The sequence below is a fragment of the Arsenicibacter rosenii genome (genome assembly GCF_001870735.1).
Lineage (GTDB): Bacteria > Bacteroidota > Bacteroidia > Cytophagales > Spirosomataceae > Arsenicibacter > Arsenicibacter rosenii.
In genome coordinates, this window is the sequence record NZ_MORL01000002.1 from 287,491 (window position 1) to 345,161 (window position 57,671).

Here is a 57,671-nt window from a genome sequence, read left to right on the forward strand (position 1 = left end):
GTTGGATCATCTTTGATTTTCTGGGTAATTACTGCTGTCGACAGGTTATCGCGCAGGATACCGCTGCTCAGGTTATACCGTGCGTCGAACTCCGGCAGACCGCCGATCAGCGTGCCGGCCGGTGTTGGCAGGTCGATGTACTGGTTCTGGGTCGTCGGGATCCGGAAACCGGTCTGGTACGAAATACGCAGGTTCTGGTCGCCGAACGAGCCAACTGCCGAAACCCGTGGTGAGAAGACACCGTCGAAGTTTTTGTTCTTATCATAGCGCAGTGAACCGGTCAGTTTCAGGTGGTCGCTGAACAGGTTTTTACCGGCCTGCACAAATGCACCATATTCATTGATCGGAATAGTACCGCCACGACCTTCTTTCGTATCCGCAAAGAGCGTTCCGTTTGACCGGAGCTGATACTGACGGAAGTTGGCACCTACCAGCAATTCCAGGAATTTGATCTGGTTTTTGAAGTTATAAACCCCTTCTGCATGGTAGAGGTTGGTTTTATCCAGGAATGCGCCGCCACCGTCTACAATGGCTTTGTTACGATATGTATCTAACAGCGATTTGAAGGCATCTGTACCCGGAACCGGCATGCCTTTGTCGGCTGTGGCACGGGCGGTTACGTGTGCGTCTTCGATAGACTGACCGGCGGCACGGGCCTGCGCAAATGCACCGGTGTATTCACCAAACCAGGTCGCGTTAGGTTTGATCGCGTTCAGCATGTTTACGGCAGTCAGACCGGCAGTATAGGACTCGCCTGAGCGTTCCTGTGTTGTGTAGGCACGCAAGGTGAAGTTATCGCCGCGCAGTTCCAGTTTGGCTTGTGTCAGGCTGAAGTTCCGCAGCGAATACCGGCCGGTACCAGTGTAAACCGTAGTACCCTGACCATAGTTGATCTGTCCGATGGCTTCGACACGGTTGTTGATCCGGTAGTGAAGTGCGGCGTTGGCCTTGAAGCTTTTGGTATTATAATCAACCAGATCGCGCTCCATGTAGCCCGTACGGCTAACCACCTGATTAGGCACCAGGCTGGCTAATGATGCCGGTAAGCGGCCCGCCGTAACCAGTGAATTGGCCACACTGCTGATGTTTGTCTGAATCTCGTCACCGTAGATGTTAACACCGTCATAATCCGGATTAACGCCTTTTACGCGGGTGCCGTTCTGAGTGCCGCCAACGTTCAGGTTGGTGTAATTGTTGGCTTCCCAATCCTGGGCACGGATATAGGCCAGGTTTACCTTGAAGGCAAACTTGTTGTTAAACGCCTTCGCATACCGCAGCGAAAAGTCGGTGAACGGTGTCGTTGTTTTGGTCCGTCCCTGGGCCGACATCACACCCGCTTTGGCCGTGGCGCTCAGGCCCTGGTACAGAAACGGGCTTTTGCTGTTCATCAGAATCAGGCCGTTAATGGCGTTCGGGCCGTAGAGGGCAGAGGCTGCTCCCGGTAAGACTTCCACACTTTCTACGTCGAGTTCAGGCATACCCACAATGTTGTCGACCGGGAAGTTCAGACCAGGGGCCTGATTGTCCATACCGTCGATCATCTGCACCGTCCGTGGGTTACCGGTTGAGTTAAATCCACGGGTATTGATGGATTTGAAGAGAAGCCCCTGGGTAGTCATGTCTACACCTTTCATGTTGGCAATGGCATCGTAGAACGAAGGCGCCGCTGTTTCACGAATGGCACGGATATCCATTTTTTCTACGGCTACCGGCGACTTCATGACACTTTCCTCAACACGGGAAGCCGCCACCACAACTTCCTGACCTAAGACAACCTGCTCTTTTAGCTGGACGTTAATATCAGAGCGGTTACCGGTGATGGTAATCTCCTGGCCTTCATAGCCAACAGACGTAACCACAATGTTGAATGGAGTCGGAACGTTCGTATTGAGCGAAAAGTTACCTTTAGTGTCGGTAATCGTACCGATAACTTTACCTTTGATGGCAATACTTACCCCGGCGAGCGGTTCTTTACTGATACCATCAGTAATGCGGCCCGATAGCTTGGTTTGGGCCATCGTTGTGAGCGTCACCAGACACAGGATGACCGTTAAGTAACGGTTCAGCCACGTAGTTGTTCGTCTCATAGATAGATTGGTTTCGTAGGTTGCTTGTGAATCATTAAGTAATCGCAAAACTAAAATTATTCTATTCATTTTGTTCAAAAAAATCTTTTTTTAATAGAAAAAATGGCTCGCATGGATCAATGGCCACTGCTTTACCGACAAATAGGTTTATATAAGCATAGATTGTCACCAAAACCGATTTTTGATCTCATATTAATAATCAGCATATCTGGCTTTATCGTAAGTTGCCAGCGCGGCCCTTACCGGATTGCTATTGGTTATGATTCATTTCCGGTCCCTGTAGCCCCTTCTTATGCGGATCCGGCATCGTGGGCCGCTTTGCCCGACCGGCAAGACGCCGCCGATTCGATTCCGGCCGGTGCACCGGTGCAGGACGGGCAGAAACAAGCAACGGCCGATGTTTTTTTCATACACCCGACCATTTATACCGGCAAACCGCAAGGACCCTCGGCCTGGAACGCCGATGTGGCCGATGCCGTCATGAATAAGTGGGTCGATCAGTCAACGATTCTCAATCAGGCCTCGGTTTTCAACGGGTCGTGCCGCGTGTTTGCCCCCCGCTACCGGCAGGCACATTACTATTCGTTTCTGACTAAAAATAAGGCTGACAAGGAGAAGGCACTGGAGCTGGCGTATGAAGATGTAAAAGCTGCGTTTCTGTATTACATGAACCATCACAACCGCGACGCGGCCGGCAAGGCCAGACCCATTATTATTGCGGCCCACAGCCAGGGAACAGTACATGCCAGACGGTTACTCGCTGAGTTCTTTGACGATAAACCCTTGAAGCAACAATTAATCGTAGCCTATCTGGTCGGTATCGCCACGCCGGCAGACATTTTTAAAACGATTCCGGCCGGTGAAGCCCCCGATCAGACCGGTTGCTTTGTGTCGTGGAATACCTTCTCGCGGAATTATGTGCCGGCTTATTATACGGATGGCCTGAACAAGGCCTTATGTACGAACCCCTTAACCTGGTCTTCTTCGGATAAATACGCAGAGTATAGCCTGAATAAGGGCGGGGTAGGCCCGAAATTTAATCTGCTGGCGAGCCCTGCGGATGCGCAGGTACATGACGGCCTGCTCTGGATCGGGCGTCTGCACGTGCCCGGAGCCGCTTTGCTGCGTACGAAAATCTGGCATCGGGCCGATTATAACCTCTTTTGGATGAATATCCGTGAGAATGTTGCCCAACGGATTCAGGCGTATAGATTACAGGCTATGAAGTAGTAAGATCAGTAATGTGCCTGACTGACATCATGTTAATCAACTTATTGATAATAGCGCTAACAGGCTATCTGATTAGGAAGAGATTGAAACCCTGGTTACGGAAACAGATAATTCGAAGGCGACTGAGATAAACTAAAAGAAAAATAAAAATAACTTGTAGTTAGCTAATATAAATTATGGTTTACTTAAGAGGTGTACGAATAGGTTTTGGGTAAACCATAATTTTTTTATACATATGTCTGTGCATAAATGATTACGGTCAGTAAGAAACCGGCCAAAGCATAAAGTTTTTAATTAATTCATTAACAAAATCGCATTTTTGTACGCTATTTTAGACAGGATTCAATTCAATCAGATAAGGACAAATATCAATGAATAATACATACGTAGTCATTATGGCGGGTGGTATCGGAACACGTTTCTGGCCATTCAGCCGTACAACTAATCCCAAACAATTCCATGATGTACTAGGTACCGGCCGCACCCTGCTTCAACAAACGGCTGATCGTTTCGCCGGTATCTGCCCGGCCGAAAATATATATGTAGTTACCAGCGAAAAATACAAGGACCTGTGCCAGCAGCAACTGCCGCAGTTATCGGATGAGCAGGTGCTTTGCGAACCAATCGGCCGTAATACGGCACCTTGTATTGCCTATGCCTGTTACAAAATCCGCGAACATAACCCGGATGCAAACATTGTTGTGGCCCCCGCTGACCACATTATCCTGAAAGAAGACGAGTTTCGCCGGATTATCCGGATTGCGCTCAACGCCACGCAGGAGCGGGATATCCTGGTTACGCTGGGCATTCAGCCAAGCCGGCCGGATACAGGCTACGGATATATTCAGTACCTGCCCGACTCAGAAGGTGATCTGAAAAAGGTGAAGACCTTTACGGAAAAGCCGCATCTGGAACTGGCTAAGCAGTTTGTCGACAGCGGTGAGTTTGTCTGGAACGCCGGTATTTTCGTCTTTAACGTTAATGCCATTACCCGTGCGTTTGAAGCGTTTCTGCCGGATCTTGCCGAAGTATTTGAAGAAGGGAAGCCGTCTTATTACTCCGATCTGGAAATGGCATTTATCAGTAAGGCCTATTCGCTCTGCAAAAACATCTCGATTGATAACGGGGTGATGGAACGGGCCGATAATGTCTATGTCGTCCTGAGTGATTTTGGCTGGTCGGATCTGGGTACGTGGAAGTCGCTCTATGAAGTATCCGAAAAGGACAGCAGCGAGAACGTAATAGATGGAAACGTGATGCTGTACAACACGAAAAACTGCATCATTAAAACACCGGCGAACCGGCTGGTGGCCATCAACGGACTGGACGGCTATATCGTTGCGGAATATGACAATGTACTGCTGATTTGCCGCAAAGAAGAAGAACAGAAAGTGAAAGACTTTGTGGCCGATGCTAAAGACAAAGGCGCGGAGTTTGTCTGATCAAGTAAACGGGACCAGGGGAAAATCAGTTTCCCCCTGGTCCCGTTTGCAGCATACTTTTTATTTAATCAATTCCTTCCGTTTCAGGATTGTTTCGAGGAATTTAAGATCATGCTCGCTGTTGAAAATACTGAAAGGCCAGTAGATAAACTGCGCTTTTGACAAGCCACGGGTTACTGTTCTGGCAAACCAGCTGGCTTTCACATTTTTTAGCGCCTGTTCGTTGTCGAGGAACACGATATAGGCGTCTTTATCCTTCACTACGTCCTTAATCTGATCCCACTTCAGCAGTCCGCCTTCCTTGGCGTTGATGCGCATCAGAATCTGCCGACTGTCGATTTCATAAATGTATTTATCGAAAAGGGGTTTGCTTTGCTCCATCTGAGAGATACCGGTGATTTGCACGGCCCAGAACAGTACATACAGAATGGTGAGCAGGAGAATAACGATGTAGATCCAGATGTTGGGATAAATGCCTGTAATGCCCAGAATCGCGTTCACCAAAATCAGACCGAGCGGGATAAAACCCCATTTCCAGTTATCTTTCACCCACAGGCGAAGCGCTATGTTGATATACGTCTTTTGATCGATCGCGTATTTTTTTGTTTTGACAATCATAGTACCTTAAAATGAAGGCACAAAGATAAAGCGATTTATGGTTTCCGGGGTATGACGATCCGGCCAGAGCGCAGGGTTTTTTTACTTTCACTTGTTCTTCCTGACGTGCAGTGTATTGATCACCAGCTGGCGGTGTGCATCCTGACGCATCAGCACATACACTGAGAAAGCCTGATCCTGGGTTTCGTAAATACCGGTACTATACCGCAGCTTTGTCGTATTCCCCTGATAAATGTACTGAAAGCGGCGGGGCGGGTGCTTTCTGAAAAAGGACTGCAGGATCAGTTCGGCATGATTGGCTGATACCGAAGGGAAGTCAACGGTCTCAGATTCAATGACTAATTCAATCTGTTTGTCGAATAGCATGGATAACTGGTGGGCCTGACCCCGCTGAAGGGATTGTTTTAAGATTTCAACAGTATTGCTGTCTGAAGAATTACCAAGGGTAATAGTAAGAAACAACAAGGCTACGAAAAATGTGTAACACTTTTTTGCAATACGGTTCATAAACAATAAGAAATAATTGCTGAATTTGCTTTAGAGGTCTGTCAAATGAATTTAAGTGTTACTGTTGTTTTTGAAAATTTCATTTGACATATACTCACGCTCGGCGAAAATTGTGCCAAATCGTGTATCGTTTACGAGGATATTTTTCAGAATTTTGCGTCTATGCATAGTCTGAGGAGGAAAAGGTTGCTTTTCAGGAGCAGACATTACGCCCGGCCAGGCTTAAATAATTAAGAAATGACTACTTCTGCGCAATTGATATTAACAGCAGAGCAGCTTCGTCAGAAGATCCGGCGAATTGCTTTTCAGATTTACGAGAACAATTTTGAGGAATCTGCCTTGGTTTTAGCCGGTATTTCGGGGGAAGGCTATGTGTTTGCCCGCCGTTTGCAGGAAGCACTGGCGCATATTGCCCCTTTTGACGTCTCTTTATTACGGATTGATCTGGATAAACACCAACAGGCCCAGCCCGCCGTTCAGTTGAGTGAAGCTCATGTTGAGGTGGCTGATAAAGTGGTCATTGTGGTGGATGATGTGTTGAACACCGGCCGTACCTTAACATTCAGTCTTCAGCCGTTTCTGACCACACCGGTACGAAAATTGCAGGTGGCCGTGCTCGTTGACCGGAATCACCCGCGTTACCCCGTTGCGGCTGATTACAAAGGGTATGCCCTCAGCACTACGCTTGCCGAACATGTACAGGTTGTGCTGAGCGATACAGAAAATGAAGGCGTTTATCTGTTATAGGACGTCATAGAGATAAATACGCCAGTAAGACGTACGGTCGTTGAAGACCCGTACCAGCTTCAGGTGGTTGATAGCTGTGTTTTGGATGGGTATACCGCTAAGCAGGTACCGCCCGCCCAGGGCGCGGAAGGCTGCTGTGTTCAGTACCAGATGCTTCACCTGGCTCCTGCTGTTTTTGCCGCAGGAAAAGGCGGCTTCTTTCATTCCTAATTCGGCCACATACGTGTAACAACGGCAGGCATAGGCGTCGTAATAAGTACGGATGCGGGGTGCTTTGGCCAGCTCAGCGGCAATTACGTTCCGGAAAGCGTGTTTGTAGCTGAGCAGGTAGTTATTCTGATAACTGTCGAGGGCATAAAAGCCGTTGTACAGCGAAACCGCCGGATTGAGCCCGATACTGGCTACGCGATAGGCAGGCTGGGGCTGGCGGATATAGTCGCGGATCTGCGCAAACTGCTCTGTGGCATAAAACGACCGGTACGAGATAAATCCCGGCGTTGGTCTGCCCGCCAGTTTACGCAGATTCACCCGCCACTCGTGATTAGCGTCGATCATGATACCGGCCTGTCCCAGCACCAGCACGTACAAAAACCAGCGCGGTTGTTGAATGATACGCAGTGCCAGGGCAAATAGCCATAGCCAGATGGCCGGCAGCAGAAAATAAAACCGGTCGAACTGGAACGACTGTAGTAAATTGCCCTTACCAGGCCAGATAGCCGGAAAGCGGTAAAAACCGCTGAACAGACAAATACCGATGATCAGCAGCAGACAGGCGGCCAGCCGGCGTAGCGCTTTACCGTCTTTGTGCAAAAAGGCATAGATCGCCGCAACAACCAGCGTACCGCGTATCCATCTTGTTGAGTAACTCCCGCAATGGTACTGAATATCGCTGAACAACTGCACGCTCTTGCCCCAGCAGTGGACAAATGTTTTGGGCAGGAGTCGGGCATAATCGTACTCGGTGCGGTGCGACACATACAGTTTGGCGGCAAACGAATAGATCATCTGCCATTCGCTGATACCGTACCCAAAGGCCAGCAGTCCGGTCGCGATCAGCAACCGGACATGAAACCGGCGTTGCGTCCACATAAGATACAGGCATAAGCCGCCCAGCGCAATAACAATAAATAGACCGGCCCAGACCAGAAATGAATAGAAAGGGAACAGACCGATGATAAGCCAGTCTTTCTGGGTTTGCCGGTCGTTGGCTATGTTGAGAAAGGCATACAGCAATAAGGGCTGACCACTCACCGAAATACCATGGACCACATACCCGGGAACTATCGCAAAACAAACCGCAATACCGATCCGGATCAGTGCCCATGAGGGTTCTGTCAGCAGGTACCGGCGCAGTAACAGCCACATTCCGATAAAACCCGTCAGGCGAATCAGCACCAGATTGACGACATAGGCCGTATAGGAAGGCAGCCAATAAAACAACACGACCTCCAGATTCAGGCCCGACCGCAGGGCTGCGCGCGGAATACCGTTCATCATGTTCGGCACAACAGCCATCGGGTCCATGGCAAAGGCGGTGCGGGAAATCTTCAGGATATGCAGATACAGAAAATCGCTGTCGAGGTTGTCGTGAATCGTTACGTAAGCATCCTCACCGAGCAGCAGATAGGGCAAAAAATAAAGGCCCAGGAGGGCCAGTGCACTGATAAAATACGTTTTTTCGGACCGAATCATTACTCTAATAAAACCAGCAGATCTTCTTTTGTCAGCGATTTTACGAAACTTTCTTCAGTTGTAATTAAATCACTGGCCAATTTCTGTTTCGACCGCTGCAAAGCCAGAATCTTTTCCTCAACCGAATTCTTGGTGATGAACTTGTAGGTAAATACCGTTTTCTGCTGACCGATACGATGGGCACGGTCTACCGCCTGCGCTTCGCTGGCAGGATTCCACCACGGATCGAGGATAAACACGTAGTCGGCAGCGGTCAGGTTGTGGCCTTGCCCGCCTGCTTTGAGCGAAATCAGAAACAGCTTAATGCTTTCGTCTTTCTGGAACAGTTCAATCTGGGATTTCCGGTCGGAGGTTGAACCGTCCAGATAGGCATACCGGATTTTTTTCTTTTTCAGGTATTCCTGAAAAACGTTCAGGTGTTTAATGAACTGGCTGAAAATAAGAATTTTGTGCCCCTCGGCCATCGCGATTTCCATCCGCATCAGTACGTCTGAGAGCTTACCGGAATCTCCTTCGTAGGCTTCGTCAATCAGGCGCGGGTGGTTGGCGATCTGGCGTAGCTTGGTCAGGCCCTGCAACACAACCATCTGCGATTTGGCCATACCATCTTCTTCAATCCGTTCCAGAATCAGGTTGCGGTAATACGATTTGGCTTCCTCATACTGCTGTTCCTGTTCGGGCGTCATCTCGCAGAACAGTACACTTTCGACCTTCTCCGGCAGATCGGTGGCTACCTGCCGTTTGTTGCGCCGGAGCATAAACGGCTTGATGATGGTATACAGCCGCTGGGTCTTCTGTTCATCATTGCGCTTCTCAATCGGAATCTGAAACTCGTTCCGGAAAAACGTCTGATTCCCCAACAGCCCCGGATTGATGAACGTCATCTGCGACCACAGATCCATGGTGCTGTTTTCCAGTGGCGTACCGGTCAGAATCAGCCGGTTTGCTGCATTGAGCTGCATAACGGCCTTCGTGATGTGCGAAGACGGATTCTTGATCGCCTGGGATTCGTCGAGAATGACATAGTTGAACCGGTAGGTTTTCAGAATGTCAATATCGATCCGGACAATGCCGTATGAGCTCAGAATCAGGTCATACCCGTCAAATTGGGCTGTGTTTTTATCGCGGTAGGTGCCGGTATAGAGCATTACCCGCAGATTAGGGGTAAACTTACGGGCTTCCAGTTCCCAGTTATAAAGCAGTGAGGTGGGCATCACCAGCAGCGTAGGCGCCTGTGCACCGAGTTCTTTCTGCTGTTGCAGCATAGCCAGCGTCATCACGGTTTTTCCCAGACCCATGTCGTCGGCCAGGCAGCCCCCAAACTGGAATTGCCGGAGAAAATGCATCCAGTCATAGCCTGCTTTCTGGTATGGGCGAAGCGTGCCTTTGAAATCGGCGGGCAGCGGATAACTGTCGATCGATTCGAAATTACGGAGGCCTTCCAGCCGGCGGCTCATGATGGCCGATGCCAGGCTTTCTTCTTCCAGTTGCTGCACCAGGGCCAGATGGTGTTTACGCAGAATGAGCTGGTCCTGATCAATATGGTCGTTTTCCAGAAAGGAGAACAGCTCAGAATAACGGGTAAACCATACTTCGGGAATGACGGCTATTTCGCCGTTGGGCAGCGTAAATTCCCGTTTCTTATTCAGAATCAGCGACCGGAGTTTTACAAACGGGATCTCAAATTCCCCGAAGCGGACATTGGCGTAAATGTCGAACCAGTCGTTGCTCTCGCGGATGGTTACGTCGATTGATGAATAGCCCAGGAAGTACCGTTTGGTGTCATCGGCGCTTTGGCGGAGCATGAAGCCGGTATCTTTCAGGAAGGTCTGGTTAGTCGATAGCCAGCTGAAGGCTTCTGCTTTCGGCAATGACAGCCGCCCCTGCCGTAGATCAAGGCCGTTGTTGCAAAGCTGGGTAAGCCGGTTGCGCTCCGTCCGCAGATCCCGGCGGATTTTGTGAAACAGATAGTCATCGCCTTTTTTCTCCAGACTGACGTTGGATTGGGTCGAGAAGCTATCGAACCGGAACGTAAAATTGCCGTACTGGAATGACAGATCAAACATAATCCGGCTATCGTCGTCTTCATCGTCGGCAACGGTAGTGGCCGACTGGTCAAAAAGCGTCAACGAGGCCGTCTGACTGGTGGTCCGGTGTTCGGCCAGCGTAATAATGGGTACCGGTTCCATGGCCTCGCTCCGGATTTCGAAGCCTTTGGCAAACACATCGTAATTGGCAATCAGCGGTACTACAAACCGGTTGTAGTACTGATCCTCGATGTTTTTAGGAATTACGATATGGTTTTTATTCAGAAACGGCCGTAGCTTTTTGCCGTCGACATTCTGCGCAAAGTGGTACAGTTTTTTGTCGATCAGCATCCAGGCAGGCTCATCGCACAGGAGCATGGCATTTTTGAACTGAAACTGCACGCGCTCCCCATTATGCCGGATAATCGGGAAATAATGAGTCGCGTCGGGATTCCGGACAAAGTGAAAATGCACCCGCGCCGGTTCGTCGACCCATTCGACAGGCATCCAGGCCGGATTGCTGTCGGAGCCCATGATGTAGAGCGGTTTGCCCGGCAGTCGTTCCAGAATCCGTGCCTTTATTTGTTCGAGATACCCGGCAATGGCCTCCTGAATGACTTTATCGCCTTTTTGCGGATCGTAGAGTTTCAGAAAGAAGTCGACAGAGGGCAGCTTGCGGGTATTATATTTCTTAACAATCGTATCTTGCTGAATCGCGTCGATCAGCCGGATCAGTTCAAAATCCCGTTCGTCGAGGCCTTTGGTAAACTCTCCGGCGTTCTGGCTCGACAACGTCTGGTTGAGCAGTGTCAGTTCGCCTTTGGAGTTACGTTGTACCACAAAGGCTTCGATCAGGTAGCCCAGGAATTCGTGTTCCAGCAACGAATACACGAGTTGAAAGGGTTGGGTTGGCGAAACTTTCATGGTCTATGCAGTATTATGGATAGATCGCTTACAGGACCAAAAAGGTCTGAAGGAAGTGAAACAAAAAAGCAGTTTATAACGCCGGAATCAGGCTATTTTGCAATAGGAACGGTTTCAAATATACGACTCCGGCCCAGAAACTCCAACCTTGCTTTGGTAGAAAGGGATTTTTTTATTGCCTGCCGGCGTTGGATACACATAGTTGCCAGATTATGCTTTTTGACGATACATACCGAACCATTGCCAAACCGGCGGAAGGGCTTTTCCGGGATAAAGGCAGTAAGTTTTTAGCCTACGCCTATCCCGTTACCACTGAAAATGAAGCCAAAGCATACCTCGATGCGTTGCGCAAGGAACATCCGAAAGCCAATCACCATTGCTATGCTTACCGGCTGGGGCCCGACAAAAATACCTACCGGGCCAGCGACGACGGCGAACCGGCCGGTACGGCCGGCCGACCCATCCTGAACACACTCTATTCGCATGATTTAACCAATATTCTGGTTGTGGTGGTCCGGTATTTCGGCGGAACGTTGCTCGGCGTTCCCGGTCTGATCAACGCCTATAAATCGTCGACGGTTGAGGTACTGTCGGGAGCTGTCGTGGTTGAGAAGACCGTGAATGAACGCTACCGGATTGTCTTTGGCTTCGAACGGATGAACGATGTCATGAAAATTGTCAAAGACATGCAGCTGACCGTACTGGGCCAAACCTACGACAACGAATGTGTTTTACGGATTGAACTCCGGAAATCGCTGGTCAATCAGGTGCTCGGGCGTTTCGAAAAGCTGGATGAGGTCACCACCGAGTGGGAGACGGCCTGATTAATGAATAATGGATGGTTGCTGTCGAGGCACCATTATACATTTTACATTGTTCATTTTACATTATTCCTTTTACATGATGCATATTACGATAAACCCGACACCGGCTGATACCTGGCTTGTACCGTTGGTGCAGACCGATTCACTGGCCATTGAGCTGGACGACATTGCGAATGAAGCAGGTCTGCCTGCTGAGCAGTTAAAACAGGATTTTAAAGGCGATATAAAAGAAGCCTTGCCGCTTTATGGGCCAAACGGGCAGAAAATATATTTGCTTGGCCTCGGGAAATCACCCGAAACAATGGACTGGCTGAAAACCTTCCGTGAGTTTTTCTTCCGGAACAAGGCCAAACTACCGGCCAGGATAAGCATTAACCTGACCGGTTTGGGTAGTGATGTAGTTGAAGCGGTGATTTTAGGCGTTTGGGCCGGTGGCTATGACCTGCGGCTTTACCAGACCGATAAGGGCGAAGCGCCGGTGTTTTACAGCGAGGCCGGTACGTTAGGCATCCACGTCGGCGCATCGGCCGGGGCCGCCGCACAGGCCGCCGTTGACCGGGCAGAAGCCATTGCGCAGACACGCCACGAAATCCTTGACCTGATGAATGCGCCGGCCAACTACAAAAATCCACAAACGCTGGCGGATTGGGCACTGGCATCGGGGCAGAAACATGGCTATGCGGTTACGGTCTTCGACAAAGCCGCTATTGAGCAGCATGGCATGCAGGCTCTGTTGAGCGTGAACAAGGGCAGCGATTTGCCGCCAGCGTTCATCATTATGGAATATAAACCGGCAGATGCTGACAATGTCCGGACGGTTGGTCTGGTCGGGAAAGGCATTACGTTCGATACGGGGGGCATTTCCATCAAACCGTCGACCAACATGCACCTCATGAAGAGTGATATGGGCGGAGCAGCGGCCGTGCTGGGAACGGTCGAAGTAGCGGCTAAGCTAAAACTGCCCGTACACCTGATCGGGATCATTCCGACAACGGAAAACATGGTCGATGGCAGCGCCATGAAGCCGGGCGATGTCATTGGCTCCTACATCGGCAAGACCATTGAAGTGATCGATACAGACGCCGAAGGCCGGTTGATTCTGGCAGATGGAATCGGATATATGGTCCGCAATTTTAAACCCGATGTACTGATTGATCTGGCGACTCTGACCGGCAGCGTGATTGGTACGCTGGGCTATCATGCGGCGGGTATGTTTACGCAGAATGATACCCTCGCCGCCGAACTGACGCAAGCCGCCAACCGGACCGGCGAGCGGGTGTGGCGGTTGCCGTTGTGGGATGTCTATAAGGAAGATATCAAGTCAGACGTTGCCGATCTGCGCAATTATAGCGGCAAGCCGTTTGCCGGTGCGATCAGTGCGGCGAAGTTTCTGGAGGTATTTACCGAGGGGCATACGGCCTGGGCACACCTCGATATTGCCGGTACGGCTTTTTCCGACAATGAGTTCGGCACCCAGAAAAACGCCAGCGGCTACGGCATCCGGTTACTGATTGACTGGCTGCAGGGAGTTACGGGCTAAAAACGGTACCTATGATTGAGTTAAACCCACGCGGCCTTATTACGCCTAACTACAATATACCTGCTACGATGACGGAACTGGAAAGCCTGTTTGTAAAGGGGGCCGAATCACCCAAACGTTATCAGCTTTTTGACTGTTATAAACTATATACAGAAAGTCTGGCAACCATATTGGCTGGTGAACCTTTTGTGCAGTGGGTAGATGGCAGTTTTACAACCAGAGAACTTAATCCTGGTGATATAGACGTAGTAAGTTTTATTAACTTTGATAGCGTCGAGCGTTCTGCCAAAGAGTTACAGTCATTTAAGTACCCTGACTCTTTATTGCATGGAGTAGATGCCTACATTGTAAAAGTTTATCCGAAAGATCATCAGTTATTTGCGCTTTATGCAGGTGATCGGGCATATTGGATGGATAAGTTCAGTAAAACGACTCGTAATAAGCGAGGTATTGTTTATCCGAAGGGCTTTTTAGAAATTACTATTTCCGGTAGCTAATGAAAAATGCGCGGGTTCTAAAGCTGTATGATTTAATACAGGAATTAAAAAAGACAGAGGAGATTATAGCGTTGCATCGGAGTTTATCGGAGGATACGTTTATGATCGGGCAATATAGCGCTGTGAAAGATCAGTTGTTTGCCAGAATTTTATCTGAATTAACTAGTCCACAACTGGCTTCCGCTGTAAGTTACCAGCTTATCAGACAGTTGATTGAGAGTTTTTATCAGCCTCTGGCAGATGATATGCCAACAAAAACTATTGATCAGGAATTATTAGAATTAAAAGCGCTTGCTCTGGCTGCCTGATGTTAAAAAGGCGCGGGAATCACCGCGCCTTTTTAGTTGGGCCTACTCATTATAAACTGCCTGCAACAACGTCTGGCCAACGGCTTTCAGCGTGTTCCGGTCAATATTGCTCATGTCGTCATTATCGGTATGCCAGGCCGGGAAAAAGGCACCGGTCAGCACATTGGTATGAATAATGTCGATCATCGGAATTTTGGCGATGATATTGGGCGCAATATGGTCGTCGGTAATGGCGCTACCTGACTGATCGACGAAATACTGGCTGTAGCCCAGCTGGCTGGCGGTCTGCCAGATGGTCGTTACCACGCTGGGGGCAAGCTCCACCGAATACCCTTCTTTGGCAAACGTTGCCCCTTTGGCCCCAACCATGTCGAGTAGTACCCCGTAATACGCCGAATAGCCGGGCTTGTGCGGATTTTTGGCCCAATAGCGGGAACCCAGACAGAAACCGACGAAGTCGATATTCGGGTTTTCCTTTTCGGTGTCGCCGCTGGCTTTTTCACCGTTCCCCCAGTCTTCGGCATCGAAGAAAATAAGATCGACACCGACCGTTGGTTTGTCTTTGGCTTGCTGAATGGCACGGGCCATTTCCAGCAAAACGCCTACACCGCTGGCCCCGTCGTTGGCAGCGGGCACCGGTTTTTTCTGATCGGCCACCACACTGTCCTGATCGGCATGCGGGCGGCTGTCCCAGTGCGAGGCCAGCAGAATGCGCTTGGTGGCCTGCGGATTCAGGCTGCCGATGATATTCCGGGCATTTAGTTTTTTGCCATCCCATGTGGTTGCCACAAACGACTGCACGGTCACCTCAAAGCCAAACTGCTTCAGCTTCGCAATCATGTAATCACCTGCCTTCTGGTGAGCCGGCGTATTGGGCACACGCGGTCCGAAAGCGACCTGCTGCGCAATATAGCCGTAAGCCGAATCAGCATTAAAGGCCGGTGCGGGTGTTTGTTTCATTTGAGTTTGTTCCTGTCCTTCCGACTGCGTTTGCTGCTTGCTGTTACAGGCAGCGATGAACAGGCTTGCACCCAGAAACAGGCTGAGTGTTATAGAAAAAGAGCGTTGTTGCATGAAAAAAATATTGTGTCAGCGAAGCGGGAGAGAGCATTTGGGTTGTTTACGCAACGGCATAACCAGAAAGTGCGCGTTTATAAGGCGGCTGAAATCCCAGGACAATATCCGACTTTGCAACGCCCCGGCTTTCAAGCTGACTGACCAGATCAAAATCAGTTGCATCTTCCTGAATCCAGATTTTACCGTCCCGGATATCAACATGAAAAACGGGATAATAAACGCGTTTCCCGTTTTCCCAGCCAATGGTCAAAATCTGATAATGATCCCGTTCGGTATCCAGAATCAATTGTTCCTCTATCTGATTTTCGCCGATGGTTAACGAAGGGGTATTGGCATAAAAGGTAAGCACCTCAATGATCGCATGCCGGTATTTATTCAACGTGTTATCCATTCTACGACTCGTTTTGTCAATACATCAAAAACAAGGAGCGATATCGCATCACTTTCAAGAATTTCAGCAATCAACGACTTTTGTAAAAATGACTGATAGATGTCATTATCGACTGCCAGATAAAGTTTTCTCGGGTTAATATCTTTATTCAATACTTCCCGATAAACATCATATTGTCCTTTGGCAAGATAAAAGTCATTAAGCTTGGATTTGCTGAGAAAGCTTTTCACCTCAACGGCAATGCTCTCCGGTCCTCGTTGGGCTACAAATACCTGCTCCGCTGCTAAATCAATTTCAAGACGTAAACCGCCTGCTTTCAGGATTAACGGATCGTGCGTAATGATCCAGCCATCAGCTTCAAGCGCCTCCCTGACAAGTTGATGGAATAAATCACGCGCCATGGCTTACTCCTCGTAGGCCCAGTCGATCCGGTGCTTCATGTCCTTGATCACCAGCCCCTGCTGCTTAAAGTAAGAACGAACTTCGTCAATCTTATCGTATTGCTTCTGCTCTTTGTACTGCCGGTACAGCATCAGCATACCTTCGACCACGCCGGTGCCTTCACTCGTTTCTTCCTTCAGCCCAAGTGCGTCTTCGATAAAGGTCACAAACGATTCTTTCAGCAGCGTAAAGACCTCTTCGCCCAGTGCTGCCGGTTGCAGCTGGTTCATGTACAGCATGTTGACGTACTTCAGCATGTTGAACAGGTTGGCCAGCGCCACGGCCGTGTTCAGATCATCGTTCATGGCGTCGTAGAAACCCTGAACGGATTTGCGGATGTCGTCCTGCTTTTTCTGATCGGCAGCAGCCTCGTCATTGGCCGCATAGTCAAGCGTTTTTACGACCCGAAGGCCGTTGATCAGGCGCTTGTAGCCTTTTTGCGCGGCTTTGAGGGCTTCATTCGAGAAGTCAAGCGTACTGCGGTAGTGCGACTGCAGCATAAAGAACCGCACAGTCATCGGCGAATACGCCTGCTCAAGCAACGGGTGACTGCCCGCAAACAATTCGGCCGGCAGGAACGAGTTTCCCAGCGATTTCGACATTTTCTGGCCGTTGACGGTCAGCATGTTAGAATGCATCCAGTACCGAACCGGCTCCCGGCCGTTGAGGCCGCTGCCCTGGGCAATTTCGCATTCATGGTGCGGGAATTTAAGGTCCATTCCGCCGCCGTGAATATCAAACTGTGATCCCAGGTATTTGGTACTCATGCAGGTACATTCGAGGTGCCAGCCCGGAAAGCCGTTGCCCCAGGGCGACGGCCACCGCATAATATGTTCGGGCGAGGCGTTTTTCCAGAGTGCAAAATCCAGCGGATTCCGCTTTTCCGACTGCCCGTCGAGTTCGCGGGTTTCGTTCAGCAGGTCGTCCAGAATCCGGCCCGACAGTTTGCCGTAGTTGCCGCCATTCTGATTATATGCCTGAATATCAAAATAAACGGATCCGTTAGACTCGTAGGCCAGGCCCTGATCAATCAGCTGGCGGACAGCTTCGATCTGCTCGACCATGTGGCCGGTAGCGGTCGGCTCAATGCTGGGCGACAGCGCGTTGAAGGTTTCCATCACCTTGTGAAAGTCATTGGTATACCGCTGCACGATTTCCATAGGCTCCAGCTTTTCCAGTTTGGCCATACGGCCGATTTTATCCTCCCCTTCATCGCCGTCGCCGACGAGGTGGCCGACATCAGTCAGGTTACGGACATAGCGGACTTTGTAGCCGATATGGGTCAGGTAACGAAACAGGGTATCGAACGTCAGAAACGTACGGACATTGCCTAAGTGAACGTAATTGTATACAGTCGGGCCGCAGACATACATACCGACGTACGGCGCATTAATCGGCTCGAAAAGGTCTTTTTGGCGGGTAAGCGTATTGTAAAGCTTCAGTGGCTGCATTGATCTTACTGGTTTGCGTTCCGATGGCAGAAGAACTCCGGTTGCCCCGAAAAAGTGCGATCCCGGCGGGTCATTCGGTTGTCGGAGCGGCTCATTTTAACTGGTTGCGAAGTTACAGAATGTTAGCCTTAAAACGCTACCCTTCCGACTTTTCCGTATTTTTGCCGGTCTATTGGCTCAATGATCCGTTTTTCTTCGTTTTATGCAACTTGTTGAAGTAGGTGCGAATGCTGATTATCAGCGGGAATTTATCCTGTTCCCGGTCCGGTTATATCAAAACGATCCTAAATGGACGCGTCCGCTTGATAATGACGTTGCGGATGTCTTTGACCCCGAAAAAAACAAGTTTTTCCGGAACGGGGAATGCATTCGCTGGCTGCTGCTGAATGAGACGGGCGAAACCATCGGGCGGGTGGCCGCTTTTATTAACCGCAAAACGGCTACGGTCGGTAATGACCAGCCAACCGGCGGGATGGGTTTTTTTGAGTGCATTGACGATCAGCAGGCGGCCAATCTGCTGTTTGACTCCTGCAAAAACTGGCTGGCCGAACGGGGGATGGAAGCCATGGACGGCCCTATCAACTTCGGCGAGCGCGACCGCTGGTGGGGGGCTCTGGCCGAAGGCTACGATAAAGAAGCGAACTACGGCATGCCGTATACCAAGCCCTACTATATCCGGCTGTTCGGGCAGTATGGGTTTCAGGAGTATTACCAGCAACACACCTATTACCTGCCGCTCGAAGAAAAGGAAGTACAGAAGGTAATTCACCCGACCATTTTTGAGCGCGCCAACCGGATTCTGAACGATCCGACGTTTACGTTTGTCTCGATTGATAAACGCAACCTGCCGAAATACGCGGAGGATTTCCGTATCATCTATAACCAGGCCTGGTCGAACAACCTCAATACCGGCGAGATGACGACCGAACGCTCCCTCGCCCTGATGCAGCGCATGAAGCCGATTCTGGACGAAGACCTGATGTGGTTTGGCTACCATGGCCCGGAAAAACAGCCGGTCGCGTTTTTTATCATGCTGCCCGAGCTGACGCAATATTTCAAGTACATGAACGGCAAGCTGGATTTAATCGGTAAGCTTAAGTTCTTGTACCACAAACTCATGCGTACGAATAAACATGCGTTTGGTGTTATCTTTGGCGTAATTCCGTCGTTCCAGGGGCGGGGCGTTGAATCGGCCATTGCCATTGCTTTTTCGAAAGTGGCCTGGGGAACAAAGGATTTTCAATACAAACATCTGGAACTGAACTGGATCGGCGATTTTAACCCGAAGATGCAGCGTTACGCTAAGCTGCTGGGCGGGGTTATTTCGAAACGACACATAACGTTCCGGTATCTGTTCGACCGCACCAAACCCTTTAAACGGCACCCGAATATTTAAGACGTGCCGGATCAGTAAACTGAAACGTGAAACCATAATAAATTACAGCACTAAGAATGAGTCTGTTAACTGTCGGCTCCGTCGCATTTGATGCATTGGAGACTCCGTTTGGCAAAACCGATAAAATCATCGGGGGAGCCGCCACATATATTACCCTGTCGGCGTCGTATTTCACGAAGGCAAACAACCTCGTTGCCGTTGTGGGCGATGACTTTCCGCAGAGCATGATCGACATTTTTAAAGACCATGGCATCAACACGGAAGGGCTGGAAATCCGGCAAGGCGAAAAAACGTTTTTCTGGTCGGGTAAATACCACAACGACATGAACAGCCGCGATACCGTAGAGGTGCAGCTGAACGTGATGGGCGACTTTAATCCGGTGATTCCGGATGCGTATCAGAATTGTGAATACCTGATGCTGGGCAACACGGCCCCGGCGGTGCAGCGGATGGTGATTGAGCGCCTGACAACGCGGCCGAAGCTGATCGTGCTCGACACGATGAATCTCTGGATCGACATTGCCAACGACGACCTGAAGAGCCTTTTACCGCTGGTAGACGTGCTGGTGCTGAACGATGAAGAAGCCCGGATGCTGACCGGCGACTATGCGCTGGTACGGGCGGCGGCCACGATCCGGGCAATGGGGCCGAAAACGGTGATTATCAAGAAGGGCGAGCATGGTGCGTTGCTGTTCCAGGACGAACACATCTTCTATGCCCCGGCCTTACCATTGGCCGAAGTCTTCGATCCGACCGGTGCGGGCGATACCTTTGCGGGTGGCTTCATTGGCTATCTGGCCAAAACCGGCGATCTGTCGTTCGACAACATGAAGCGGGCCGTGATCTACGGTTCGGCTATGGCGTCGTTCTGCGTAGAAAAATTCGGCGCGGAGCGGATGCTGAACCTGAGTCAGGACGAAATCTATGACCGTGTGAAGCAGTTTGTCCGCCTGTCGGCGTTCAGCGTTGAGCTGTAAAAAAGGCTTATTCTGAGAATCAGGGGTAGTCATGGCAAGTACATTTGCCGGGACTACCCCTGATTTATTTTCAGGACCAGGAAAATAGCAGACAGTGAAATATCTGTCAGGTAGCCGGATGACGGCGATCATCCCCTGATAAGCGGGTAGCTGTACCTTTACAACGGATTAACCAGCACAGCAGAGAGGGTGCTTTACATCATCATGAAAACAATTCTGGTTCCGGTCGATTTTTCGGAAAATGCCGCCAACGCCCTGCATTTTGCCATCAACCTGTCGCAAAAATTACAGGCTGACCTTATTCTCTTTCACTCGTTTCATACATTTCACGTCAATCCCTACGGGTCTGCCCGTGCGCTCGATGAAGAGATGCGTGGCGGAAAGCAGTATGCTGATGAGCAGTTGAGGCAATTTTATCTGAAGGCGGGCGGTAATCCCCTGGATACTCCTGTGTTGATCAGCAGCCCCAATGAGTTGCGCGACGAAATCATGCAGCTGGTTGCCGGGAAGCATATCGACCTGATCGTGATGGGAACGCAGGGGGCAGGTAGCAAGCTGGAAGGCATGCTGTTCGGAACCAATACGGCCTGGGTAATTGAAAAGGCTCCTTGTCCGGTCATTGCCATTCCGGAACACCTGCACCTGGATACCCTGACCGAGATTGTTTATGCCACCGACTATCTGCCCGGCGACCTGGTCAATCTGGCCTTGCTGACTCCGGTCGCTGACCTGTTCAAGGCCCATGTGACGGTCATTCACGTGGCGAAAGACGAGTCCTGGGCGGCCGTTCAGGCATTGGCGGCGTTTGAACAGCAGGTAATGACCAACACCGATTTTACGGATATCAGCTTCCGGTTATGGAAAGGCAACGGCGTAGAGCGGAGCCTTGACCAGTACCTGGAAACCAACAAGGTCGATTTGCTGGTGATGACTGCCCATCAGCGAAGTGCTACCGAAAAACTGTTCGGCAAAAGCATGACCAAAGCCATGGCGTTGCACGCCGCCACCCCGCTGATGGTGTTTCATCAGTGAAATGATTATGTTTCCGGTATTAATGCTTTAATTACTTTCGCCGGAACACCGGCCACAACCGTATTATCGGGAACGTCCTGCGTCACAACAGCACCTGCCGCTACCACCGAGTTTTCGCCGACCGTTACGCCCGGTAAGATGGTCGCGGCGGCGCCGATCCACGCATTGCGCCGGATGTGTATCGGTTTCAGAATAAGTGCGTTGCGCTGAGCCGGTTCAACCGGATGGGTTTCGGTAATGAGGCTGGCTTTGGGCGCAATCATGACCCCGTCGTCAATGGTGATGCCGCCCAGATCCAGAAACGTGCAGTCGTGATTGACAAACACATTTTTTCCGAACCGGATAAACCGCCCCAGATTGGTATGAAACGGCGTAAAAACGGTCGTTGTCCCGTCAATAGGGCTGCCTGTAATCTCGCCCAGCAGGCGTCGTGCCTCATCACTATCGGTAGCGTTATTCAACGCTACCGATAATTTCATCGTCTGCGAAACGGCTTCCATCAGCGCCGGATACTCCGGATCGTCAAACGGAATGGTTTCTCCCGCCTGCATTCGGTCAAAAATGCTTTTTTTCATTACGAATCGTTGGTGCGTCAGCGAACCCGCCTACGCCTTTAAGTTGTCAATATCAAACGGCATTTTGCGCAGACGGATACCCGTGGCGGCAAAAATGGCGTTGGCCAGGGCCGGGGCTACCGGTGGTAAGCCGGGCTCACCGACCCCTTTGATGGCCTTGCCGCCTTCGGCCAGAATATGTACTTCGATGGTCGGCATCTCGTTGATACGCAGTACCGGATTGTCGTGAAAATTGGTTTGTTCGGTCTTGCCGCCGGCAAACGTGATGCCGTTCTTGATGGCCGCCGTGATGCCCATCACAACCGCCCCTTCGACCTGTGCCTTGACGGTATCCGGATTAACGACGGTTCCCAGATCGATAACGGCATAGACCTTATCGATTTTTACCGAATTATCTGACCGCCGCGACACCTCAATCACCTGACCGCCTAAACCGGCAAAGAAATCCCACTGCGCCACGCCGCGTCCTTTCCCTTTTGGCAGCGGAGTGTCCCAGTTTGATACCTCTTTGAGTTTCTGCAACACCCGTTTGGTGTCTGAGTCTTTGGTGAGCATATCGAGCCGGAACTCCATCGGATCTTTACCCGCCGCGTGGGCCAGTTCGTCGAGGAAACATTCGTGCGAAAAGGCCAGCGTGGAACTGGTTACCGAGCGCCACCAGAACATCGGTACGTGAATGTCGGCGTAGACAAACAGATTCTTCATGTTCGGTATTTCGTAGGCCTGATGGCTGATGCCCTCGGTCATGGTCTGATCCAGCTTGGTTTTGTCGTTATTCGGGTTCAGAAACGACATGATAGTCGGCGCGATGACCTTGTGCTGGAAGGCCGTGAGCTTCCCGTCGGCCGAAACACCGCCTTTGAGCGCCGAGAAGGTCGCCGGGCGGAACGGCCCCAGCTGTGTATCGTCTTCGCGGGTCCAGATCAGTTTGACCGGCTTTTTGACAGCTTTGGTCAGATGAACGGCTTCGATGATGAAATCAATGGCTAAGCGGCGGCCAAACCCGCCACCGCTGAAGGCGGTGTGTAGTGTAACATCGTCGGCTTTCAGGCCGAAAAGAGCCGGAATGTCACGCAGGATATCAGACGGTACCTGTGTCGACGTCCAGATTTCCAGCTTGTTGTCTGCCTTCCAGTGGGCCGTACAGTTCATGGCCTCCATCGGCGAATGGGCGACAAACGGCGTTTCATAAAACGCCTCAACCTGTTTTCCCGCTTCACCGAAAGCCTTGTCAAAATCGCCGGTACTGGCATCCACGACGCCTTCTTTTGCGGCCAGTTCACGGAGCGACTGCGCATAGGCCTGCGAGCTGAACGTGTCTTTACCCTGATAATCCCAGTCGGTTTTCAGGGCTTTGCGGCCCTTTAGGGCAGCCCAGTAGTTTCTGGCAATGACCGCTACACCGGTTGATTTGTAAACGCCGAATACCCGCTCCACTTCCAGCACCTGCTCAACGCCGGCAATGTTCATCGTTGCGGTTTTGTCGTAGCTTTTCAGCCTGGCGCCGAAGACCGGGCAGTGTTCCACCGAGGCATACACCATTCCCGGCACGTCGGCGTCGATGCCAAACACGGCTTTACCCGACACTTTCAGCGGTACATCCTGCCGTTTGATGGATTTGCCGATCAGTTTAAAGTCTTTCGGGTCTTTCAGCACCGGGCTTTTCGGTACGTCAAGCTTCGACGCGGCTTCGGCCAGGTCGCCGTAGCTGAGGCTCTTGCCGGATGGCTTGTGGACCACCTTTGCGTTTTCGGCATAACACTCCGATGCCGGAACACCCCACTGCTGACTGGCGGCGGTGATGAGCATTTCTTTCGCGGCAGCACCCGCCTTCCGCATATCGTTGTAGCTGGACCGTACGGAAAAGCTGCCGCCCGAAAACTGGGCGTCTCCGAACTTACTTTCGCCCCCGGTTTGCCGCACGGTGTACTGGTCAGGCGAAAGCTCCAGCTCCTCCGCAATCAGGACGGGAATCGACTGAAACGTGCCCTGACCGATCTCCGGTTTTGAATTGAACAGGGTGATTTTCCCCGATTTTTCGATGATGATATAGGGCGTAAACGTATAGCCCGGGTCCGGTGCCGCTGACCGCAGCGTCTGGACGGTATCGGACATATCCGTGGCATTGGCCGACGAAATCCCGAGCACAAATGCGGTGCCCGACAGGCCTGCATACCGCAGGAAGTCACGGCGGTTGACAGTAGTGTTTTTGGGAGCAGACATGATTATCGGGACGCTTGTTTAGGTGATTTCTTTACCGTACCGGCTTCGGTCTTCAGCGTAGCCGCTGCCGAATGAATCGCTTTCCGGATGCGGTTGTAGGTGCCGCAGCGGCAGATATTACCGGCCATGTAGGCATCAATATCGTCGTCGGTCGGGTTCGGATTGCTTTTCAGCAAGGCTACGGCGCTCATGATCTGTCCCGACTGGCAGTAGCCGCACTGAGGCACCTGCTCCTGGATCCAGGCTTTCTGGACAACATGGTCGATATTGGCCGAAATACCTTCAATCGTGGTGATCTTGCTCGTTGCTTTCACGGTCGAAACCGGTGTCTGGCAGGAGCGGACGGGTTGTCCGTCGAGGTGAATGGTACAGGCTCCGCAAAGGCCCATACCACAGCCAAACTTAGTGCCCTTCAGGCCCGCATAGTCGCGGATGACCCATAGCATCGGCGTATCCGGTTCGGCTTCGATGGTTGTTCGTTTGCCGTTGATGGTAAGCGTGTATGTTTTCACGGGAGTACGTTTTTTATTTATCTAAGGTAAGTTGTTTACTGAAATTATACGCCAGCATGACATTCCACATAAAAGGTCTGTTGCCGGGAACATCAGACCGGAAGGTCTGGCTGATGGCTGACTGACGCGTAAACGGGATACGCTTCTTCGACAAAATTGCCGTTCCGGAAAAAGGTCCCCATGTCCCCGTTGGTGTATAGCAGATAAACCGTCGGAAAGATGGTACACCGGCGAGCAAAAAACAAGCAGACAGGCAGTTATGTGATTCACCAATAGTGTGTTAGATTATAGGGTATGCAAAATTAAGCAGTATACCTGCGCACGCCTTTACCGGTTTTACGGTTTTACCTACCACTTTTACGGATTGCCGGAAAACGGATTGGTTTCGTACGTAGTTTTGATCAAAAAGACGATTATGATCATTTACGATACCATCCGGAAATACAGCGAAACGTTTAACAACAAAACGCTGCATCCGCTCATTAATCTGGTTGATCTGAGTAGGTCGGCGCCGCTGGAAAGAACGCGTTTCCGGCTGGATTTCTACGCCGTTATCATTAAGGAAACTATGTGCGGTGATCTGCGGTATGGCAATCAGTACTATGATTATGCAGAAGGAACAATCGTATTCATCGGTCCCGGGCAGGTGATAGCCAGTGAACCGGAAGGCGAACGGCATCAGCCCTATGGCAAGGCGCTCATTTTTCATCCTGACCTGATCAAGGGCACCAGCCTGGGCAGGCAGATACACGAATACTCGTTTTTCAGCTATCAGTCCAACGAGGCGCTTCACTTGTCTGACAGTGAGCGGGGTACTGTTGACACGTGTTTCCGTAATATTGCGGTAGAGATCGGGCAGAACATCGACCGCCACAGCAAAAAACTGATTGTGGCAAATCTGGAGTTACTCCTGAAATACTGCACCCGTTTTTATGACCGGCAGTTTATTACCCGGGAGCATATCAATCATGGGATTATCAGCCAGTTTGACGAAAAGCTGACGGCTTACCTGCTGAGCGACAAACTGAAAACCCATGGTTTGCCGGGCGTTGCTTATTTTGCCGCTGAGCTACATCTGTCGCCCAACTACTTCGGTGATTTGATTAAGAAGGAGACGGGGAAATCGGCCCTCGAATACATACAGCTCCAGGTGTTAGAGCTGGCGAAGGAACGGATTTTTGATACGACAAAGTCTGTGAGCGAAATCGCCTACGAACTGGGCTTTACATACCCGCAGCATTTTACCCGGTTTTTTAAGCAGAAGACGGGCATGTCTCCGAATGAATACCGGCAGACGGCCTGATACGCCATCGGAGTACCGGTCCGGTCTGCCTGCCGTAGTCAACGCGACCGCTAAGATGTTTTCTACTATATCCGGGTATTGATATCCGCAGGCTTTACCGCTTTCCTTTTACCGCATAGCTAATTGAAACCAGGAGCATAAGCACGGCCAGACACCCTAATGCAATACTCAGGGAGAAACGCTGGGCGACAAAACCCAGCAGGGCAGGACCAGCCAGCATACCGGTATATCCCATGGTTGTGATAGCAGATATACTTACGGTTGGAGCAATGCCCGGGAGTCTGCCGGCTTCACTGAAGAATACTGGTACCACGTTGGCCGCTCCCAGGCCCAGGAGCACAAATCCGGCCATTGCTCCGGCTACCCAAGGGCTTAAAACAGCCAGGCTCAGGCCGATGGCGCCGAGCAAACTACCGGCTACCACAACGGTTTTCGCATCCAGGCGGGCGATCAGCTTGTCTCCGGCCAGCCGCATGATGGCCATGGCAACGGAAAAGGCCGCGTAGCCGACGCCTGCAAACTCCGGTATAATGCCTTTGACATCGCGCAGAAAAACGGCACTCCAGTCGAGCACGGCTCCTTCGGCCAGAAAAACGGCAAAACACATCAGTCCCAGAAACAAGACACTGCCGTTCAGCCATTTAAAGGATTGGTTGCTGCCGGGAGCGCCTTCGTCGTTGGTTGAAAATCTGGCAATAGCCTCTTTTTCGGTTGCTGGCGGAAACAGGTTTTTATACTGGGTCAGGCTGATGATAATCATCAGTGCGGCAATGCTGATAATGGCATAGAGCGGGCTAAGGCCCAGTTTAATCAGAAAGCCCAGACCCAGAGAGCCTAACAGACCGCCTACGCTGAACAATCCGTGTAAAAACGACATGATCGGCTTGCCATACAGATTCTGCACCTGTACGCCGTGGGCATTCATGGCGACGTCGATGGTACCGATGCTGGCGCCGAAAACAAACAGGGTGACAGCCATGGCCGGTGTTGACGGCAGAATAAGCAATAAGGGCAAAACCAGTGCCATGATCAGTGCGGCTCCGGTCATAATGAGACGGCTGCCGAACCGTCCGGCCAGCCAGCCGGAGACCGGCATCATCAGCATGGCACCACCGCCCAGCAGCAAAAGCAGCAGGCCCAGATTGGCGTCGTTCAGCGCCAGCCGGTCTTTGGCAAAGGGAATCATAGGTGCCCAGCTCGACATGCCCAGGCCACAAACCAGAAAAATCAGCTGGGTGGCCATGCGGGCTTTTTCTATTTGTCTGGTCGGGAGTAACGTTTCCATAGGTTGAAGGGATAGGGATCGCAAATCTGTGCCAAAATACGGCTTAACTTCGTGTTTGCAACCCGCCGCGCAACCAGAAAAACATCAACAGACCTCAGGACTGCGTGTACGGTCCGGTTTTGAAAGCGGCAGGCTGTATTCAGGGCTTTCAGCGAGGAGCTTTCCGGATTTGTGTAAAGGTAAGAGAGCCCTTCAGTCGTGCATCAATAGCATCAAGCGAAGGATTCGTATTTCGTATCCACTGACAGTCTGTCTCAAAAGTAGTGTCGGGATAAGTGGTTTCGAAAGATGTAATAATGCGCTTATGTACGCCGGCTTCGTAGTCTACAATAAAGTTGGCTTCCCACCGCGGTGCATACGCGTAGAGGGCGGCATACATCATTTTTGCTGTTGGCTCATCGACGCCCGTCGTTAGGCATGCCTCAAAAAACATGCGGTGTATAGCCAGCCATTTCTCCTGTTTGTGTTTGCAATGATAAGCATGGACGATAAAGGCATTCCGGTAATCAGCGGTGTAGGGTGAACCGGCTAGCGTCCGGGCTTGCTCAGGAAGCGATGTACTATCAATGATTACACCGTCAGGAACCACCCAGATCTTACCGGCCTCATCGACAAAACCAAAGCCGGTTTTTATACGCAGCCCATATAGCTGACCCTGCGCATTGAGGTATTGTACGACCGGTGCGCCAACAAATTTTCGTTCAGGCTTTATTATACAGGCGGCCGAAAAAAAGATTGCCGTCAGACAGTAAACCAATAGTTTTTTGTTCATGGCTGGAGGAAAGGAATGAATCTTATTCTGACGCCAATATACGATCCGGTTACCAGATAAGACAATAAGTTTTGGTTCGTTTTCCTAAACACACAAAGGATGGGTCATCTTTAGGATATTCTGTTCAGTTTTTGGGAGCTAACGACCGGAAGTGTAGCGGTCTGCCTGATATTGACAGGAAAATTCGGGATAATGCAAGCGGCAATCCATCCGGGCTTACCGCTTGCATTATCTCCCTGACCGCTGTCAGTTATTGCTTCTTCTGAAACTGATAGGCAATGCCGAAGTGTGCATAGAAAACACCGCTTTTAAAGTTGGCGCGGGCGTAGGGCGACAACTCAAACGCGACCCGCAGGTTCGGAATGCTGTGGATAGGGGCAACCCGAACCCCGGCATGCAGCGAGTACCCTTCCAGAATGTCAGCATCGTTGAGCTGATTCAGGGCGTTGAACCGTATACCCAGCCCCGTGTAATAATTGACAAATTCCTTCCGGCTGACGTTGACCATGGGAGCCACCGTAGTACTCAACGACCCAAACAGCGTATTAAACTGCATCCGGCCGTCGAGCCAAACGGCTTTGTTAGGGTTAGTGCTGACCGAAAACAGCGAACTGAACGGATAATAGGCTACCGAAGCCTGACTAAAGGCGGCAACCGATAGCAGCACACCCGCAGCTGACAAGACAATACGTTTCATGCTGCGAATAAGGCGTTTTTTAGCCATCTGTCCAATCTTTTTTAGGCAATGACCGCCCTAGGTCTGAATGACACCGACATTGAACGGCCGTGTGATCGGGGCGTGATTGGCGGCCGCAATACCTTCCGACAGGGTCTGACGGGTCTGCAACGGATCAATCACGGCATCAACCCACAAGCGCGAAGCGGCGTAGTAGGGCGATAGCTGAGCGTTATACTGATCGGTGATTTTCTGTAGCAAAGCCTGTTCTTCGTCGGGTGCCAGCGGCTGGCCTTTAGCTTTCATGGTGGCCACCTGAATCTGTACCAGGGTTTTGGCCGCAGATGCCCCGCTCATCACCGCCATCTGCGCCGTTGGCCAGGCCAGCATCAGACGCGGATCGTAGGCCTTGCCGCACATAGCGTAATTACCGGCTCCGTAGCTGTTGCCGATCACCACGGTAAACTTCGGTACCACCGAATTGGCCATGGCATTTACCATCTTGGCACCGTCTTTAATGATACCGCCCTGCTCGGAACGGCTGCCAACCATAAACCCGGTTACGTCCTGTAAAAACACCAGCGGAATGCGTTTCTGGTTGCAGTTCATGATAAAGCGCGCGGCTTTGTCGGCGGCATCGCCGTAAATCACACCGCCCATCTGCATTTCCGGTGCCTGACCAGTCCGCCCTTTTGCCTTAACAACCTTCCGCTGATTGGCGACGATGCCCACTGCCCAGCCATCAATCCGCGCATAGCCGCACAGCAGCGATTTGCCGTAGAGCGGTTTATATTCGTCAAATTCAGACTTGTCGACCAGCCGCTCAATGAGTTCGAGCATGTCGTAGGGCTTCACCCGGTCGACGGGCAGCAGCTGATAAATATCTTCGGGGGCTTTGGCCGGTGGTGCCGGTGTGGCGCGGTCGAAACCCGCTGTTTCGGTATGGCCCAGCTTGTCGAAGATGCGTTTGATCGCGTCGAGGCAGCTTGGGTCGTCGGGGTATTTGTTGTCGGTGACGCCCGAAATTTCGCAGTGCGTACTGGCGCCGCCCAGCGTCTCGGCATCAACATCTTCGCCGACGGAGGCTTTAACCAGATAAGGCCCCGCCAGAAAAATAGAGCCGGTCCCTTCAACGATCAGGGCTTCGTCGGACATGATAGGCAGGTAAGCCCCTCCGGCCACACAGCTGCCCATGATGGCAGCGACCTGTAAAATGCCCATCGACGACATCATGGCATTGTTACGGAACGTGCGGCCGAAATGCTCCTTATCGGCAAAGACTTCATCCTGAAGCGGGAGGTATACACCGGCGCTGTCGACCAGGTAGATGATAGGCAGCCGGTTTTCCATGGCAATTTCCTGCGCACGGAGGTTTTTTTTGGCCGTAACCGGAAACCAGGCACCGGCTTTTACGGTAGCGTCGTTGGCAACAATGACGCATTGCCGGCCCGAGACATAACCAATTCCGGCCACCACGCCTGCGGAGGGGCACCCGCCATGTTCGGCATACATACCCTCACCGGCAAAGAGGCCGATTTCAACAAACGGCCGGTCATCGTCGGTCAGGTACGCAATCCGTTCGCGGGCGGTTAGTTTGCCTTTGCGGTGCTGGTCGTCAATTTTCTTTTGTCCGCCACCCAGTTGGGTTTGGGCTGTTTTCTGGCGGAGTTCGTCTACTAAAAGGTCAAGTGATGAAGTGTACATAGCAATAGCGCGGGCGTTTCGGCCCGCATTAAGGATAAGCAGACAGCCGGAAACGTACGACAAAAGTGCTACTTCGTTGTATCAACGGTAACCGTTGCCGACCGGCCCGGGGTAACAGCCTGATTCGCCGGTGTGCCTTTGTCTTTCCGGCCAAACAGGGAGAAATGTACATACCGCTTTGGGTTTTCGCGGAAGTCGGTCAGGAGTCGCTCCAGACTGACGGTTGTGGCATTGACGTTGGCATACAGGGCCTCGTCGGATGTCAGTTTGCCGATTGAGCCTTTGCCCTGCTGAATACCGGCCAGCAGTTTCTGCAGGTTGGCTACGGTCTGGTTGGCGGTGGCCAGTGTCTGCCGTAGTTGCAGGGCGTTCAGTGAGTCAGCAAAGGTGCTGGCTTTCGCCAGAATGGGTTTTACCTGTTTTTCGGTTTCGGCCAACGATGCCGACAAGCGGTTTACGTTGGCGAGCGTTGCCCGCAGGGCGGCCCGGTTTTCCTGAACGGTCAGGTCAAGGGTTCCGGTCACTTTATTGGCTCCGGCCAGTGTCTGGTTCAGAATGGCAGCGGTTTTATCAAAGGACAGCACAATCCGGTTCAGGTTGCGGGTCAGCGAGTCAACGTTGTTCAGGACCGGGGTAGCCTTGTTGCTGAGCGTGGCTACCATGCCCGATTCTTTAACTGCAACGAGCCGGCCACCGTCTTCCATTACCTGTCCTTTCTGATTGACTTCCAGCCGGATAAGTTTGCCGCCCAGGAGGCCGTTGTCGGCCAGGATCGCTTTTGAGCCTTCGCCCACAGCAAGGTCTTTCCGGATGTCGAGTGTTACCAGCATTTGATTCTGCTGGTCCTGAAGGATTTTAATTGTCTTGACACGCCCTACGGTAAAGCCGTTGACCTGTACCGGGTTCGACACGGTCAGCCCGTCTACATTGTCGTAAATAGCCTCATACTGCCGGTTGCTTGAAAAGAAATCAGAACCTTTTAAAAAATTAAAGCCAAAATAAAGCATCGCCAGCGCGACGACTGCCAATATACCTACCTTCGTTTCCTGCGAGAGTTTCATAGTCAATAATGAACGTGTGAAAGAGCGGCAGAATGAGATGTCCGGCCAGAGTCCTGCTGTTTTTCAGGCTTTGTTTTTGCTCAGTTCACTACCTTAACTTCCGATTTGTTGCGAAAGTACAACATCTCAGAGAGTTTGAATAGTTTGATCCGGGTGAAATCTTTCTTTAGCCTACAACCCAAACGGACCGGTGGAATGTTTAATCCGCCGATTCAATTTCCTGCTTATATTGAGCAAAGGCTTTAAAAAGGGCAAAGGCAATCTCTTCCTGACCTTCTTCGGAGGCCAGATACGCTTCTTCGTTCGGGTTAGTCAGGAAGCCGGTTTCGACCAGTACACTGGGCATGGTTGTCCGCCATAGTACCACAAATCCGGCTTGTTTTACGCCGCGGCTATGCCGTTCGGCGTTGCTGTTGAAGCTGCGCTCCACCTTTTCGGCAAAGTTGATGCTGCTGCCCATAAAGGCGTGCTGGTAATTGGCCAGCATGATGTGGGCCAGCGGCGAGTTCGGGTTAAACCCCTTGTATGTCTGCTGGTAATTGGCTTCCTGCAGGATAACCGAGTTCTCCCGTTTGGCTACTTCGAGGTTGCCTTCGGTTTTGTGAAGCCCCAGCGTATAGGTTTCCGTGCCATATAACCGGCTCGACTGCGCATTGGCGTTGACGTGAATCGAAATAAACAGGTCGGCCCGGTTGCGGTTAGCAATGGCAGAGCGCTCGGCGAGTTCGACAAAGTGATCGCTGGCCCGCGTCAGAATAACCCGGACGTTCGGCATTTCGGTTTTTATCTGCCGCGCCAGCTGTAATCCGATTTTCAGCACAATCCGTGACTCGCGGTTACGTTTTGTCATACAGCCGGGGTCCTTGCCACCGTGGCCGGGATCGATTACGACCGTACGCAGCCGGTTTGGCCCGCCTTCCGGGGTGGCTGGCTGGCTGTTGGCGATGGTGTCCTGAAATACCGGCTGTTGCTGAACCGTCAGCGCCAGTAAGGGCCATACCAGGATCATAACAGGCCCGCCGATTGTGCCAAACAGGACTTTAATAATTTTTAACGGCACAATCTGTTTGAAAGCAATGATTGGAAAAGCCTTCGTCATAACTTTGCATAACCCGGGTTGTGGGTATTTTAGTAAATCTAATGTCTTTGACAAAACTGGTAAATACATACTTTATTATACGGACCGTATCAAAATGCGTATCGGGAGCCATTTTGATCGGGCTGGTGCTTCTGTTTCAGGTAACTCAGGCACAGACAGTACCACAACAACCGGCTAAAGGTGGTCTTCCGGCTCCGCCCACACCGGCACAGACCGTACCGGATAAGCCAACCGGCTCGCCGGGGGTGATCCGTGCCCTCTCCGGCCGTGACTCCTCTGCCGTTGCCGGCCGCGATACCCTGCGGCAGGATTCCCTTAAAACAGACGATAGTTTCCGGACAACGGTCACCTATTCGTCGAGGGATTCAACCATTTATTCGGCCAACGGGCAGATTATGGAACTGTACGGTGATGCAAAGGTAACATACGGCGATATAGCACTCAACGCCGACTACATCCGGCTGAACTATACGACCAACGAAGTATATGCCAAAGGCCGTTACGATTCGACCTCCCGGAAGATGGTTGGTCTGCCGGTTTTTAAGGATGGTGCCGACCAGTATGATACCAAAGAAATCCGGTACAATTTTCGGACCAAAAAGGGAAAAATTCAGGGTGTTGTTACGCAGCAGGGCGAAGGTAATATTCGCGGGAAGGATGTTAAGAAAGATGCCGACGACAATATGTATATCCGGGGAGCTATCTATACCACCTGTAACCTGGCCACACCACACTTCCACATTAACGCTACCAAGCTGAAAGTTGTTCATAATAAACAGGTAATTGCCGGACCCTTTAATCTGGTAGTCAATCAGATACCGCTGCCGATCGGGTTGCCGTTCGGGTTTTTTCCGTTTCCGAAGAAAAAGGACAACGGGGTGTCAGGCATTCTGATGCCGCAATATGGTGAGGAACCCAACGGGCGGGGTTATTATCTGCGCGACGGAGGGTATTACTGGGCGGTAAATGAGCATTTGGGCCTGCAGTTCCGCGGGCAGATTTATTCTAAAGGAAGCTGGGGCCTTGGCACGACAGCCGCCTACAACAAACGCTACTATTACAGCGGCGGATTTGACCTGCGCTATGCCCGCAACCGCTCCGGCGACCGCGTCGATACAACCCAGAGTCCGCGGAACGATTTTTCGATTACATGGTCCCATTCTCCCGTGCCGCGCGGGCGGGGAACGTTCTCGGCCAACGTAAACGTGACCAGCAACAGCTATAACTCGACGAACTCCTATGATGTGCAGCGGTATACATCCAACGTAGCCGGTTCATCGGTGCAGTATAACCGGACGTTTGGGCAGTATGTGCGGTCAGGGGCGAGTTTCCGGGTAAACCAGCAGTTTGGGCAGATCAACCCGGTAACCTTCCGGAAAGAAAACGGTAAGACCGACATCTCTACGGATTTCAACCTTGGGGTTAACCAGATCTCGCCTTTTGCGCTGAACGGCGGTTCGGGCCGGTGGTATGAAAGCTTCCGGGTTGGTTTTGATTTCCGTGGTCAGGCAACCATTAATAACACCCGCCGCACGCAGGTAGATACCACAGGCCTTGGCTTTACCGTCATTCCGCCGGATGGCGTAATCTTAAAAAGCCGGGCCGAGTACATTGCCGACAGTATTGCCCGGGCGCAGGCTATCCGTGACGGGCAAGTGGTAACGGACCCGAATATATTTGCCTTTAGCTGGGGTAACCGTGAAACAATCTGGCGGAATGGTACGATCCAGAGTTCATACAGTATCCCGATTTCGCTGCCTAACGTGAAGCTGTTTAAGTACATCAACCTGACGCCGGGCTTCTCGCTGGCCGGAGATCTGTACACCAAGAAGCTCAACTACACGTATATCCCATCGCAGAAAGGCGTCCGGATCGATACACTGAAAGGGCTGTTCCCGACCTACAATTTTGCGGTAAACGCCAGCATGAACACGCGGGTATACGGGACGTTCTTCTTCAAAGGCAAACGCCTGCAGGCAATCCGGCACACGCTGGCACCGTCCATTGCGTTCAGCTATGTACCGGACTTTTCCAATCCGTCGTTCGGGATGTTTCAGGAACTGCCGGAGGAGCTGGGGCTGCCGTCGTATAAGCGCCGGATTTCGCGTTTCCGCGGCTTAGGTGGTTCGGCCGGATCGGCCACGTCGGGGCAGTCGGCGTTTATTTCGTTTGGTTTCGTGAACCAGCTCGAAATGAAAGTCCGGTCGCGCAGCGATTCGGCGGGCAGCGAGTTCAAGAAAATTCCGATTTTTGATAACATCAGCATGACCGGCAGCTACAACATGCTGGCGGCCGAATATAAGCTGTCGAATATAAACCTGAGCGCCAACACGCAGATTTTCAAGAATATCAGCTTCAACTTCTCGGCTACCTTTGATCCGTACAGCTATGTAGAAGTGCCCACCAGTTCAACGGCATCAACCTCGGGCGTCCGGAATTTCGTCCGTGTCAACCGCTATGCTGTATCCGAAGGGCAAGGACTGGCCCACCTGCAAAGTGCGCAGATCTTCCTGAGCGGCCGGCTGGCCCCTCCGGGTGCCGATAAGTCAAAACGCCCTGTTCCGGGCGCATCAGACGCGACCATGCGGGCCATCAATACCAATCCGGACCTGTATGTCGACTTTAATATCCCCTGGTCGCTCAACGCCAGCTATTCGTTCGGGGTCAGCAATTATCCGGGAGCGCCAAGTGCTATCATCCAGACCCTCAACCTGACGGGTGATTTCAGCCTGACGCCGAAGTGGAAATTTACGTTCAGTACAGGGTTTGACTTCCAGGCAAAACGCCCGTCGCTGACCACCGTAGGGGCCACGCGTGACCTGCACTGCTGGGATATGTCGTTTAACTGGACACCGTTTGCGGGCAGTGCCCAGCGGGTCAGTAACTACTCGTTTGAATTACGCGCCCGTTCGTCCATTCTTCAGGAGCTTAAGCTCAGCCGTCGCCGGAGTTTCTACGACCGGGGCGGATTCTAGGAAGATGTACGATGTACGATGTACGATGTACGAGTGACGATGTACGATTTGTGTATGAACTCACGGATTCATAAGCTGACCGGGGCGGTTTCTAATAACAAAAAAGCGGGTAAGGAGCTCTTACCCGCTTTTTTGTTAATGAACCGGCGTTTGCCACGAAGGAACGGGTTCGTTGAGCGATGGATTGATGCGTTCCTGCACCGGGTTCATCGGCCCCGTGTTGGTTTCGAGATAGTGCTTGAAGCGTTTGATGTCGTCCTTGATCATTTTCTTAAAGACCGGGTTGAACAGGCTGGCCAGGGCTTCGCCCACCAGTCCTTCCGGAGCCCGGTACTTGATGGTAGCGATGATGGTTGTGCCTCCGTCGGGTGCGTCAATAAACTGGACTTCTCCTGAGTTATCGACGGTGGCCCCCGGGACAGAGCGCCACATCAGCCGGTTATTGGTATCTTCTTCGGTGATTTCGGCATCCCATTCAATTTTTGACATCGACTGAACGGTCTGATTCTGCACGTCGAGGCGTGCGACCCAGTGCGAGCGTTTGGCGTCGAGTTGCTCCACACGTTCGAGGTGATGCATGAAGCGGGGCAGGTTTTCGAGCTGCCGCCAATGCTGGTATACGTCGGCACGCGGCTGCTCAACCGTGACGGTCTGATGGATCTCCATCACTTTGGTTTCGGTTTTACCGTCTGCCGTATTACGGCCGATAGCCTCGTTAACCGGGCAGTGACCGGTTGCGCCGCGGAAGGCGAGTGCGCCGCCGATAGCGGCGAGCAAGGCCCCGCCGATACCGCCCCGGCGCAGGCCGATAGTGGCCAGCAGGGCCCCGCCGCCCATTGAGGCCCATCGTTCGTTTTTGCCGATATTGATCCGGCTTGAGCCACTTGCAATCGGATCGACCGGTACTGTCCGCAGCACCAGCGCGTTTTTGTTGTTCGTTGCCATAGTCGTCAGGTTATGTATTACTCTATTTGTTAACCGGGCTAATGGCAAAATGTTGGGGTTAATCAGGGAACGGGATGGGCATAAAACCAAAACGCCCCGCTACAGGTCATGCAGCGGGGCGTTTTGTAAGCTGTATGCGCATTACTTCATGCCGTATTTCTTACGGAACTTGTCAACGCGGCCAGTGATGTCGAGAAGAACGTTCTTGCCAGTATAGAAAGGGTGTGACTGTGAGCTCACCTCGATCTTAACCAGTGGATACGTTTGACCTTCGAATTCGATTGAGTCTTTTGTTTGGACTGTCGAACGAGTTACGAATTTATAATCACTCGACAGATCGTGGAATACCACGTCGCGATACTCCGGGTGAATGCCTTTTTTCATAGTATTTCTTTGATTTTCTTGCCTTTGCTCGGTTGCCGACCGAAAAGGACTGCAAAAATAACTAGTTTTGGGCTGGTTTACAACAAATTGACGCCGGATTTCTTTTTTAGACCGCTGAGTAGATTTCATAGCGGCTGATTTTGGGCCGGACCGGAATATTTTCTAATTTTCGATACTGGTTCAGGCCACAGGCGGGCCGGCTTTTTTCCTCTTCCAGAAATTAGACTATTCGAAGTTTTTACGATTTCGATATGATATTCATCACAGCTTCATCTAAGTGGTTAATGATTAGCACTTACTAGTTGTCAGATAAGTGCACTAGAGTTTGATTTTTCGAAGGAATTGCAAAAACATGACACCTTTTCGTTTGCTTTTGCGTCTATCGGAATAGTACCTTTAACGAATAGTTCATTTTGGCGGAGAGCCATTTTGCGATAAACAGATCATTTACGATAAACAACCAATAACCATGTACGTCATCAAACGTGATGGCCGGCGCGAATCGGTAAAATTTGACAAAATTACTGCTCGGATTGAGCGACTCTGCTATGGGCTCGACCCGGTTCATGTGCATCCGATTGAGGTGGCCATGAAGGTTGTTAACGGCTTGTATGACGGGGTTAAAACAACCGAATTAGACAACCTGGCCGCTGAGACAGCGGCTTCGATGACCACGAAGCACCCGGATTATGCCATCCTGGCGGCACGCCTGGCCATCTCAAACCTCCACAAGGAAACCCAGAAGTCGTTTTCCGGAACGATCAAGCGGTTGTATAACTATGTGGATCCGAAAACGGGCGAAAGCGCAGCCCTGATCTCAAAAGAGGTGTATGACGTAATCCGGAAAAATGCGTCGCTCCTCGACTCCTCGATTATCTATGACCGCGACTATGGCTATGATTATTTCGGATATAAGACACTGGAAAAATCATACCTGCTCAAAATGGAAGGTAAGATCGCTGAACGTCCGCAACATATGCTGATGCGGGTGGCAGTCGGGATTCACCAGGACGATATCGAAGCCGCCATTGAGACATATAACTTACTGAGTGAGAGATGGTTTACGCATGCTACGCCAACGCTTTTCAACGCGGGTACGCCGAAACCACAGATGTCGAGCTGCTTCCTGCTGACAATGAAAGACGACAGCATTGAGGGCATTTACGATACCCTGAAGCAAACAGCTAAGATTTCGCAGTCGGCGGGTGGTATCGGCCTGAGCATCCACAATGTGCGGGCAACCGGTACTTACATCAAAGGCACCAACGGTACGTCAAACGGGATTGTACCGATGTTGCGTGTGTTCAACGACACAGCCCGGTATGTAGATCAGGGAGGCGGAAAACGGAAAGGTTCGTTCGCCATTTATCTTGAACCATGGCATGCTGATATCTTCGACTTTTTGGATTTGAAGAAGAATCACGGTAAAGAAGAACTCCGCGCCCGCGATTTATTCTTTGCCCTGTGGGTACCTGATCTGTTCATGAAGCGGGTAGAAGATAACGACACCTGGTCGCTGTTCTGTCCGCACGAATGCCCCGGTTTGGCCGATACATACGGTGAAGAATTCGAAGCCTTATATACACGCTACGAGCGTGAAGGCAAAGCCCGGAAAGTGGTGAAAGCGCAGGACCTGTGGTTCGAAGTGCTGGAATCGCAGACCGAAACCGGTACGCCATACATGCTGTATAAAGACGCAGCGAACAAAAAATCGAACCAGAAAAATCTCGGTACAATCAAGTCGTCGAACCTGTGTACGGAGATCATCGAGTACACGTCGCCGGACGAGGTGGCCGTTTGTAACCTGGCCTCCATTGCACTGCCGAAATTTGTGGTAGCGGGGCCGGACGGGATACTTCGGTTCGATCATCAGAAATTGTACGAAATCACGAAAGTGGCTACGCGCAACCTGAACAAAATTATCGACCTGAACTACTATCCGGTGGAAGAAGCCCGTCGCTCCAATATGCGTCACCGGCCAATCGGTTTAGGGGTGCAGGGACTGGCCGATGCGTTCATTCTGCTGCGCATGCCGTTTGAGTCGGATGAAGCCCGCCGCCTGAACGAAGAGATTTTCGAGACAATCTATTTCGGTGCCATGACGGCCTCGATGGAACTGGCGAAAGTCGAAGGCGCTTACGAGACATGGAAAGGCTCGCCGATTTCGCAGGGTATTTTCCAGTTCGACATGTGGGGGGTAACACCACAGTCGGGCCGCTGGAACTGGGAAGAGCTGCGCAACGAAGTAGTGCAACACGGTGTCCGGAACTCCCTGCTGCTGGCACCGATGCCAACCGCATCGACGAGCCAGATTCTGGGCAATAACGAGTGTTTCGAACCATACACAAGCAATATTTACACCCGTCGGGTATTGTCAGGTGAGTTTGTTGTCGTAAACAAACACCTGCTGCGCGATCTGGTAAAACTGGGTCTGTGGAACGATAGCATGAAAAACATGCTGATCGCGGCCAACGGCTCGGTACAAGCCATCCCGACGATTCCGCAGCATATCAAGGATCTGTACAAAACCGTTTGGGAGATCAAGCAGAAACATATCATCGATATGGCTGCCGACCGCGGTGCGTACATTTGCCAGTCGCAGTCGCTCAACATTCACATTCAGGATCCGAACTTCGGCAAGCTGACGTCGATGCACTTCTACGCGTGGAAGCGTGGTCTGAAGACGGGTATGTACTACCTGCGTACGAAGGCTGCCGCGGATGCCGTTAAGTTCACGGTTGAGAAACAAGCCGAAGCGCAGATCAATCCGGCAGTAGTGGCCGTTCATGAGCAGCCGCTGAACTACCAGCAGTATGCACAGGAGCACGCGGCGCAGGCCGTAGCAGCCCCCGTCGTTACGGATCTGGAGCAGCAATATGCCGCCATCGCCTGTTCGCTCGACGATCCGGAAGGCTGCGAAATGTGCGGAAGTTAGGCTTTAATTACCATCTCAGTAGCTACAGTTTTGTGGTATTAACATCAGAACTTGTTAGATGGCAACTAAAGTTGAATTTCAATATATGAATCGATAAATGATCTTAAACGGCATGCTCAAAATAAGTTTGAAGATGATAATTGTGACGTTTGCGAACAATCATTATCACTTCCCTCTGAACTTGTTGTTTTAGGTTAAGTGTTTGTTTATAAGATCAATTGTGCAGGAATTAATAACTGCTCAAGCTATCAGCCTTTACCAGGAGAAAGTACTGTCAATGGGTCAGGCGGCAAGTTTAGTAGGTACGGATAGAATAAACTTCCGGAAACTACTGGCCGATCTTAAAATACCTGTAAATTATGATGTTGATGATTTTCAGGAAGACCTTGAAACGATTACGCAATAAATATTGACAGGTTACTTACCACAACCTCAAAAAAACCGGCCCCCTCAAGGCCGGTTTTTTTGGGCCCACAGGATAGACAAATCCATTAGTTTCATAATCCAACTTCTTAAAGATATAACTTTGTTGTTAATGAAAATATATAATTAGTAACAATTTTGTAGGCGCTAATAGGTATGAGCTTTATTAATGACGTCATTCGGCATCCTGTACTAATCAGTCATTTATCCGGAGCGAATAATTATACCTGGGTGCATTTCAGGGCAGCCTCAAAACTCCTCATCAGTAAGCCATTACGTTATTTTGAGGAGCGGTTTCCGGAGTTTATACGGCTCCATAAGGTGGTGTTGGCTAATCCAACGTGTATAAAAAAGGTTATCCCGCCGCCTACCCTCAAAAAAAGCGGTGCGGTTGAGCTGGAGGATGGTACGCGGTTACCAATCAGCCGCCGCCGATGGAAGGAAATTTCGGATGCTATCACAACAGCGGGTCAGGAAACAGAGCTGACTAAGGACGCACCGGTGATCATGTTTGTTACCGGCGATCGTAATAAAGGCTTACTGCTTCAGCAGTTTATCGAAACTACCTACAGCCCGTATCACGTACACATTATGCCTCAGGCAAACCTGGTTTGCGGGTTATTGAATGAAGTGCCCGCTACTGATCTGCCGGTTTTGATCATCCTTGATACACGGCTGTCATTTCAGGAGTCGTTAAGCGTGGTAAGGCAGTTGAAAAGCAATAAACATACGTCTTTCCTACCTGTTGTTGTACTGGTCCGTGAAGATGAAAAGGAGGGCGTTTATCATCATTTCCTGCACTACGCCAACTCGGTTATCTCTGTTCCCGAACAAAATACAACGTTTGTTGAAACCATAAAATGGCTTTGTGAGTACTGGCTCCGGTTCAACAGGTTACCAAACCAGGTCATTCTCGAAGAATGGGGTATGGTGAGTTGAACCATAGCAACGTAACACAAAAAGCATAGCTGTTTGTATCCGATTATGCTTTTTGTGTTAGTATCAGATAAAAATTTAAAAATAATCTTGTCGTATATGATAAGTTAAGTAACTGAAAGCGTAGTTCTTACGTACAGGCTACGCTCACGGTAATCTTATACTTTCATATGAGATACTTCTTTTGCATAGTAGCGTTTCTACTTAGCACCTCCGTTCAGCAATGAAATTACAATCCGGTTTACGTTTGTGTTTGATGTGTAGGGAAAACGTTGCCGTCAGTGCTGTAAAGCTGACGGCAACGTTGACGTTACCAGGGCGAACTTCCCAGGAGTTTTTCTCCCAGCGGTGAGAGTACGGCTGTCTCATAACGGGTTTTCTCCCAGTTCCGCGGGTCACCGGGAAACGCATAGCCGTCTGGTGCGATACGGTCTTTCCACGAACGGATGCGCCATTGCCGGAGCGCTTCATTGTCTTCTTCGGCAGGCATCATCGAAACATACTGCGCAATCCTGACTTTATTGCCGGAGTGGTTGGGACGGATGCCGTGAGGCTGGGTACTGTTGAATATCAGCAGATCGCCGGCTTCCAGTTTCACTTTCACGATCTTATCGTCAAAACCGGTTATGTCGGGCCGGAACCGGTTACGGTCATCGGGCTGAGTCAGTTTCCAGGTGTCGTAGGTGCGGAACAATTCAGGAATACACTGAAAACCACCCATGTTTTCGTCGGTCTGATCGGCGAGGGCCAGGACGCCCTGCACATTTTGCGGCCGTGTTTCCGGGTCATAGTCCCAGTGAATAAACCCTTTAAACGTGTCCTGCGGCCGTAATGGCATATTGAGGTTACAACGGTCGATGGTTACCCAAAGCTTATCGGTTCCCCAGATATCTACAAACGCATCATATACCCGCTGTGTCTGACGGTTATCCCACAAATACTGATGGTTATAGAGTTCAACCATGCCGCTGCCGACCAGCTCTTTCATCTGCATATCGGCCCGGGGCGGGGCATACCAGGTTGCCGGATCATTGGGGTCTTTCTCTTCGAACTCCCAGATAAATTGGGCCAGTCGCTCGGCCTGTTCTTTAGGAACGGCCTGTTTAATAACGATATAGCCGTTGTGAGTCCAGAACTGCCAGTCTTCCTCCGAGAGTACCCGTAAAGGAACACCGTTTGAGCGGTCGTTTAGTTTCTGGCGGCTGCTGGTGGCCGTCGACGGGTTGCCGGGAATGTCTTTATGGGCCTGATTCGGGCTCATGGTTGGTGTCATGGTCGGGTTCATCGTTTCCATTGGAATAGTAAATTACCGTTATTTGATAAGACAAAAGTAGGCTGGTGTCAGATGGATAACTACACCGATAGTGGCCACTATTTGAACAATATTGATATTTTTGGGAATAAGTTAGTGTCTATAAAAGCAGATAAGGACAAAAATGAAGCTCATCCGCGAAGAGGTACAGCCTGATCAGAACAGTTCGTTCAAGCTCTTTACGCCCAGACTGAACGATTTCTACTACTGGCATTTTCATCCGGAATATGAGCTGGTGTATATCGAAGGGGCCGACGGACCGCGGCATGTCGGTGATCACTTATCACGTTACAGCGGCAGCGATCTGGTATTGATCGGCCCGTATATTCCGCACCTGAATTTCGATTACGGCGTGCGGACCGGCTACCGGAAAGTAGTCGTGCAGATGCAGCCCGATTTTATGGGTATGGCTTTCGCACAAACGCCCGAGCTGTCAGATATTGCCCGGTTGTTGGAGCAGGCGCGGCAGGGCATTGCATTTGACGGAAAAACAAAGCAGGAGGCCGGGCAGAGGCTGCTGCGGTTACACTCGGTAAGTCATTTCCGGCAGTTGATGGAGTTACTGGCTATTTTTCAGTTGCTGGCTACGTCGGCGGAGGCAATGCTGCTCCATAGCCGCCCCGTTGAGCAGGCCTATAACCAGCGGCAACAAGACCGGATTCAGCAGATTTATCGGTTTATCGACCAGCATTATCAGCGCCGGATGGAGGTAAGCGAGCTCGCCGATCTGACGAACCTGACGCCGGCCGCTTTTTGCCGTTACTTCAGGCAAATGACCCGGATGACGTTTACGGAGTATGTCAATCAGTATCGGGTAGTGCAGGCTAAAAAGGGACTGCTACAGGGCCGGTCGGTGACAGAGGCTTGTTTTGAGAGTGGCTTCGAAAGCCTGTCGTATTTCAACCGCGTATTCCGGCGGGTAACCGGCCAGAATCCGTTGCAGTTTAAAAAGGATATGCGGCGGTAGAACAGAGGGTTGCCGATCTTTGCGGAAGATCAACAACCCTTCTGCTCCTGTTACGAATCCGGCTACTTCGCCGCTACAGCCGGAGCGGTTGGGTTAAACACCACCACTTTGTTTTTTATCGGCTTTACCGTTTTCAGGTAGGCATAGATGGCGCCCAGGTCGCGCTCGCTCATGCCGGCATACATGGTCCATGGCATAATCGTCTGCATTTCGCCCTTATTAACCTTGTGTGGCTGATAGCCTTTCGAGAGGTCGTAAGACTTGAAACGGGCGATAAACGCATCTTTAGTCCAGCGGCCGATACCGGTTTCCGGATCAGGGGTAATGTTGGGTGTTTGCAGTGGTCCCATCGGGCTCGCCATTGGGTTACCACCGGCAAAGTCCATACCTGGTACCGGTTTGCCTTGTTCAGCTTTCGTATGGCAGTCGCCGCAGGCGGCTGCATTGGTCAGGTAACGACCCAGTGCTACCTCGTCAGTAGTATCCGGCATGGCCTCAAACGCGGGCTTTTGCGGGATCGTGTTTACAATAAAGTTCAGCGGGAAGTCAAGATGGGCATCCGGAACCTGGTTCTGAATCGGTTGCAGGCTGCGCAGGTAGGCAACGATCGCTTCCGCGTCGTTACGGTCCATATGGCCGTAGCGCGGGTGCGGCATAATCGGAAAAAGCGCCCGGCCGTCTTTGCTGACGCCTGATGTAATCGCGCGCAGTACCTCCCCATCGGTCCAGCCGGTCAGACCGGCGGGGGTAATGTTGCGGGAGTAGACTTCGCCGGGCACACCGACTTCGGGGCCAAACCGTCCGCCGCCTTTGCCCAGACTATTCGGGACCAACGGGGCCGAATAAAGTGACCAGTCGCGGGTGCTGTGGCAATCCATGCAGACACTGACGTGGTTGGCCAGGTATTTGCCCCGTTCAATTTTGGCGGCGGTAGACTGGATTTTCACCGCTTCGGCTGCGCCAACCGATGCTCCCGGCAAACCCAGTTTAACAAATGTAAGCAGACCGGCAACACCGATAAGCAGAATGCCCAGGCCAATGCCGGCATAACGGATAATCTTCTTCATGGGGTGACTTGTTATTGAGGTTACAAAAAGAGGTATATATAGTTTATATCTTGTGGATATAAGGTGACAAGACGTAAAACTGCCTGAATTACTGATGACTAGGCTGAGTGTACCTGTATTTGCATCCTTTTTTTTCAGATGCTACAAAATTGTACACTGGGCGGGCTGCTGACAACCTGAAAACCGGTGAAGCAGCAGAGGAGACGAATAAACCGTGTGAAGTATGGGATCAGTTGTAGGCGGGAGCGGTCATAAAAAAGCCCCGGTCGATGAACATCGCCGGGGCTTCAGAGAAGAGACTAAAAATAGTTATTGAATACCACCCATCCACTTTTTCAGTGGTTTGGCAAAAAGCAGCATCAGAATACCGAAGCCAAGGCTGAAATACGCCACATTCTGGAACATAGCCGGCATCTGCTGAACGTTTTCTTCATCGAAACCGCCTGCAAACAGACCGGCGATCAGGTTACCCAGCGACGCGCCGACAAACCAGATGCCCATCAGCTGACTGACATAGCGTTTCGGCGAAAGTTTGGTGAAGGCACTCAGCCCGACCGGACTCAGACACAGTTCGCCGAGCGTATGGAACAAGTACGTAAAGGTCAGGAAAACCGGCGAGGTCAGCTGGCCGGTAACCGCAATTTTCGACGCAACCACCATGATCAGGTAGCCAAGGCCCAGTAACAGCAAACCCGTTGCCAGTTTGGCCGGAGCCGGGAAGCTGATATTACGATTGGCCAGGAAGATCCAGAGCCCCGCCATAACCGGCGAGAACGTCAGGATAAAGGCAGGGTTGAAGTTCTGGAACCAGCTTGAGGGCATTTGCCAGCCAAACAGGTTCAGGTCGGTATGCCGGTCGGCAAAGATCTGAAGCGAAGACCCCTGCTGTTCGAAACCGGCCCAGAATAAGGCCGCCGCCAGGAAGAACGTAAACAACACGGCAACCCGCTTTTTTTCGACCGGAGTCAGGCCGCCGGCCAACAGAATATAAATGAAGTAGCTCACGGCCACCAGCGAAATGATGGTACCCATGGCCTTCGCCAGTCCCTGGGCGGTTGTCATATCGATCACGCCCGAGAATTGCAGCACCATCAGAATGACCGCCAGACCCACCAGAAATCCGATCAGGGACTTGTTTCCGCCGGTTGCGGCTGCTTCGTCGCTGTTGCCGGTCTTTTTGGGTTCGTTTCCGTACTGGCCGAGGTATTTCTGGCCCAGCGTCCGGAAGGTAACCATGCCAAGGCCCATGCCAACAGCGGCGGCTCCGAAACCATAGTGCCAGCCAACTTTCTGACCCAGATACCCGACGATGGTAATGCCGAGGAAGGAGCCCAGGTTAATACCCATGTAGAAGATTGAAAAAGCCGCATCGCGCCGCGCCCCGCCTTCCGGGTATAATTCGCCGACGATTGAACTGATGTTGGGCTTCAGCAGACCCGTACCGAGCGCTACCACACAAAGGCCGAGGTAGAAAATAGCCGTACCGGCCGGAAAGGCCAGAATAATGTGGCCGAGCATAATAATCAGGCCGCCGTACCAGATAGACTTGCGCTGTCCCAGAATGTTGTCGGCGATCCAGCCGCCGGGAAGCGATAAGAGATAAACCGATGCGGTGTATAAACCATAAATAGCTGCACCTTCTGATTCATTAAGGCCCATGCCGCCGCTGATCTTGTCGAGCAGGAAAAGCAGCAGAATGGCACGCATGCCATAGTAGCTGAAACGTTCCCACATCTCGGTGAAAAACAGCACGTAAAGCCCCGGTGGGTGGCTTTGTTTCTGTGCAGGTGCATTGAGGGTTGATTCCATTAAAAAAAATTGGGTTTTAGTCGCGTTGTAAACGATAAAGTTTGGTAATTAACGACAATATAATCCCTAAAGATACAGGTCAGCCCTAAATCTGCCAAAACCCAGCCTTGCTATGAAATACCGCTACCGCGTTCTCGGCTTTCTTTTCTTTCTGTCGATCATTACCTATCTCGACCGTGTCTGTATTTCGGTCGTCGGGCCGCGCATGAAAAAAGAGCTGGATCTGACCAATGAGCAGTTTGGGTATGTGCTGAGTGCGTTTGCGCTGGCCTATGCGCTGTTCGAAGTCCCGACCGGTACGCTTGGTGACCGGATCGGGCCACGGCGGGTGCTGGCCCGGGTAGTAAGCTGGTGGTCGGCTTTTACGATGCTGACCGGCACGGCGTTTAGTCTTGTGTATCTGGTTGTTATCCGGTTTTTGTTTGGTATGGGTGAGGCTGGTGCATATCCCAACAGCTCGATTGTGATTGCGCGCTGGTTCCCTAAAACCGAAACAGGACGGGCTCAGTCGTTTATCTGGGGGGCCGGGCGGATTGGCGGGGCGTTGTCTCCGCTGATTGTGGTGCCGGTAGCGGCAGCTTTTGGCTGGCGGGCCTCGTTCTGGGTAATGGGTGGCATCGGGCTGGTCTGGGCCCTGGCGTGGTATAGCTGGTTCCGTGACTTCCCGCACGAGAAAAGCGGTCTCTCTCCGGAAGAACGAGCCGAGATAGAAGCCACCCGCAGCTATCAGGCCCATGGCGATGCCCGGAGCCACCGTATTCCGTGGGGCGCCATTTTCCGGAACCGGAATATGTGGGCGATCATGATGATGTTTCACTTTTACATGTACGGGGCCTATTTTTTTACCGGCTGGCTACCGACCTATTTGCAGGAAGGGCGCCAGTTTTCGGAAGATGACATGACCTTGTTTGCCACGCTGCCGTTTTTGCTCGGAGCCCTCGGGTGTTTTACCGGTGGTTACGCCAGCGACTGGCTGGCCAAACGGTATGGCCTGCGTTTTGGCCGGCGGGTGGTCGGGCTGGTAGGCATGTTTGCGTCAAGTGTGGTGATGTTGTCGGCGGCTATGGCAACCAGTAACCAGACGGCGGCCCTGTTGCTTGCGTTAGGCATGGCGTTCAAAGACCTGACCTTGCCGGTTTCGTTTGCCGTCTGCGTCGATGTCGGCCGGAGCAAATCCGGAACGGTGTCGGGAGCCATGAACATGGCCGGCCAGTTGGGCGCATTCTTTCTGGGCATCCTGTTCGGTAAAATCGTTGATGCTACCGGTGATTATAACTACCCGCTTTACCTGATTGCCTTTCTGCTCCTGTGCAGCAGCCTCCTCTGGCTGATCATCGATCCGACGAAAGAAGTGGAACTGGAGTAAAGAGCGAAAGAGTGATAGAGCGAAAGAGTGATAGAGCGAAAGGGCGATAGAGCGAAAGAGTGATAGAGTGAGAGGGTGGCAGCCGTCAGGTAAAGAATCTGCTCGTGACAATGGATAAAGAACAGGGTGGGTATGCATTCGCCAAAGCGACGTTATGCGGTCACTCTTTCAGTCTTTCTGTCTTTCACCGCGCGGCGGCTTATCCGCTATGCGGGTCGCTCTTTCGCTCTTTATCTCTTTCGCTCTTTGGATTTCGATCAGTTTATAAGGTGATTGTCGACATAGGGTGTCAAATCGGGTTATACTTATTTTACCCTCAACAAACGACTCCGACTATGACAATCGCACAACATACTGCCGACGTGGCCGATGCTCCCGCCGGTAACTCCCGAAACGACGCTGTTTCGTTTTCCTGCAAACAGCAGTTTGACAATCTGAGCGCCGCCGAACTGGTTGAACATGCCATCCGGAACGGTGAAGGAGCCCTGACGGATACCGGTGCGCTCGCCTGTGATACCGGTGAGTTTACCGGACGGTCGCCGAAGGACCGGTATATTGTGAAGGACGAAACGACGGCCGATGAGGTGTGGTGGGGCGAGGTCAACATTCCGTTTGATGCGGATAAGTTTGACGGGCTATATCAGAAAATGCTGGCCAATCTGGCCGATAAGACGGTCTACACCCGATCGGCTTATGTCTGCGCACTGCCCGAATACCGGCTCAATGTGCAGGTAATTAATACCAAAGCCTACCATAATCTGTTTTGTTATAACATGTTCCTGCGGCCAACTGCTGAGGAACTTGCCAATTTTACGCCCGATTTTACCGTGATCTGCGATCCTGACTTTCGGGCCGATCCGGCAGTCGACGGCACCCGAAGCGCCAATTTTGCCATTCTGAACCTGACACGCCACATGATTCTGATTGGCGGAACCGGGTATACGGGCGAAATGAAAAAGGGAATTTTCTCGGTTCTGAACTTCAAACTACCCGTTGAGCGGCATACCTTGTCGATGCACAGCTCGGCCAACGAAGGCGAATCCGGTGATGTCGCGGTTTTCTTCGGGTTGTCCGGAACGGGTAAAACCACGCTTTCGGCCGATCCGCACCGGTCGCTGATCGGTGACGACGAACATGGCTGGGGCAGGGACGGGGTCTTCAATTTCGAAGGAGGCTGTTATGCTAAAGTTATTGATTTATCGGCGGAGAAAGAGCCTGAGATTTATAAGGCAATCCGGTTTGGGGCCATTCTTGAAAATACGCGCTACAGGGAAAATACCCGTGAGGTCGACTACGCCAATCGGGAGGTTACGGAAAATACCCGGGTTTCGTACCCGATTCACTTCATCGACAAAGCCAAAGTGCCGTCGGCCGGCGGGGTGCCTAAAAACATCTTTTTCCTGACGGCCGATGCCTTTGGCGTGTTGCCGCCCATTGCGAAACTAACCACCGGCCAGGCGATGTATCATTTTATTTCGGGATATACGGCTAAAGTGGCAGGTACTGAAGTGGGTGTTACGGAGCCTAAAGCTACGTTTTCGGCTTGTTTCGGGGCCGCCTTCATGCCGCTTCATCCAACCCGCTATGCCGAAATGCTGGGCGAGAAGATGAATGAGCACGAAACGGCCGTCTGGCTTATCAATACCGGCTGGACGGGCGGCGCTTACGGCACCGGCGAACGCATGAAACTCCGCTATACCCGCGCCATGATTACAGCCGCTCTGAACGGTGAACTGGCCGATGTAGACTATATAAACCATCCGGTATTCGGTGTGGCGATTCCGCAACATTGCCCGAACGTGCCGGCCGAAATACTGAACCCAGGGGACACGTGGCAGGATAAAGACGATTACGACGCAACGGCGCAGAAGCTCGCCGGGCTGTTCCGCGACAACTTCGGCAAATACGAAGCGTTTGCGAATGACGAAATCCGGGCGGGCGGACCTGTGAACCCGGCGGAATAACCGGTGACGGTAATCGTTGTGAAAACGCGGATTGTTTGGCAACTTTGGTTGGCTAAACAATCCGCGTTTTCTTTAAATCAGCAACCTGTGGTTATTTCCATCCCCTCGTATCTCATTCTTGACTTTTCGGCCGCCAATCCGGACCTGGCTACCCTTGACCTGACCGACACGGCTGTGTTTTCGGACTATGTGTTTGACAAGCTCCGGCAGGCTAACGTCCTGGTCGGGGTGGGCGGCTACAACGAGCATCGGGTGATTTACCGGCGCAGTGCCCATTTTCAGCAAACCGCCGAACCCCGCGAGATTCACTTAGGCATTGATTTGTGGGCCGATGCCGGGACGCCGGTATATGCGCCGCTGGATGGTGTTGTACACAGTTTTCAGGACAACAACAACTTCGGCGATTATGGCCCGACGATTATTCTGGAGCATCAGTACGCAGGCAAACCTCTGTATAGCCTGTATGGCCATCTGAGCCGGTTATCACTCGAGGGGTTGTATGAGGGTAAGCCGGTGAAGGCGGGGGAGACGATTGCGGAGATCGGGCCATATCCGGAGAACGGCAACTGGCCGCCACACCTCCATTTCCAGCTCATGACCGATATGCTTGGTCTGACAGGGGACTTCCCTGGCGTATGCAGCCTGCGCGACCGTGACCGCTACCTGGCCATATGCCCCGACCCGAACCTGTTTTTGGGAATTGAAGGGCTCTAATCCATATCGTCCCTGACGGGGCGGTTGGCCAGTACCCCGTCAGGATAACCTACTTCAACCAGATACAGCCCGTTGGCAGGTGCCGGCGCCCCGAGCTGGCTGCGGTCTCTGGCGAGAATCAGCTCCTCAAACCGTTCGAGCGACAGCCGTCCCTGCCCGATTTCCAGCATTGTCCCGACAATGGTCCGTACCATTCCCCACAGGAAGCGGTTGGCTTTAATGTGAAACGTCAGGCAGCCGGGCGTTGTGTAGCGCCAACAGGCAAAGGTCAGTTCACACTCATAATGCATAACATCCGGCCGGAATTTGCTGAACGACCGGAAATTGCGGTGTCGCAGCAATACCTCGCATGCCTGGTTCATGATCTCAACGTTTAGTTCGGGCCGGAAGTGAAGCGTAAGGTGTTGCCGGAACGCGTCTTTATGGCGGGTGATATGATACTGATAATACCGGGAGCGGGCGGAGAAACGGGCGTGGTCGGTGTCGCGGACCGGGAAAATAGCATGAATGGCAATGTCGGGCGGGAGCATGCAGTTCAGCGAATACAGGAAATCATCGCTTAAAGGCAGCGGACTGTCTACATCAAGATGCACGAACTGTTGCCGGGCATGCACCCCCGCATCCGTGCGCCCGCTGGCAACGATATACATGGGTTTGCCCAGACGCTTCGTCAATACATGGCTGAGTGTTGCCTGAATACTGGTGCCGTTTGCCTGCGTTTGCCAGCCGCTGTAATTCGTCCCCTGATACGAGAGTTCAATAAAATAACGCATACCCGCAAAGGTACAACTTTACTACTGAGGCATGTCGAGTGTGATTGTTGTATAGTAAAAACCGCCGATGGCCGGCCCTGCCACGAATGTATAGTAAGGACGGTTGGCAAGGTTGGTGCCACCGGCTTTGATGAACACCCCGGCTTTCTGAATCCGGTAGTTCAATTGCGCATCGATAGTATGGAAAGCCGGTACCCATCCTGTTGCCAGAGACGATTGCCACAGAAAGCGGCTCTGGTATTTATAGTTTACCGAGAAGCCGAGGCCTTTCCACAGGTTTGCATTCGAAAGCCCCAGATTGGTGATCCATGTCGGTGTATTAAACGCTTCTTCGAGCCCGTCGCCGTTATCGCGCCGATCCAGTTTCGCGAGGGATGCGTTGCCGGTAACGGACCATTTGCCATCAATCGAATACCGTACGCCCAGACTTGCTCCGTAATTATGCACAATCGTTCCGGAGTTGGTCCAGAGCCGATAACGCTCCTGTTTTGTCCGGTCGGCAAAGTAATATGCCAGTGAATCGGGATTACTGCCTTTCGGGATATTGGCCTCTACCTGTGCCATAAAGTTCCGGTACACATTATAGTAGAAATCTGCATCCACAAAGAGCGTCTGATCAAGCCAGATGCCTTTATACCCCACGTCAAAACTGTTAACCTGTTCAGGCTTCAGGTATGTATAGGTATTAGGTTTCAGCAGTCCTTTGTTTTTTTGAATAGCCTGGTCGGTTGTCAGCTTGTTGGTGTTGACATCGGTATTAATAGCTGCCTGAAACGCATCGACCGATGTCCGGAAGTAAGAACGCTCAAAAATCCCCTGCGACATAACCGGTAAGCCTCCGACACGCTTCACCCCCCCTGAATTTACATTCGAGAAGGCTTCGAATAAGGATGGAAAACGATAGCCGTTCTGATACGATGCGCGGAAGTTATGCAGCTCTGCCGGCGAATAAACAGCAGAAATTCTTGGGTTTAGCCGCGCGTTGAAATACTTGTTTTTGTCTATTCGGACAGAACCTGTCAGTTTCAGCTTGTTGCTGAACAAGTCTTTGGATACTTGTACAAATCCACCGCCTTTGGTATACACCAGATTGGCGTCCGGCTTTTCGGGATTGATAAAATAGTTGCCATCCGGAAAGACCACATATTGCCGGTAGTCAAAGCCGGTCAGGAGCCGGATGCCGGTTTTTTGGCGGAATGCTGCCCATGCGCTTTTTGTAGGTTCAAACTGCCCTTCCAGATGATACAGCCAGGAGTTGACCTGTAATGCCGCACCGATATCCCAGTTATTAATGTGACGAAGTTTGTCTGCCAGTTCATTGAAGGAAGCGGTACCGGTTTGGGGGCGTCCCTGGTCGGCAGACGTACGGGCGTTCCGGAGCGCATCGGCAACAGGCTGTCCGGCTGCCGTCACCGCGTTAAACTGTTTTGTAAAATCAGCAAACCACGCATCATCGGTCTTAAACGAGCGGTCGATGTTTTCGGCCATCGACCGGATGTTATAGGAGTCGCCCGTGTTTTCAGCGGACCGGTACGCACGAATCAGAACAGATGGTGTGGTTAAGCTGAGGCTGTGCTGATTAAGGCGGTAATGATCAAGCCGGAAGCGGTTGGTGCGCTGATAGACATTGTCGAGTGTCGCCCCCTGATAGGTATAGGCCAGTTCGACGGTTGGGGTAAAGCGGTAATGCAGACTCAGGTCACCCCGCAGATTTTTCAGCCGGTAGTCAGTTACTTCGGCTTCGTAATAACCCGTTCGCGCTATTACATACCGTTTGCCGCCTAATGTCAGTGTCCGGCGGTTGGCCGATTCATTACCGTAGGAACTGACAGGGTCCTGCGCCGGATTATCGGGGCCTGTCAGACCCAGTGTGAGGTTGGCGTTAGGGTTAAGGTCCGTGGTATTTTGCGCAATCCAGTCATACCCGGCCTGATAGACAAGGTTTAGTTTAAGCGCGAATTTCGGGCCGAACGTCCGGGCATACCGCAGACTGGTTTCACTATACGCTTTGGCGGCCGTGGTTTGTTCGCCAATATGATTGATACCTGTTTTCTGGCTTACACTGACCCCCCGATGATCAAACGGATTCCGTGTGATCAGATTGACCAGTCCGTTCAGTGCGTTCATACCGTAGAGGGCTGAAGCCGTTCCCGGAACAATCTCGACCCGCTGGATATCGAGGTCAGAAGGAGCGAGTGCACTGGCAATCGGAGCGCCGATGTGGGGAGCTTGATTGTCGCGGCCATCTACGAGCTGAACGAACCGCACATTGGTCGGATTCGCAAACCCGCGGGTGTTATATACCTTAAAGCCGAGACTTGGCGTGAGCAGTTGTACGCCTTTCAGGTTCTCAATTGCATCAAAATACGAAGGCTGGGCCGATTGCTGAATCCGGCGGGCGTCGAGTACGTCAATACTGACCGGCGAACGCAGAATCCGTTCAGATACCCTTGAGGCCGAAACCACAATTTCGTCCAGTTGAATACGCCGGAGCGAATCCCGGGCAGGCAGGCTGTCAGGAGCTGTACAGGTTGATGTGATAAGAGCGAAAAGAAGGGAGAGGTTTGTCATGCCTGTGCATTATTTCCGGATAAATATAACGACCGTTATGTTTATCCGGAAATAACGGTGACGCAAAAAGAGTATCAGGCTTTAAAAAGCATGTGAACGGGATCTTATCAGGCAGGCAGTAGCCGGGTTTCCTGTTCCAGAAACTCCCGGAAACGCTGCTGCAGCGCTTTAAAGTGATTGAGGTATTTGAGGCCTTCTTCGGTTACGATGGCCCCGCCGCCTTTTTCGCCACCGGTTTGGGTCGAAACCAGCGGCGCAGCCGCCTGGGCATTCATCGATTGCACAAGGTCCCATGCCCGTTTATACGACATCTTCATGGCCTTCGCCGCCTGATTAATAGAGCCTGTTTGCTGAATGTGCTCCAGCAATTCCATGCGTCCGATTCCAAAAAAGCGCTCATCGGCTTCAAGCCAGATGCGACCGTTAATGCGTAAGTTCGTAGCCATTGCGGGGCTAAGTTATAAAAAGAAAGCGTACCGGCGCATAGACTGCCGGTACGCTTCTCACTAAGGCTGAGGCTTACTGCTAACTACTTGATAGTAAGTAGTGATGCTGTCTGTGTGTATTGGGTGTTTACTGGTTCCGCAGGGTTTATGGTTGCTGCTCCATAGCCTTTGTAAGACAATAAGAGACTAACAATCAGGGCAATAAATGTAATTCGTTTTTTCATGATCACCAGGTGGTCGAGTCGCTTAGGGGTTATTTATGCTTGTGACGGTGAGGCGGGCAGAAAATAACGCACTGCCACAGGGTTCCGCGTAAAATTTCGTAAATTTGACTAGCCGATATGCAGTGGCGAAACTTCTGAATACACAATTCGTCTAAATGAGCTGCATACACCTTTACTTGTTTTCAGCATGATTGCCAGTGCACCGCTTACGTCTGATAATCCTACCGACTATCTTAAACGCTATTATGGGTACGACCGCTTCCGCCCGATGCAGGAAGACATTATCCGCTCCGTTCTGTCGGGTCGGGATACTGTGGTATTAATGCCGACGGGCGGGGGAAAATCGGTTTGCTTTCAGATTCCGGCCATTATGAAGCCGGGCGTATGCGTGGTGGTTTCGCCGCTGATCGCCCTGATGAAGGATCAGGTCGAGGCGTTGCATCTGAACGGTATTTCGGCGGCCTACCTCAACAGTACGCAATCCTCAAAAGAACAGCGGCAGATCGAAGCGGATGCGCTGGCGGGTAAAATCAAACTGCTGTATGTCTCACCGGAGAAACTCCTGAGCGAGAGCATGTTTATTTTCCTTCAGCAACTGCAGCTGTCTCTGTTTGCCATTGATGAAGCGCACTGTATTTCGTCGTGGGGGCATGATTTCCGGCCGGAATATACCCAGCTGAATGTGCTGAAAAAACACTTTCCGCATGTAACAACGGTAGCGCTGACGGCCACCGCCGACAAACTGACGCGGCAGGACATTGCGCAGCGGCTTGATATGAATGATCCCGCCGTTTTTATTGCGTCCTTCAACCGGCCGAATCTGAGCCTTCAGGTATTACCGGGTACGAACCGCTTCCAGCAGATTGTGCGGTTGCTGAATATGAAGCCTGATACGTCGGGGGTAATCTACTGCCTGAGCCGGAAATCAACGGAGTCGCTGGCGACGAAGCTGCAGGAAAAAGGGTTCATGGCGGGCTTTTATCACGCCGGCATGAGTGGGCAGGAGCGGTCGATGGTGCAGGAAATGTTTCTGAAAGACGATATCCGGATTATGTGCGCGACCATTGCCTTCGGGATGGGTATCGATAAATCGAATGTGCGGTGGGTCATCCACTACAACATGCCCAAAAATATCGAAAGCTTTTATCAGGAAATCGGCCGGGCGGGCCGCGACGGCCTCAACTCGGATACGGTTCTGTTTTACAGCTTTGCCGATGTGGCGACGTACAAAGAGATGCTGACCGAAAACAACCCGGCTAACCTCGGGCTGCAACTGGCTAAGCTCGAACGGATGCAGCAGTATGCCGACGCCCATACCTGTCGCCGGCAGATTCTGCTCAGTTATTTTTCGGAAGAACTGACCGAGCCGTGCGGTAACTGCGATGTCTGCCGTAATCCGCGCGTTACGTTCGACGGTACGATCATTGCCCAGAAAGCGCTGTCGGCCATTCTGCGGCTGAAGGAGCGGGTGCCGATGAACCTGCTGATTGATGTACTGCGGGGGTCACGCAGTCAGCAGGTGCTGATGAACGGCTATGACCAGATAAAAACGTACGGCGCCGGTGCTGACCTCAAATTTGATGAGTGGCGGAACTACCTTCAACAGCTCATCAATGTGGGCGTTATTGAGATTGCCTACGATCAGCATTATGCCCTCAAAAAAGGTATCCTGGGCGACGGGGTGCTGTTTCAGGGCAAAAAAGTTGAACTTGTCCGGCCCGACGATGCACCGAAAGTGGTGGTAGAGAAACCCAAAACCAAAACCGAACAAGCCAAAGACGAACTGCTCGACCGCCTCAAGGCCCTCCGGAAACAAATTGCCGACGAGCAGAACGTGCCGCCCTACGTGGTCTTTACCGATACGACGCTGGAAGACATGGCCCGTCTGCGGCCAACAACGCCCGACGGCCTGCGCAACGTCAGCGGGGTGGGTGAGCGGAAACTACAGTTATTCGGTCCGCGCTTCCTGAGTGAGATCGTCAGCTATATTACCGGTAAAGCGAAAGACGGAAATACACTCCGTGGTTCCACACAATTGCTGACGCTGGAGCTGTATAACCAGGGCATGAGCATGGAAGAGATTGCGGCTGAACGTAAGCTGACAACGGGATCGATTGCGAACCACCTCGTTCATCTGTACAAAGCCGGATACAGCATTGACATTGAAGCCCTCATCAGCCAGCCGGAAGCGCTGGACATTGAAGCCGCGATCAACGAAGTGGGGCTGGCCGACGGGCGGCTGAAACCCGTTTACGACTATCTGAAAGGCCGCTATGACTACGGTAAAATCCAGCTCGTTGCCGGATTGATGGATATGTAGGTTTTAGGTCTGAGTTGCTGTTGGTTGCTGTGTTCTGCGCTGCGAGTGGTGGCACGACGGTCAGGCCATAGCTATGAATCGCTTTTCGGGCTCAGTCTTGCCACCACTTTACTCAGCATAAGCAGAGCCCTCAGCAACACAGAACAACCAGCAAATCAGTATAAAAAATGGTGTGGGCTGTTAGTTGTCTTTGGAATGGCTCAGTCATTGACGACCATATACTTCTGCTTCATATTCTGAATAAACCAGGAGAAACCACCGTAAGCGACACACGAAATGCCGACCAGCCACATGGCTCCGCTCAGGCTCATATACGACCACTTGCCCTGATTAAGACCGGAGATTAAACCAATCAGCATCAGAAAGAAGCCGGCCCCGCCCAGCAGCGCATCACGGAGACTGTTACCGTAGTTCTGGCGAAGGTAATACGCACCGTAGGCCTTATTCCGGGTTTCAAAAACAATATCATCCAGACTGGCTTCGGCCATGGTTTCCTGTTTAAGCGAAAGCGCTTCGCGGTAGGTTTCCTGTAAGGTACCAACCGCATCGGAGTTAGCCTCCAGCATGGCTTTGTCGATCGCTGTTTCGAACGGCAGGCCAATCCACATATAATATTCGACCTCACAGGCCATATGGTCAACTAATTCGCTGAGCAGCGATTCATCAGAACCATTCAGGATGAGGTGACGGCGTAACTGGGCGATTTGTTGGGAAGAAAGCTTTTCCATAAGGCTACTTCATTTTTGTGTGCGTACGAAAAGGTCGTTTGGAATTAGGAATGCCCCAGCGATAAGGATGAGGGCGGAAACAGGAGCGCGCGCATGGCGTCCATAAAACGTTCAAAGTCAGAAACTTTTTGAAGGGCAGTTTCATTGCCACGGGGGGTCAGCGAATAGTACTTCCGCAAACGGCCATCGACTTCTACGGATTTGGTAACCAGCAGACCGTCCTGTTCCAGTTTGTGCAGCACCGGATAAAGGGCACCAAACGTCAGGGTAATCTGTCCTTTTGTCCGCTCTTTAACCGCCTGCGTAATTTCGTAACCATACATCGTACCCCGCTCGGCCAGAAGCTTCAAGACAATGGTCTTGAGTACCCCGCGTAAAAATTCACTGGTCGAAG

Annotated in this window: 48 protein-coding genes (2 of these 48 only partly in view); 20 read left to right on the top strand and 28 right to left on the bottom strand. The window is 51.6% G+C overall.

The genetic code is table 11. The features are described from left to right. On the bottom strand, positions 1–2,087 hold the 5' portion of the coding sequence (locus BLX24_RS05145) for a carboxypeptidase-like regulatory domain-containing protein (RefSeq protein WP_071502018.1). The gene continues 988 nt to the left of window position 1, outside the view; 2,087 of the gene's 3,075 nt are visible here — the first part of the coding sequence; it begins with the start codon at positions 2,085–2,087; its stop codon lies beyond the left edge, outside the window. 318 nt (positions 2,088–2,405) lie between these two features. Here BLX24_RS05145 and BLX24_RS05150 point away from each other — a divergent pair, with 318 nt between their 5' ends. Then, positions 2,406–3,317 (top strand): DUF3089 domain-containing protein, encoded by a 912-nt coding sequence (locus tag BLX24_RS05150; RefSeq protein WP_229201706.1) that lies wholly within the window; start codon positions 2,406–2,408, stop codon positions 3,315–3,317. 371 nt (positions 3,318–3,688) lie between these two features. Next, positions 3,689–4,759 (top strand): mannose-1-phosphate guanylyltransferase, encoded by a 1,071-nt coding sequence (locus tag BLX24_RS05155; RefSeq protein WP_071502020.1) that lies wholly within the window; start codon positions 3,689–3,691, stop codon positions 4,757–4,759. A 60-nt stretch (positions 4,760–4,819) separates the two neighbouring features. Here the strand turns inward: BLX24_RS05155 and BLX24_RS05160 are convergent, their stop codons facing one another. Together BLX24_RS05160 and BLX24_RS05165 are read right to left on the bottom strand one after the other, a co-directional pair. Beyond that, the gene (locus BLX24_RS05160; RefSeq protein WP_071502021.1) at positions 4,820–5,377 is read right to left on the bottom strand and encodes a hypothetical protein; all 558 of its coding nucleotides are present in this window, start codon (positions 5,375–5,377) and stop codon (positions 4,820–4,822) included. A gap of 87 nt (positions 5,378–5,464) precedes the next feature. Further along, a complete protein-coding gene (locus tag BLX24_RS05165) occupies positions 5,465–5,842 on the bottom strand; it encodes a DUF4783 domain-containing protein (RefSeq protein WP_310590771.1) in 378 nt (125 codons plus the stop codon). Between the two features lie 279 nt (positions 5,843–6,121). On the opposite strand from BLX24_RS05165, the gene BLX24_RS05170 reads away from it, so the two are divergent. Then, positions 6,122–6,631 carry a phosphoribosyltransferase family protein gene (locus BLX24_RS05170; protein WP_071502023.1) on the top strand — a complete coding sequence of 170 codons (510 nt, stop codon included), beginning with the start codon at positions 6,122–6,124 and terminating at the stop codon, positions 6,629–6,631. Here BLX24_RS05170 and BLX24_RS05175 read toward each other — a convergent pair. Together BLX24_RS05175 and BLX24_RS05180 are read right to left on the bottom strand one after the other, a co-directional pair. Further along, on the bottom strand, positions 6,626–8,323 hold the full coding sequence (locus tag BLX24_RS05175) for a DUF6044 family protein (RefSeq protein WP_071502024.1): 1,698 nt from the start codon (positions 8,321–8,323) through the stop codon (positions 6,626–6,628). The two genes, BLX24_RS05170 and BLX24_RS05175, sit on opposite strands and share 6 nt — an antisense overlap. Continuing rightward, entirely contained in the window at positions 8,323–11,274 is a 2,952-nt protein-coding gene (locus BLX24_RS05180; RefSeq protein ID WP_071502025.1) for a DEAD/DEAH box helicase, read from the bottom strand. The genes BLX24_RS05175 and BLX24_RS05180 overlap by 1 nt, the downstream gene beginning before the upstream one ends. A gap of 212 nt (positions 11,275–11,486) precedes the next feature. Between BLX24_RS05180 and BLX24_RS05185 the strand changes: the two genes are divergently transcribed. The 4 genes from BLX24_RS05185 to BLX24_RS05200 all read left to right on the top strand — a co-directional run bounded on the left by BLX24_RS05185 (position 11,487) and on the right by BLX24_RS05200 (position 14,443). Next, positions 11,487–12,098 carry an IMPACT family protein gene (locus BLX24_RS05185; RefSeq protein ID WP_071502026.1) on the top strand — a complete coding sequence of 204 codons (612 nt, stop codon included), beginning with the start codon at positions 11,487–11,489 and terminating at the stop codon, positions 12,096–12,098. A 79-nt stretch (positions 12,099–12,177) separates the two neighbouring features. Next, entirely contained in the window at positions 12,178–13,638 is a 1,461-nt protein-coding gene (locus BLX24_RS05190; protein ID WP_071502315.1) for a leucyl aminopeptidase family protein, read from the top strand. An 11-nt stretch (positions 13,639–13,649) separates the two neighbouring features. Next, positions 13,650–14,135 (top strand): DUF6932 family protein, encoded by a 486-nt coding sequence (locus BLX24_RS05195; protein WP_071502027.1) that lies wholly within the window; start codon positions 13,650–13,652, stop codon positions 14,133–14,135. Then, positions 14,135–14,443 carry a hypothetical protein gene (locus tag BLX24_RS05200; RefSeq protein ID WP_071502028.1) on the top strand — a complete coding sequence of 103 codons (309 nt, stop codon included), beginning with the start codon at positions 14,135–14,137 and terminating at the stop codon, positions 14,441–14,443. The genes BLX24_RS05195 and BLX24_RS05200 overlap by 1 nt, the downstream gene beginning before the upstream one ends. 42 nt (positions 14,444–14,485) lie before the next feature. Here BLX24_RS05200 and BLX24_RS05205 read toward each other — a convergent pair whose 3' ends face one another. Genes BLX24_RS05205 through cysS form a run of 4 tightly spaced genes read right to left on the bottom strand, consistent with a single transcriptional unit; the run spans position 14,486 to position 17,803 of the window. Next, positions 14,486–15,517, bottom strand: a complete 1,032-nt coding sequence (locus BLX24_RS05205; RefSeq protein ID WP_071502029.1) for a M28 family peptidase — start codon at positions 15,515–15,517, stop codon at positions 14,486–14,488. 46 nt (positions 15,518–15,563) lie between these two features. Continuing rightward, entirely contained in the window at positions 15,564–15,911 is a 348-nt protein-coding gene (locus BLX24_RS05210; RefSeq protein ID WP_071502030.1) for a XisI protein, read from the bottom strand. Further along, positions 15,896–16,312 (bottom strand): element excision factor XisH family protein, encoded by a 417-nt coding sequence (locus BLX24_RS05215; RefSeq protein ID WP_071502031.1) that lies wholly within the window; start codon positions 16,310–16,312, stop codon positions 15,896–15,898. Before BLX24_RS05215 ends, BLX24_RS05210 begins: the two co-directional genes overlap by 16 nt. A gap of 3 nt (positions 16,313–16,315) precedes the next feature. Next, positions 16,316–17,803 (bottom strand): cysteine--tRNA ligase, encoded by a 1,488-nt coding sequence (cysS, locus tag BLX24_RS05220; protein WP_071502032.1) that lies wholly within the window; start codon positions 17,801–17,803, stop codon positions 16,316–16,318. 202 nt (positions 17,804–18,005) lie between these two features. Here cysS and BLX24_RS05225 point away from each other — a divergent pair, with 202 nt between their 5' ends. The 3 genes from BLX24_RS05225 to BLX24_RS05235 all read left to right on the top strand — a co-directional run bounded on the left by BLX24_RS05225 (position 18,006) and on the right by BLX24_RS05235 (position 21,208). After that, positions 18,006–19,199, top strand: coding sequence for a hypothetical protein (locus BLX24_RS05225; protein ID WP_071502033.1), 1,194 nt, complete (start codon positions 18,006–18,008; stop codon positions 19,197–19,199). A 56-nt stretch (positions 19,200–19,255) separates the two neighbouring features. Further along, positions 19,256–20,176, top strand: coding sequence for a PfkB family carbohydrate kinase (locus tag BLX24_RS05230; RefSeq protein ID WP_071502034.1), 921 nt, complete (start codon positions 19,256–19,258; stop codon positions 20,174–20,176). A gap of 204 nt (positions 20,177–20,380) precedes the next feature. Beyond that, complete coding sequence (locus tag BLX24_RS05235) at positions 20,381–21,208, top strand: universal stress protein (protein WP_071502035.1); 828 nt, start codon at positions 20,381–20,383, stop codon at positions 21,206–21,208. Between the two features lie 5 nt (positions 21,209–21,213). On the opposite strand, the gene BLX24_RS05240 is transcribed toward BLX24_RS05235, so the two are convergent. From BLX24_RS05240 to BLX24_RS05250, 3 genes are read right to left on the bottom strand one after another with little or no spacing between them, the layout of a single operon-like run. Next, positions 21,214–21,783: a sugar O-acetyltransferase gene (locus tag BLX24_RS05240; protein WP_071502036.1), complete on the bottom strand. Its 570-nt coding sequence runs from the start codon at positions 21,781–21,783 to the stop codon at positions 21,214–21,216. Positions 21,784–21,813: 30 nt separating this feature from the next. Next, entirely contained in the window at positions 21,814–24,006 is a 2,193-nt protein-coding gene (locus BLX24_RS05245) for a xanthine dehydrogenase family protein molybdopterin-binding subunit (RefSeq protein WP_071502037.1), read from the bottom strand. Between the two features lie 2 nt (positions 24,007–24,008). Then, positions 24,009–24,518, bottom strand: a complete 510-nt coding sequence (locus BLX24_RS05250; RefSeq protein WP_071502038.1) for a (2Fe-2S)-binding protein — start codon at positions 24,516–24,518, stop codon at positions 24,009–24,011. Between the two features lie 415 nt (positions 24,519–24,933). On the opposite strand from BLX24_RS05250, the gene BLX24_RS05255 reads away from it, so the two are divergent. Next, positions 24,934–25,821 carry a helix-turn-helix domain-containing protein gene (locus BLX24_RS05255; RefSeq protein ID WP_071502316.1) on the top strand — a complete coding sequence of 296 codons (888 nt, stop codon included), beginning with the start codon at positions 24,934–24,936 and terminating at the stop codon, positions 25,819–25,821. A 94-nt stretch (positions 25,822–25,915) separates the two neighbouring features. Here the strand turns inward: BLX24_RS05255 and BLX24_RS05260 are convergent, their stop codons facing one another. From BLX24_RS05260 to BLX24_RS05285, 6 genes are all read right to left on the bottom strand, one after another. Further along, positions 25,916–27,106 carry an MFS transporter gene (locus tag BLX24_RS05260; protein ID WP_071502039.1) on the bottom strand — a complete coding sequence of 397 codons (1,191 nt, stop codon included), beginning with the start codon at positions 27,104–27,106 and terminating at the stop codon, positions 25,916–25,918. A 148-nt stretch (positions 27,107–27,254) separates the two neighbouring features. Next, entirely contained in the window at positions 27,255–27,878 is a 624-nt protein-coding gene (locus BLX24_RS05265; RefSeq protein ID WP_071502040.1) for a DUF1353 domain-containing protein, read from the bottom strand. Between the two features lie 250 nt (positions 27,879–28,128). Beyond that, positions 28,129–28,575 (bottom strand): hypothetical protein, encoded by a 447-nt coding sequence (locus BLX24_RS05270; protein ID WP_071502317.1) that lies wholly within the window; start codon positions 28,573–28,575, stop codon positions 28,129–28,131. A 57-nt stretch (positions 28,576–28,632) separates the two neighbouring features. Further along, positions 28,633–30,258, bottom strand: a complete 1,626-nt coding sequence (locus tag BLX24_RS05275) for an acyl-CoA carboxylase subunit beta (RefSeq protein ID WP_071502318.1) — start codon at positions 30,256–30,258, stop codon at positions 28,633–28,635. A 68-nt stretch (positions 30,259–30,326) separates the two neighbouring features. Then, entirely contained in the window at positions 30,327–31,319 is a 993-nt protein-coding gene (locus BLX24_RS05280; protein ID WP_071502041.1) for an MlaD family protein, read from the bottom strand. Positions 31,320–31,518: 199 nt separating this feature from the next. Continuing rightward, on the bottom strand, positions 31,519–32,418 hold the full coding sequence (locus BLX24_RS05285) for an N-acetylmuramoyl-L-alanine amidase family protein (RefSeq protein ID WP_229201708.1): 900 nt from the start codon (positions 32,416–32,418) through the stop codon (positions 31,519–31,521). Positions 32,419–32,459: 41 nt separating this feature from the next. On the opposite strand from BLX24_RS05285, the gene BLX24_RS05290 reads away from it, so the two are divergent. After that, positions 32,460–35,393 carry a putative LPS assembly protein LptD gene (locus BLX24_RS05290; RefSeq protein ID WP_229201709.1) on the top strand — a complete coding sequence of 978 codons (2,934 nt, stop codon included), beginning with the start codon at positions 32,460–32,462 and terminating at the stop codon, positions 35,391–35,393. A gap of 135 nt (positions 35,394–35,528) precedes the next feature. Here BLX24_RS05290 and BLX24_RS05295 read toward each other — a convergent pair whose 3' ends face one another. Together BLX24_RS05295 and BLX24_RS05300 are read right to left on the bottom strand one after the other, a co-directional pair. After that, on the bottom strand, positions 35,529–36,338 hold the full coding sequence (locus BLX24_RS05295; protein WP_071502042.1) for an SRPBCC family protein: 810 nt from the start codon (positions 36,336–36,338) through the stop codon (positions 35,529–35,531). A gap of 141 nt (positions 36,339–36,479) precedes the next feature. Further along, complete coding sequence (locus BLX24_RS05300; RefSeq protein WP_071502043.1) at positions 36,480–36,722, bottom strand: type B 50S ribosomal protein L31; 243 nt, start codon at positions 36,720–36,722, stop codon at positions 36,480–36,482. A gap of 469 nt (positions 36,723–37,191) precedes the next feature. Here BLX24_RS05300 and BLX24_RS05305 point away from each other — a divergent pair, with 469 nt between their 5' ends. The 3 genes from BLX24_RS05305 (at position 37,192) to BLX24_RS05315 (ending at position 41,019) form a co-directional block, all read left to right on the top strand. Continuing rightward, the gene (locus BLX24_RS05305; protein WP_071502044.1) at positions 37,192–39,657 is read left to right on the top strand and encodes a ribonucleoside-diphosphate reductase subunit alpha; all 2,466 of its coding nucleotides are present in this window, start codon (positions 37,192–37,194) and stop codon (positions 39,655–39,657) included. A gap of 220 nt (positions 39,658–39,877) precedes the next feature. Then, positions 39,878–40,063, top strand: a complete 186-nt coding sequence (locus tag BLX24_RS05310; RefSeq protein ID WP_229201710.1) for a UPF0175 family protein — start codon at positions 39,878–39,880, stop codon at positions 40,061–40,063. Between the two features lie 173 nt (positions 40,064–40,236). Continuing rightward, the gene (locus tag BLX24_RS05315) at positions 40,237–41,019 is read left to right on the top strand and encodes a LytTR family transcriptional regulator DNA-binding domain-containing protein (protein WP_071502046.1); all 783 of its coding nucleotides are present in this window, start codon (positions 40,237–40,239) and stop codon (positions 41,017–41,019) included. 307 nt (positions 41,020–41,326) lie between these two features. Here the strand turns inward: BLX24_RS05315 and BLX24_RS05320 are convergent, their stop codons facing one another. Further along, complete coding sequence (locus BLX24_RS05320) at positions 41,327–42,310, bottom strand: phytanoyl-CoA dioxygenase family protein (protein WP_071502047.1); 984 nt, start codon at positions 42,308–42,310, stop codon at positions 41,327–41,329. A gap of 142 nt (positions 42,311–42,452) precedes the next feature. On the opposite strand from BLX24_RS05320, the gene BLX24_RS05325 reads away from it, so the two are divergent. Continuing rightward, complete coding sequence (locus tag BLX24_RS05325; protein WP_071502048.1) at positions 42,453–43,295, top strand: AraC family transcriptional regulator; 843 nt, start codon at positions 42,453–42,455, stop codon at positions 43,293–43,295. Positions 43,296–43,357: 62 nt separating this feature from the next. On the opposite strand, the gene BLX24_RS05330 is transcribed toward BLX24_RS05325, so the two are convergent. Together BLX24_RS05330 and BLX24_RS05335 are read right to left on the bottom strand one after the other, a co-directional pair. Next, positions 43,358–44,362 (bottom strand): c-type cytochrome, encoded by a 1,005-nt coding sequence (locus tag BLX24_RS05330; protein ID WP_071502049.1) that lies wholly within the window; start codon positions 44,360–44,362, stop codon positions 43,358–43,360. 309 nt (positions 44,363–44,671) lie between these two features. Beyond that, positions 44,672–46,171 (bottom strand): peptide MFS transporter, encoded by a 1,500-nt coding sequence (locus BLX24_RS05335; RefSeq protein WP_071502050.1) that lies wholly within the window; start codon positions 46,169–46,171, stop codon positions 44,672–44,674. Between the two features lie 112 nt (positions 46,172–46,283). Here BLX24_RS05335 and BLX24_RS05340 point away from each other — a divergent pair, with 112 nt between their 5' ends. From BLX24_RS05340 to BLX24_RS05350, 3 genes are all read left to right on the top strand, one after another. Then, on the top strand, positions 46,284–47,537 hold the full coding sequence (locus tag BLX24_RS05340) for an MFS transporter (protein WP_071502051.1): 1,254 nt from the start codon (positions 46,284–46,286) through the stop codon (positions 47,535–47,537). Positions 47,538–47,872: 335 nt separating this feature from the next. Next, positions 47,873–49,501, top strand: a complete 1,629-nt coding sequence (gene pckA, locus BLX24_RS05345) for a phosphoenolpyruvate carboxykinase (ATP) (protein ID WP_083421811.1) — start codon at positions 47,873–47,875, stop codon at positions 49,499–49,501. Positions 49,502–49,588: 87 nt separating this feature from the next. Continuing rightward, positions 49,589–50,215, top strand: a complete 627-nt coding sequence (locus tag BLX24_RS05350; RefSeq protein WP_071502322.1) for a peptidoglycan DD-metalloendopeptidase family protein — start codon at positions 49,589–49,591, stop codon at positions 50,213–50,215. Here the strand turns inward: BLX24_RS05350 and truA are convergent. From truA to BLX24_RS05365, 3 genes are all read right to left on the bottom strand, one after another. After that, a complete protein-coding gene (gene truA, locus BLX24_RS05355; protein ID WP_071502052.1) occupies positions 50,212–50,988 on the bottom strand; it encodes a tRNA pseudouridine(38-40) synthase TruA in 777 nt (258 codons plus the stop codon). The two genes, BLX24_RS05350 and truA, sit on opposite strands and share 4 nt — an antisense overlap. Positions 50,989–51,009: 21 nt before the next feature. After that, entirely contained in the window at positions 51,010–53,559 is a 2,550-nt protein-coding gene (locus BLX24_RS05360; protein ID WP_071502053.1) for a TonB-dependent receptor, read from the bottom strand. Positions 53,560–53,666: 107 nt separating this feature from the next. Then, on the bottom strand, positions 53,667–54,005 hold the full coding sequence (locus BLX24_RS05365; RefSeq protein WP_071502054.1) for a winged helix-turn-helix domain-containing protein: 339 nt from the start codon (positions 54,003–54,005) through the stop codon (positions 53,667–53,669). A gap of 411 nt (positions 54,006–54,416) precedes the next feature. On the opposite strand from BLX24_RS05365, the gene recQ reads away from it, so the two are divergent. Then, entirely contained in the window at positions 54,417–56,549 is a 2,133-nt protein-coding gene (gene recQ / locus BLX24_RS05370) for a DNA helicase RecQ (RefSeq protein ID WP_071502055.1), read from the top strand. Between the two features lie 200 nt (positions 56,550–56,749). On the opposite strand, the gene BLX24_RS05375 is transcribed toward recQ, so the two are convergent. Together BLX24_RS05375 and BLX24_RS05380 are read right to left on the bottom strand one after the other, a co-directional pair. Continuing rightward, the gene (locus BLX24_RS05375) at positions 56,750–57,277 is read right to left on the bottom strand and encodes a hypothetical protein (protein WP_071502056.1); all 528 of its coding nucleotides are present in this window, start codon (positions 57,275–57,277) and stop codon (positions 56,750–56,752) included. Positions 57,278–57,321: 44 nt separating this feature from the next. After that, positions 57,322–57,671, bottom strand: the 3' portion of a protein-coding gene (locus BLX24_RS05380) for a PadR family transcriptional regulator (RefSeq protein WP_071502057.1). 7 nt of this gene lie beyond the right edge of the window; the window shows 350 of its 357 coding nt (coding positions 8–357); its start codon lies beyond the right edge, outside the window — the gene reads right to left on this strand; the stop codon is at positions 57,322–57,324.

Excerpts from the sequence above, each read along its gene's own strand:
- BLX24_RS05155 (WP_071502020.1), top strand. The coding sequence starts at position 3,689 with ATGAATAATACATACGTAGTCATTATGGCGGGTGGTATCGGAACACGT.
- BLX24_RS05160 (WP_071502021.1), bottom strand. The coding sequence starts at position 5,377 with ATGATTGTCAAAACAAAAAAATACGCGATCGATCAAAAGACGTATATC.
- BLX24_RS05170 (WP_071502023.1), top strand. The coding sequence starts at position 6,122 with ATGACTACTTCTGCGCAATTGATATTAACAGCAGAGCAGCTTCGTCAG.
- BLX24_RS05175 (WP_071502024.1), bottom strand. The coding sequence starts at position 8,323 with ATGATTCGGTCCGAAAAAACGTATTTTATCAGTGCACTGGCCCTCCTG.
- BLX24_RS05180 (WP_071502025.1), bottom strand. The coding sequence starts at position 11,274 with ATGAAAGTTTCGCCAACCCAACCCTTTCAACTCGTGTATTCGTTGCTG.
- BLX24_RS05185 (WP_071502026.1), top strand. The coding sequence starts at position 11,487 with ATGCTTTTTGACGATACATACCGAACCATTGCCAAACCGGCGGAAGGG.
- BLX24_RS05190 (WP_071502315.1), top strand. The coding sequence starts at position 12,178 with ATGCATATTACGATAAACCCGACACCGGCTGATACCTGGCTTGTACCG.
- BLX24_RS05195 (WP_071502027.1), top strand. The coding sequence starts at position 13,650 with ATGATTGAGTTAAACCCACGCGGCCTTATTACGCCTAACTACAATATA.
- BLX24_RS05200 (WP_071502028.1), top strand. The coding sequence starts at position 14,135 with ATGAAAAATGCGCGGGTTCTAAAGCTGTATGATTTAATACAGGAATTA.
- BLX24_RS05205 (WP_071502029.1), bottom strand. The coding sequence starts at position 15,517 with ATGCAACAACGCTCTTTTTCTATAACACTCAGCCTGTTTCTGGGTGCA.
- BLX24_RS05210 (WP_071502030.1), bottom strand. The coding sequence starts at position 15,911 with ATGGATAACACGTTGAATAAATACCGGCATGCGATCATTGAGGTGCTT.
- BLX24_RS05215 (WP_071502031.1), bottom strand. The coding sequence starts at position 16,312 with ATGGCGCGTGATTTATTCCATCAACTTGTCAGGGAGGCGCTTGAAGCT.
- cysS (WP_071502032.1), bottom strand. The coding sequence starts at position 17,803 with ATGCAGCCACTGAAGCTTTACAATACGCTTACCCGCCAAAAAGACCTT.
- BLX24_RS05225 (WP_071502033.1), top strand. The coding sequence starts at position 18,006 with ATGCAACTTGTTGAAGTAGGTGCGAATGCTGATTATCAGCGGGAATTT.
- BLX24_RS05230 (WP_071502034.1), top strand. The coding sequence starts at position 19,256 with ATGAGTCTGTTAACTGTCGGCTCCGTCGCATTTGATGCATTGGAGACT.
- BLX24_RS05235 (WP_071502035.1), top strand. The coding sequence starts at position 20,381 with ATGAAAACAATTCTGGTTCCGGTCGATTTTTCGGAAAATGCCGCCAAC.
- BLX24_RS05240 (WP_071502036.1), bottom strand. The coding sequence starts at position 21,783 with ATGAAAAAAAGCATTTTTGACCGAATGCAGGCGGGAGAAACCATTCCG.
- BLX24_RS05245 (WP_071502037.1), bottom strand. The coding sequence starts at position 24,006 with ATGTCTGCTCCCAAAAACACTACTGTCAACCGCCGTGACTTCCTGCGG.
- BLX24_RS05255 (WP_071502316.1), top strand. The coding sequence starts at position 24,934 with ATGATCATTTACGATACCATCCGGAAATACAGCGAAACGTTTAACAAC.
- BLX24_RS05260 (WP_071502039.1), bottom strand. The coding sequence starts at position 27,106 with ATGGAAACGTTACTCCCGACCAGACAAATAGAAAAAGCCCGCATGGCC.
- BLX24_RS05265 (WP_071502040.1), bottom strand. The coding sequence starts at position 27,878 with ATGAACAAAAAACTATTGGTTTACTGTCTGACGGCAATCTTTTTTTCG.
- BLX24_RS05270 (WP_071502317.1), bottom strand. The coding sequence starts at position 28,575 with ATGAAACGTATTGTCTTGTCAGCTGCGGGTGTGCTGCTATCGGTTGCC.
- BLX24_RS05275 (WP_071502318.1), bottom strand. The coding sequence starts at position 30,258 with ATGTACACTTCATCACTTGACCTTTTAGTAGACGAACTCCGCCAGAAA.
- BLX24_RS05280 (WP_071502041.1), bottom strand. The coding sequence starts at position 31,319 with ATGAAACTCTCGCAGGAAACGAAGGTAGGTATATTGGCAGTCGTCGCG.
- BLX24_RS05285 (WP_229201708.1), bottom strand. The coding sequence starts at position 32,418 with ATGACGAAGGCTTTTCCAATCATTGCTTTCAAACAGATTGTGCCGTTA.
- BLX24_RS05290 (WP_229201709.1), top strand. The coding sequence starts at position 32,460 with ATGTCTTTGACAAAACTGGTAAATACATACTTTATTATACGGACCGTA.
- BLX24_RS05295 (WP_071502042.1), bottom strand. The coding sequence starts at position 36,338 with ATGGCAACGAACAACAAAAACGCGCTGGTGCTGCGGACAGTACCGGTC.
- BLX24_RS05300 (WP_071502043.1), bottom strand. The coding sequence starts at position 36,722 with ATGAAAAAAGGCATTCACCCGGAGTATCGCGACGTGGTATTCCACGAT.
- BLX24_RS05305 (WP_071502044.1), top strand. The coding sequence starts at position 37,192 with ATGTACGTCATCAAACGTGATGGCCGGCGCGAATCGGTAAAATTTGAC.
- BLX24_RS05315 (WP_071502046.1), top strand. The coding sequence starts at position 40,237 with ATGAGCTTTATTAATGACGTCATTCGGCATCCTGTACTAATCAGTCAT.
- BLX24_RS05320 (WP_071502047.1), bottom strand. The coding sequence starts at position 42,310 with ATGGAAACGATGAACCCGACCATGACACCAACCATGAGCCCGAATCAG.
- BLX24_RS05325 (WP_071502048.1), top strand. The coding sequence starts at position 42,453 with ATGAAGCTCATCCGCGAAGAGGTACAGCCTGATCAGAACAGTTCGTTC.
- BLX24_RS05330 (WP_071502049.1), bottom strand. The coding sequence starts at position 44,362 with ATGAAGAAGATTATCCGTTATGCCGGCATTGGCCTGGGCATTCTGCTT.
- BLX24_RS05335 (WP_071502050.1), bottom strand. The coding sequence starts at position 46,171 with ATGGAATCAACCCTCAATGCACCTGCACAGAAACAAAGCCACCCACCG.
- BLX24_RS05340 (WP_071502051.1), top strand. The coding sequence starts at position 46,284 with ATGAAATACCGCTACCGCGTTCTCGGCTTTCTTTTCTTTCTGTCGATC.
- pckA (WP_083421811.1), top strand. The coding sequence starts at position 47,873 with ATGACAATCGCACAACATACTGCCGACGTGGCCGATGCTCCCGCCGGT.
- truA (WP_071502052.1), bottom strand. The coding sequence starts at position 50,988 with ATGCGTTATTTTATTGAACTCTCGTATCAGGGGACGAATTACAGCGGC.
- BLX24_RS05360 (WP_071502053.1), bottom strand. The coding sequence starts at position 53,559 with ATGACAAACCTCTCCCTTCTTTTCGCTCTTATCACATCAACCTGTACA.
- BLX24_RS05365 (WP_071502054.1), bottom strand. The coding sequence starts at position 54,005 with ATGGCTACGAACTTACGCATTAACGGTCGCATCTGGCTTGAAGCCGAT.
- recQ (WP_071502055.1), top strand. The coding sequence starts at position 54,417 with ATGATTGCCAGTGCACCGCTTACGTCTGATAATCCTACCGACTATCTT.
- BLX24_RS05375 (WP_071502056.1), bottom strand. The coding sequence starts at position 57,277 with ATGGAAAAGCTTTCTTCCCAACAAATCGCCCAGTTACGCCGTCACCTC.